This is a genomic window from Rubrivirga marina, from assembly GCF_002283365.1.
Taxonomy (GTDB): Bacteria; Bacteroidota; Rhodothermia; order Rhodothermales; family Rubricoccaceae; genus Rubrivirga; species Rubrivirga marina.
On the sequence record NZ_MQWD01000001.1, the window covers coordinates 292,509 to 349,419 of the forward strand.

At 72.2% G+C, this 56,911-nt stretch carries 49 protein-coding genes and 1 other RNA gene (2 of these 50 only partly in view); 36 read left to right on the plus strand and 14 right to left on the minus strand.

Annotated elements, in window-relative coordinates:
• A protein-coding gene (locus tag BSZ37_RS01130; RefSeq protein ID WP_095508777.1) for a M16 family metallopeptidase crosses the window boundary here: on the plus strand, positions 1–401 show its 3' portion. It extends 1,000 nt beyond the left edge of the window; only the last 401 of its 1,401 coding nucleotides appear in the window; the start codon falls outside the window, past its left edge; the stop codon is at positions 399–401.
• Between the two features lie 101 nt (positions 402–502).
• Here the strand turns inward: BSZ37_RS01130 and BSZ37_RS01135 are convergent, their stop codons facing one another.
• Positions 503–841, minus strand: coding sequence for a cupin domain-containing protein (locus BSZ37_RS01135; protein WP_095508778.1), 339 nt, complete (start codon positions 839–841; stop codon positions 503–505).
• A 62-nt stretch (positions 842–903) separates the two neighbouring features.
• Between BSZ37_RS01135 and BSZ37_RS01140 the strand changes: the two genes are divergently transcribed.
• The 5 genes from BSZ37_RS01140 (at position 904) to BSZ37_RS01160 (ending at position 4,071) form a co-directional block, all read left to right on the plus strand.
• Complete coding sequence (locus tag BSZ37_RS01140; RefSeq protein ID WP_095508779.1) at positions 904–2,052, plus strand: FAD-dependent monooxygenase; 1,149 nt, start codon at positions 904–906, stop codon at positions 2,050–2,052.
• 57 nt (positions 2,053–2,109) lie between these two features.
• A complete protein-coding gene (locus BSZ37_RS01145) occupies positions 2,110–2,490 on the plus strand; it encodes a RidA family protein (protein WP_095508780.1) in 381 nt (126 codons plus the stop codon).
• Entirely contained in the window at positions 2,487–2,882 is a 396-nt protein-coding gene (locus tag BSZ37_RS01150; RefSeq protein ID WP_095508781.1) for a hypothetical protein, read from the plus strand. Before BSZ37_RS01145 ends, BSZ37_RS01150 begins: the two co-directional genes overlap by 4 nt.
• A 76-nt stretch (positions 2,883–2,958) precedes the next feature.
• The gene (coaE, locus tag BSZ37_RS01155; protein ID WP_218830357.1) at positions 2,959–3,561 is read left to right on the plus strand and encodes a dephospho-CoA kinase; all 603 of its coding nucleotides are present in this window, start codon (positions 2,959–2,961) and stop codon (positions 3,559–3,561) included.
• A gap of 75 nt (positions 3,562–3,636) precedes the next feature.
• On the plus strand, positions 3,637–4,071 hold the full coding sequence (locus BSZ37_RS01160; protein ID WP_095508783.1) for a hypothetical protein: 435 nt from the start codon (positions 3,637–3,639) through the stop codon (positions 4,069–4,071).
• Here the strand turns inward: BSZ37_RS01160 and BSZ37_RS01165 are convergent.
• The 5 genes from BSZ37_RS01165 to ffs form a co-directional block, all read right to left on the minus strand.
• Positions 4,044–4,415, minus strand: a complete 372-nt coding sequence (locus BSZ37_RS01165; protein ID WP_095508784.1) for a hypothetical protein — start codon at positions 4,413–4,415, stop codon at positions 4,044–4,046. The genes BSZ37_RS01160 and BSZ37_RS01165 overlap by 28 nt on opposite strands.
• An 81-nt stretch (positions 4,416–4,496) precedes the next feature.
• Positions 4,497–5,159, minus strand: a complete 663-nt coding sequence (locus BSZ37_RS01170; RefSeq protein ID WP_095508785.1) for a hypothetical protein — start codon at positions 5,157–5,159, stop codon at positions 4,497–4,499.
• Positions 5,160–5,213: 54 nt separating this feature from the next.
• Positions 5,214–6,500 (minus strand): bifunctional 3,4-dihydroxy-2-butanone-4-phosphate synthase/GTP cyclohydrolase II, encoded by a 1,287-nt coding sequence (locus tag BSZ37_RS01175; RefSeq protein WP_095508786.1) that lies wholly within the window; start codon positions 6,498–6,500, stop codon positions 5,214–5,216.
• A gap of 14 nt (positions 6,501–6,514) precedes the next feature.
• Positions 6,515–6,829 carry a preprotein translocase subunit YajC gene (gene yajC, locus BSZ37_RS01180; RefSeq protein ID WP_095508787.1) on the minus strand — a complete coding sequence of 105 codons (315 nt, stop codon included), beginning with the start codon at positions 6,827–6,829 and terminating at the stop codon, positions 6,515–6,517.
• A 43-nt stretch (positions 6,830–6,872) separates the two neighbouring features.
• Positions 6,873–6,971: signal recognition particle sRNA small type (gene ffs / locus BSZ37_RS01185), an RNA gene on the minus strand.
• Between the two features lie 178 nt (positions 6,972–7,149).
• Between ffs and BSZ37_RS01190 the strand changes: the two genes are divergently transcribed.
• The 4 genes from BSZ37_RS01190 (at position 7,150) to BSZ37_RS01205 (ending at position 15,241) form a co-directional block, all read left to right on the plus strand.
• Positions 7,150–8,196, plus strand: coding sequence for a serine hydrolase domain-containing protein (locus BSZ37_RS01190; RefSeq protein WP_179299415.1), 1,047 nt, complete (start codon positions 7,150–7,152; stop codon positions 8,194–8,196).
• A gap of 76 nt (positions 8,197–8,272) precedes the next feature.
• Positions 8,273–9,571: an adenylosuccinate lyase gene (purB, locus tag BSZ37_RS01195; RefSeq protein WP_095508789.1), complete on the plus strand. Its 1,299-nt coding sequence runs from the start codon at positions 8,273–8,275 to the stop codon at positions 9,569–9,571.
• 300 nt (positions 9,572–9,871) lie between these two features.
• Positions 9,872–13,339, plus strand: coding sequence for a DUF7379 domain-containing protein (locus BSZ37_RS01200; protein ID WP_095508790.1), 3,468 nt, complete (start codon positions 9,872–9,874; stop codon positions 13,337–13,339).
• A 15-nt stretch (positions 13,340–13,354) separates the two neighbouring features.
• Entirely contained in the window at positions 13,355–15,241 is a 1,887-nt protein-coding gene (locus BSZ37_RS01205) for a CHAT domain-containing protein (protein ID WP_095508791.1), read from the plus strand.
• 199 nt (positions 15,242–15,440) lie between these two features.
• Here BSZ37_RS01205 and BSZ37_RS01210 read toward each other — a convergent pair whose 3' ends face one another.
• Positions 15,441–15,746, minus strand: a complete 306-nt coding sequence (locus BSZ37_RS01210) for a hypothetical protein (RefSeq protein ID WP_095508792.1) — start codon at positions 15,744–15,746, stop codon at positions 15,441–15,443.
• 33 nt (positions 15,747–15,779) lie between these two features.
• Positions 15,780–18,704, minus strand: a complete 2,925-nt coding sequence (locus BSZ37_RS01215; protein ID WP_095508793.1) for a serine/threonine-protein kinase — start codon at positions 18,702–18,704, stop codon at positions 15,780–15,782.
• A gap of 334 nt (positions 18,705–19,038) precedes the next feature.
• Here BSZ37_RS01215 and BSZ37_RS01220 point away from each other — a divergent pair, with 334 nt between their 5' ends.
• The 10 genes from BSZ37_RS01220 (at position 19,039) to nuoH (ending at position 28,876) form a co-directional block, all read left to right on the plus strand.
• Positions 19,039–19,416, plus strand: coding sequence for an NADH-quinone oxidoreductase subunit A (locus BSZ37_RS01220; protein ID WP_095508794.1), 378 nt, complete (start codon positions 19,039–19,041; stop codon positions 19,414–19,416).
• An 87-nt stretch (positions 19,417–19,503) separates the two neighbouring features.
• The gene (locus BSZ37_RS01225; RefSeq protein ID WP_095508795.1) at positions 19,504–20,049 is read left to right on the plus strand and encodes an NADH-quinone oxidoreductase subunit B; all 546 of its coding nucleotides are present in this window, start codon (positions 19,504–19,506) and stop codon (positions 20,047–20,049) included.
• Between the two features lie 4 nt (positions 20,050–20,053).
• Positions 20,054–20,830 (plus strand): NADH-quinone oxidoreductase subunit C, encoded by a 777-nt coding sequence (locus tag BSZ37_RS01230; protein WP_218830358.1) that lies wholly within the window; start codon positions 20,054–20,056, stop codon positions 20,828–20,830.
• 4 nt (positions 20,831–20,834) lie between these two features.
• Positions 20,835–22,286, plus strand: a complete 1,452-nt coding sequence (nuoD, locus tag BSZ37_RS01235; RefSeq protein WP_179299416.1) for an NADH dehydrogenase (quinone) subunit D — start codon at positions 20,835–20,837, stop codon at positions 22,284–22,286.
• A gap of 91 nt (positions 22,287–22,377) precedes the next feature.
• The gene (locus tag BSZ37_RS01240; protein ID WP_095508796.1) at positions 22,378–23,067 is read left to right on the plus strand and encodes an NADH-quinone oxidoreductase subunit NuoE family protein; all 690 of its coding nucleotides are present in this window, start codon (positions 22,378–22,380) and stop codon (positions 23,065–23,067) included.
• On the plus strand, positions 23,067–23,867 hold the full coding sequence (locus BSZ37_RS01245; protein ID WP_095508797.1) for a hypothetical protein: 801 nt from the start codon (positions 23,067–23,069) through the stop codon (positions 23,865–23,867). The genes BSZ37_RS01240 and BSZ37_RS01245 overlap by 1 nt, the downstream gene beginning before the upstream one ends.
• 12 nt (positions 23,868–23,879) lie before the next feature.
• Positions 23,880–25,268: an NADH-quinone oxidoreductase subunit NuoF gene (nuoF, locus tag BSZ37_RS01250; RefSeq protein WP_095508798.1), complete on the plus strand. Its 1,389-nt coding sequence runs from the start codon at positions 23,880–23,882 to the stop codon at positions 25,266–25,268.
• Positions 25,269–25,300: 32 nt separating this feature from the next.
• Complete coding sequence (locus BSZ37_RS01255) at positions 25,301–25,846, plus strand: DUF4920 domain-containing protein (RefSeq protein ID WP_095508799.1); 546 nt, start codon at positions 25,301–25,303, stop codon at positions 25,844–25,846.
• A gap of 43 nt (positions 25,847–25,889) precedes the next feature.
• The gene (locus tag BSZ37_RS01260; protein WP_095508800.1) at positions 25,890–27,608 is read left to right on the plus strand and encodes an NADH-quinone oxidoreductase subunit G; all 1,719 of its coding nucleotides are present in this window, start codon (positions 25,890–25,892) and stop codon (positions 27,606–27,608) included.
• Between the two features lie 206 nt (positions 27,609–27,814).
• Positions 27,815–28,876, plus strand: coding sequence for an NADH-quinone oxidoreductase subunit NuoH (nuoH, locus tag BSZ37_RS01265; RefSeq protein ID WP_095508801.1), 1,062 nt, complete (start codon positions 27,815–27,817; stop codon positions 28,874–28,876).
• Positions 28,877–28,990: 114 nt separating this feature from the next.
• Here nuoH and BSZ37_RS01270 read toward each other — a convergent pair whose 3' ends face one another.
• The 3 genes from BSZ37_RS01270 to BSZ37_RS01280 all read right to left on the minus strand — a co-directional run bounded on the left by BSZ37_RS01270 (position 28,991) and on the right by BSZ37_RS01280 (position 33,878).
• Positions 28,991–29,497 (minus strand): hypothetical protein, encoded by a 507-nt coding sequence (locus BSZ37_RS01270; protein ID WP_095508802.1) that lies wholly within the window; start codon positions 29,495–29,497, stop codon positions 28,991–28,993.
• A gap of 73 nt (positions 29,498–29,570) precedes the next feature.
• Positions 29,571–30,860, minus strand: a complete 1,290-nt coding sequence (locus tag BSZ37_RS01275) for a sensor histidine kinase (protein WP_095508803.1) — start codon at positions 30,858–30,860, stop codon at positions 29,571–29,573.
• Between the two features lie 75 nt (positions 30,861–30,935).
• Positions 30,936–33,878 (minus strand): penicillin-binding protein 1A, encoded by a 2,943-nt coding sequence (locus BSZ37_RS01280; protein WP_095508804.1) that lies wholly within the window; start codon positions 33,876–33,878, stop codon positions 30,936–30,938.
• A 240-nt stretch (positions 33,879–34,118) separates the two neighbouring features.
• Between BSZ37_RS01280 and tkt the strand changes: the two genes are divergently transcribed.
• From tkt to BSZ37_RS01355, 16 genes are all read left to right on the plus strand, one after another.
• Positions 34,119–36,167: a transketolase gene (gene tkt / locus BSZ37_RS01285; protein ID WP_245838589.1), complete on the plus strand. Its 2,049-nt coding sequence runs from the start codon at positions 34,119–34,121 to the stop codon at positions 36,165–36,167.
• A gap of 570 nt (positions 36,168–36,737) precedes the next feature.
• Positions 36,738–37,820, plus strand: coding sequence for a 3-isopropylmalate dehydrogenase (gene leuB, locus BSZ37_RS01290; protein WP_095508805.1), 1,083 nt, complete (start codon positions 36,738–36,740; stop codon positions 37,818–37,820).
• Between the two features lie 5 nt (positions 37,821–37,825).
• Complete coding sequence (locus tag BSZ37_RS01295; RefSeq protein WP_095508806.1) at positions 37,826–39,439, plus strand: 2-isopropylmalate synthase; 1,614 nt, start codon at positions 37,826–37,828, stop codon at positions 39,437–39,439.
• Between the two features lie 83 nt (positions 39,440–39,522).
• Positions 39,523–41,265, plus strand: coding sequence for a dihydroxy-acid dehydratase (gene ilvD / locus BSZ37_RS01300; protein WP_095508807.1), 1,743 nt, complete (start codon positions 39,523–39,525; stop codon positions 41,263–41,265).
• A gap of 45 nt (positions 41,266–41,310) precedes the next feature.
• On the plus strand, positions 41,311–43,098 hold the full coding sequence (gene ilvB / locus BSZ37_RS01305) for a biosynthetic-type acetolactate synthase large subunit (RefSeq protein WP_095508808.1): 1,788 nt from the start codon (positions 41,311–41,313) through the stop codon (positions 43,096–43,098).
• A gap of 53 nt (positions 43,099–43,151) precedes the next feature.
• On the plus strand, positions 43,152–43,751 hold the full coding sequence (ilvN, locus tag BSZ37_RS01310; RefSeq protein WP_095508809.1) for an acetolactate synthase small subunit: 600 nt from the start codon (positions 43,152–43,154) through the stop codon (positions 43,749–43,751).
• Positions 43,752–43,798: 47 nt separating this feature from the next.
• Positions 43,799–44,812: a ketol-acid reductoisomerase gene (gene ilvC, locus BSZ37_RS01315; RefSeq protein WP_095508810.1), complete on the plus strand. Its 1,014-nt coding sequence runs from the start codon at positions 43,799–43,801 to the stop codon at positions 44,810–44,812.
• A gap of 312 nt (positions 44,813–45,124) precedes the next feature.
• Positions 45,125–46,420, plus strand: coding sequence for a 3-isopropylmalate dehydratase large subunit (locus tag BSZ37_RS01320; protein WP_095508811.1), 1,296 nt, complete (start codon positions 45,125–45,127; stop codon positions 46,418–46,420).
• A 194-nt stretch (positions 46,421–46,614) separates the two neighbouring features.
• On the plus strand, positions 46,615–47,178 hold the full coding sequence (locus BSZ37_RS01325) for a LeuD/DmdB family oxidoreductase small subunit (RefSeq protein WP_095508812.1): 564 nt from the start codon (positions 46,615–46,617) through the stop codon (positions 47,176–47,178).
• 273 nt (positions 47,179–47,451) lie between these two features.
• The gene (locus BSZ37_RS01330; RefSeq protein WP_095508813.1) at positions 47,452–47,637 is read left to right on the plus strand and encodes a hypothetical protein; all 186 of its coding nucleotides are present in this window, start codon (positions 47,452–47,454) and stop codon (positions 47,635–47,637) included.
• 120 nt (positions 47,638–47,757) lie between these two features.
• Positions 47,758–48,153 carry a hypothetical protein gene (locus tag BSZ37_RS01335; protein WP_095508814.1) on the plus strand — a complete coding sequence of 132 codons (396 nt, stop codon included), beginning with the start codon at positions 47,758–47,760 and terminating at the stop codon, positions 48,151–48,153.
• A gap of 26 nt (positions 48,154–48,179) precedes the next feature.
• On the plus strand, positions 48,180–48,845 hold the full coding sequence (rpe, locus tag BSZ37_RS01340) for a ribulose-phosphate 3-epimerase (protein WP_245838590.1): 666 nt from the start codon (positions 48,180–48,182) through the stop codon (positions 48,843–48,845).
• A gap of 49 nt (positions 48,846–48,894) precedes the next feature.
• The gene (locus BSZ37_RS01345; RefSeq protein ID WP_095508816.1) at positions 48,895–49,842 is read left to right on the plus strand and encodes a hypothetical protein; all 948 of its coding nucleotides are present in this window, start codon (positions 48,895–48,897) and stop codon (positions 49,840–49,842) included.
• Positions 49,843–49,899: 57 nt separating this feature from the next.
• Positions 49,900–52,362 (plus strand): replication restart helicase PriA, encoded by a 2,463-nt coding sequence (gene priA / locus BSZ37_RS01350; protein ID WP_095508817.1) that lies wholly within the window; start codon positions 49,900–49,902, stop codon positions 52,360–52,362.
• An 88-nt stretch (positions 52,363–52,450) separates the two neighbouring features.
• Positions 52,451–52,612: a hypothetical protein gene (locus BSZ37_RS21745; protein ID WP_179299417.1), complete on the plus strand. Its 162-nt coding sequence runs from the start codon at positions 52,451–52,453 to the stop codon at positions 52,610–52,612.
• 119 nt (positions 52,613–52,731) lie between these two features.
• The gene (locus BSZ37_RS01355) at positions 52,732–53,013 is read left to right on the plus strand and encodes a DUF202 domain-containing protein (protein ID WP_095508818.1); all 282 of its coding nucleotides are present in this window, start codon (positions 52,732–52,734) and stop codon (positions 53,011–53,013) included.
• Between the two features lie 60 nt (positions 53,014–53,073).
• Here the strand turns inward: BSZ37_RS01355 and thrC are convergent, their stop codons facing one another.
• The 3 genes from thrC to thrA all read right to left on the minus strand — a co-directional run.
• Positions 53,074–54,357 carry a threonine synthase gene (gene thrC / locus BSZ37_RS01360; RefSeq protein WP_095508819.1) on the minus strand — a complete coding sequence of 428 codons (1,284 nt, stop codon included), beginning with the start codon at positions 54,355–54,357 and terminating at the stop codon, positions 53,074–53,076.
• Between the two features lie 92 nt (positions 54,358–54,449).
• A complete protein-coding gene (locus tag BSZ37_RS01365; RefSeq protein WP_095508820.1) occupies positions 54,450–55,370 on the minus strand; it encodes a homoserine kinase in 921 nt (306 codons plus the stop codon).
• 257 nt (positions 55,371–55,627) lie between these two features.
• Positions 55,628–56,911, minus strand: the 3' portion of a protein-coding gene (gene thrA, locus BSZ37_RS01370) for a bifunctional aspartate kinase/homoserine dehydrogenase I (protein ID WP_095508821.1). The gene runs 1,173 nt beyond the window's last position; only the last 1,284 of its 2,457 coding nucleotides appear in the window; its start codon lies beyond the right edge, outside the window — the gene reads right to left on this strand; the stop codon is at positions 55,628–55,630.

Here is a 56,911-nt window from a genome sequence, read left to right on the forward strand (position 1 = left end):
GCGACGCGTTCTGGGCCGAGCAGGCGGCCGTCGTGACGCCCCAGACCGGGCCGGCCATCTCGGAGATCCTCTACGAGATCGACAGCCTCGCGACGACGGCGCCCTCCGCCGACGAGCTCGAAGGCATCCAGAACTACCTCGCCGGGACGTTCGTCCTCCAGAACTCGTCGGCCGGCGGGATCGCGTCGTACCTCGCGTTCCTCGACCTCCACGGGCTCGACCGCGACTACCTCGAGGACTACGTCGAGCGCGTCTACGCCGTGACGCCCGAGGACGTCCGCCGCGTGACGGAGGAGTACCTCGGCGCCGACGACACGGCCATCGTGGTCGTCGGCGACCGGAGCGTGGTCGAGGAGCAGCTGGCGCCGTTCGGCGGCGTCCAGATCACGACGGTCCAGTAGCCGGGTCCGCCCGCCTCGGCGCCGAGGCGGAGGGTGTGAACGAAGGGAGCCCCGCCGCCAGTCGTTGGCGGCGGGGCTCCCTTCGTTCGGATCGGCAGGCGCTACCCGTCGTCGCGGTCGTCGACGCGGGCGGGCGGCGACGTGGCCTCGACGGCGACGAGGTCGTCGAGGACCTTGTAATGGCGGACGGCGCCCTCGGGCACGAGGTAGCTGTCGCCGGCCCCGCACGTGACCACGTCGTCGCCGACGTGGACCTCGACGCGGCCTTCGACGACGTAGCCGACGGTCTCGTAGGGGCGGGTATGGGGCTCGCCGGCCTCGCCCGCGCTCTCGTTCCAGAGGCGCATGGCGACGGACGTGCCGGAGACGAGGTAGGTCTGGCCGAGGTCGCCCTCGGGCGCGGCGGCGGAGTCGATTTTCTTGACGGAGTGGTCGGTCATGGAGGGGTGGGGAGAGAAGGGACGGGTTGAATCCGGGCGCGCCCGGCGGAGTTTCTGGGGCGATGCCGCCTTCTCCTCCGTACGATGTCGCGATCGTCGGCCTCGGGCCGGTCGGCGCGACGCTGGCGGCGCTCCTCGGAGGGCGCGGTCTCCGCGTGCTGGCGCTGGAGAAGGACGCGGCCCCGCACTCGCTCCCCCGCGCGGCGCACCTCGACGGCCACGCCCTCCGCGTCCTCGCCGAGGCGGGCATCGAGGCGGAGGGCCGGCCCCTCGACGGGTTCGACCTCGTGGACCGCCGCGGGCGCCTTTTGCTTCGGGGACGTCCGCGAGAGGGCCCTCCCACCGGTTCCCCCCCCGGCGTGTTGATCCACCAGCCAACCGTCGAGCAGGCGCTCCGCCGCCAGGTGGCGGCGCTGCCCACCGTGGAGGTCCGCCTCGGGCACGAGGTGGAGCGGGTCGAGGAGAGGGGCGACGGCGTCACCATCGCGGGCCTCGCGTCGGACGGACCGTTCGACGCCCGCGCACGGCTCGTCGTCGGCTGCGACGGGGCGCGGAGCCGCGTCCGCGAGGCCGCCGGCGCGGAGCTGGTGGGCGGCGGGTTCGACCAGGCGTGGCTCGTGGTCGACGTCCTCCTTCGCCACGCCGAGGCGGGCAAGGACCTCCCCGACCGGCTTCTCCAGATCGCAGACCCTTCCGGCCCTGCGACCTACGTCCCGTTTGCCGACCCGCGCCGTCGGTGGGAGTTCAGGCTGTCACCCGGCACCGCCGCCGAGACAGCCTGCCAGCCGGAGGCCGTCCGCGCCCGCCTGGCACCGCACGTCGATCCGGACGCCGTCGAGGTCGAGCGGGCGGCGGTCTACACCTTCCACGACCTCGTCGCGAGCCGCTGGCGCCGCGGCCGGCTCGTGCTCGCCGGCGACGCGGCGCACCAGATGCCGCCGTTCCTAGGGCAGGGGCTGGGCGCCGGCCTCCGCGACGTCCGCGCGCTGGCGCCGCTCTTGGCCGACATCCTCCGGGGCGCCTCGCTCGACCGGCTCGACGCCTACGAGGCCGAGCGCCGACCCCACGTCGAGGCCACGATCCGGCAGGCCGTCCGCCTCGGGCGGCTCGTGACGCTCCCCGAGCCGTGGGCGACGCTCCGCGACCGGGCGCTCCGCTCGGCCCATCGCCTCCCCCCACTCCGCCGTCGACTGCTGGACGTCCGCGGGTGAGACGAGAACCCGGCCCACGGGCGTCGGTATCCTCCGCGTCCCTCTCCCCGACCGATCATGGACGTCCTCTCCGCTCCTGGCGCGCCCGCCGCCGTCGGCCCGTACAGCCACGCCGTACGCGTGGGCGGGCTCCTGTTCTGCTCCGGCCAGGTCGCCCTCGACCCCGAGGCGGGCACGCTCGTCGGCGACGAGGTGGCGGCGCAGACGGAGCAGGTGTTCAAAAACATCCGCGCCGTGCTGGCGGCGGCCGGCGCCGACCTCCGGGACGTGGTCAAGACGACGGTCTTCCTCGACACGATGGACGACTTCCAGGCCATGAACGGCGTCTACGCCGAGGCCTTCGGCGACCACCGACCGGCCCGCTCGACGGTCGCCGTCGATCGGCTCCCGGTGGGCGCGCTCGTCGAGATCGAGGTCATCGCCGAGATCGCATCGTGAAGCCCGGCGACGACGGGCTCCGGGCGTTCTTCGTGGACTACGGCCGGGCATTCGAAGCCTACGACGACGCGGGCATCGCGGCGTGCTATGTCACGCCGTGCTTGTTCGTCCGCGACGGGAAGACCGTGGCCGCCCCCTCGCCCGAGGCCGTGATCGAGAGCGTCCGCCGGCTGCTCGACCTCCACCGGGCGTGGGACGTCCAGAAGGCGAAGGTATCGAAGGTCACGGTCCTCGAGCAGGAACCGGAGCACACGCTCGCCCGCGTCGACTGGCGGCTCGGCCGCCCGAAGAGCCGGATGTCGTGGCGGTACGCGACGACCTACACGCTCGTCCCCGACCCCGAGCACGGCTGGCGGATCGCGGTCGCCATCACCCATGACGCGCCGTTCTGATGGCGTCGCCGCCCGTCGTGCGTAGTCCGGGAGCGGCGCTTCGCCCCTTCGCCCTACGATCCATCCCCCACGTGCCATGACCACCGTCGGCCTCACCGGGGGCATCGGGAGTGGGAAGTCAGCCGTGGCGGCGCGGCTGGAGACGTTCGACGGCGTCCGCGTGGTCCGTGCGGACGACCTCGCCAAGCGGCTGATGGCCGAGGACCCGGGCGTCCGCCGCCAGCTCGTGGAGCGGTTCGGGGCCGAGACGTTCGGCCTCGACGGCGCGCTGGACCGGGCCGGGCTGGCACGTCGGGTGTTCGGCGACGAGGCCGAGCTGGCGGCGCTCAACGCCATCGTCCACCCGGCCGTGCGGCGGGCGTTGGAGGAGACCAAAGCGGACGCCCGCGCCGACGGCGTCCGCGTGCTGGTCTACGAGGCCGCGCTCCTGTTCGAGACCGGGGGCGACCGCGTGGTCGACCAGGTCGTGGTGGTCGACGCGCCGGTCGACGTCCGCGTGGCCCGGGCCGCGGCGCGCGACGGGGTGCCTGAGGCCGCCGTCCGCGAGCGGATGCGCCACCAGATCGACCCGGCCGCGGCCCGCGCCCGCGCCGACCGCGTGATCGACAACGCCGGCGACCTCGACGCGCTCCACGCCGAGGCGGACGCCCTCGCTCGCGCCCTCGGGCTCGGAGACTGACGGGGCCTCCCCTATTCGGGGAGACGCGGAGAGTGCTGTGTTCCCTATGGTTGGGGCACTTCAGCCCTGGCCCCCATGCGCCCCGCACTCGGACTTCTCGCCGCCACCCTCCTCGTCGCCCTCGCCCAGTCGGCGACGGCACAGACCTACTCCAACCAGGTCCGCGCCCAGCTCGACGCCGCCGAGCAGACGCTCCGCGGCCAGGGCTTCCGCCCGACCCACGACTACGAGATCGGCAGCCTCGACGACGGCGCGGAGGAGTCGTTCACGCTCCGGCTCAGCGCCGAGCGCGAGTACGCCCTCGTCGGCGCCTGCGACGCGGACTGCGACGACATGGACTTCTGGCTCTACGATGAGAACGACAACCTCATCGACTCCGACACGAGCACCGACGACGTGCCGATCGTCCGCGTGACGCCCCGGTGGTCGGGCGCCTTCCGGATCCGCGTGCGGATGTACGAGTGCTCCGTCGAGCCCTGCTACTACGGGATCGGCGTGTTCGGGGGCTGAGCCGGGACCCGGCCGCCCCCGACGCTGTCCTCTCGAAGCGGGACCGTGCGCGTGTCGAAGACGCCGTTCTGCGTGCCGTTCGGGCCGAGGGCGATCGTGTCCGTCGCGCGCTGCTGGGCCCGGCGGATCGAGTCGGCGCGGGCGGCGGCCTCGGCCTCGATCTCGGAGCGGAGGCGCGGAGCGGGCGGTGGGGGCGGGGCCGCCCGTTGCCGAGGCACGGCCTCGGCGGGCGCGTCGACCTGGATCCGCGCGACCTCGTCGGCGGATGGTCGGGCGGCCTGCGTCGTCCCGTACAGGATGATGGCGGCGAGGCCGAGAATGGGGAGCAGGATCGTGCGGGACACGGCGCGTGCGACGACTCACGTCCGGGTATCGGCAGAAGCGGCGCCGACCTAAACCTCGGCTGAACAAGACGCGATGGGCGGCTACAGCCCCGTCCCGTCGTCGGCCCAGCGGAGGCGGTCGAGCACGAGCCCGACCCGCGGGGCGAACCCGTCGGCCATCTCGGCCGGGTACCGCACGACGACGTAGAACGTCGTCCCGGCGTGCTCCCCGACGCGGACGCTCCCGCCCAGGGCCGGGTCGCCGAACCGGTAGCCCGCGCGGACCCACGGCGCGGCGCCCTCGAGCGGCTCGGCCCCGCCGTTGCTCTCCGCGACGGCGCGCGCCAGGGCGTCAGCGCCCCCCTGGTTCGGCTCGGACGGGACGAACAGGTGGACGCTGCCCTCGAGCGGCGGCGTGCCCATCACGAACCGCGCGGCGTCGCCCTCGCCGGAGCTCAGGACGTCGGCGGCCCAGTCGGCCGGGACGTAGGTCGAGAATGGAAGCCGCGTGTCCTCGACCGTCACGAGGCGGAGGTCGATGGGCTCCTCCATGCCCTCGATGGAGATCGTCGCCGTGGCCGTCTCGGGCCGCGAGCCCGGCGCGATGGGGCGGTCGGGGGCCTCCCCCGCTCCCTCCGCCTCGGTGCCGAGGCCGACGGTGTCGGGCGCGGCGTCGACCGACGGGGCCGGCGTGACGTCGGCAGCCGGCCGGCCGTCGCCGCAGGCGGCGAGGAGAAGGGGGAGGGCGAGAACGAGCGCGCGCATGACGGGCGGAGCGGGGGGACTCCGGCCGAACGGAGCGCGCCTCCGCCCGTTCCGCTAGTCGCCGATCGCCGTCGCGAGCGCGTCGCGGTCGTGGCCCGAGAGCCCGTCGAGGAGGTGGCCCATCCGGTCCCGCTTGGTCTGGAGGTAGCGCGCGTTGTGCTCGCCGGCCTCGACCTCGAGCGGGACCCGCTCGACGACCTCGAGGCCGTAGCCGCCCAGCGCGACGCGCTTGCGCGGGTTGTTCGTCATGAGCCGGAGCTTCGCCACGCCGAGGTCGCGGAGGATCTGCGCGCCGATGCCGTAGTCGCGGTGGTCCATCTTGAACCCGAGCGCCTCGTTGGCCTCGACCGTGTCCATCCCCTCCTCCTGCAGCTTGTACGCCCGGAGCTTGTTGAGGAGGCCGATCCCGCGGCCCTCCTGCTTCATGTAGAGGACGACGCCGCGGCCCTCACGCTCAATCTGGGCCATGGCCGCCGCCAACTGCTCGCCGCAGTCGCACCGCGCCGAGCCGAAGATGTCACCGGTGACGCACTGGCTGTGGACGCGCGCTAGCACCGGCTGGTCGGGCGAGAACGGCCCGCCCTTCGTCAGGGCGAGGTGGACATCGCCGGTCAGGACCTCCTCGAACGCCGCAAGCTGGAAGTCGCCGTACGCCGTCGGCATGTCGACTTCGACGACGCGCTGGACGAGCGTCTCGGTCCGCATCCGGTGGGCGATGAGGGCCTGGATCGTGACCAGCGGGAGGCCGTGCCGGTCGGCGAACGCCCGCAGCGACGGGACGCGGGCCATGGTGCCGTCGGTGTCCATGATCTCGATGAGGACGCCGGCCGGGCGGAGCCCCGCGAGGCGGGCGAGGTCGACGGCGGCCTCGGTGTGGCCGGCGCGGCGGAGGACGCCGCCGGTCTGCGCGCGGAGCGGGAAGATGTGGCCGGGCCGCGCGAAGTCGGTGGGGCGCGCCGAGGGGTCGGCGAGGGCGCGGATCGTCTTGGCCCGGTCGGCGGCCGAGATGCCCGTCGTGGTCCCGTGGCGGTAGTCGACGGAGACTGTGAACGGCGTGTCGTGGAGCGACGAGTTGGCCTGCTCCATCATGGGCAGGTCGAGCGCGGCGGCCCGCTCGCGCGTGACCGAGACGCACATGAGCCCGCGGGCCTCGGTCGCCATGAAGTTGACGAGGTCGGGCGTGACGAGCTCGGCCGCGCCGATGAGGTCGCCCTCGTTCTCGCGGTCCTCGTCGTCCACGACGACCGCGAGGCGGCCGTTGCGGATGGCGTCGACGGCGTCGGCGATGGCGTCGAAGCGGGTCTCGGGGGTGCCCCCGGTGGGGGTCTCGGCGTCGGGCATGGGCGCCCCGCCGTCTAGGCGGGCTCGGTGGACGAGAGCGTGTACCCCACCTTCCCCTTATCGATCCGGAGCTTCGTGCCGCCGTCGACCTCGACGAGGATTGTCTTCTCGTCGACCTGGCGGATCGTGCCGTGGATGCCGCCGACGGTCACGATCCGGTCGCCCTTCGAGAGGCCCTCGACGAGTTCGCGGTGGGCCTTGGCCTGCTTGGTCTGCGGGCGGATCATCGTGAACCACATCACGAGGAAGAGCAGCCCCAGCAGGAGGAGGGGGTTGCCGAAGAGGCCGCCGCTCGGGGCGGCCTGCGCGAGGGGGAGCAGCGTCAGCATCGCGGGGGCGAATCCTGGGGTACGGCCTGGATTACGACAGAGTGAGGGCACGCGATCCGTATCGCGCCGCTACGACCTCCTACCGTTGCTGCCGTCAGGCCCTGGCGGAGTTCAGAGGGAGCTGGCCGTACGGGACGTGCCCTCACTCTGCCGGCGGGCCGCGAAACACGTCGGGGCGGCCGGCAGATCGAAGGTACCCCGCGCCCGATCGAATGTTGCGAAGGGCGCGGGAATCCCTCTCCCCCGCCCGGCCCGCCTCGGCGCGGCCGCGGCACCTCGCGCGACGTCGACTCGTATCCCCCGGAAACCCGACCGACCGAATGCGCCGCGCCTTCCTGCTCGTCCTCCTGGCCGCGTCGACGGCGACCGCCCAGCCGATCCCGCTCGACTCGCTGGCCCGCGCCGCCGCCGAGGCGGACGGGCTCCCGTCGCTCGTCGTCGGCATCGTCGCGGGTGGCCAGCGGCACGTCGCGGCCGTCGGGACGGTCGACGGCGCGGCGCCCGACGCGCACACCGTCTACGAGATCGGCTCCGTGTCGAAGGTCCTCACGTCGCTCGCGCTGGCGGACGCCGTCACCAACGGCGAGCTCGAGTTGACGACGCCGGTCGCGACGCTCCTCCCCGACACGCTCGACGTCGCCGCGTTCGCCTCCGGGCCGTACCGCCTCGTCGACCTCGCCACCCACACGTCGGGCCTCCCGCGCCTGCCGGTCGACCTCGCCATGGTGCGCGGGTTCGACCTCGCGGACCCGTACGCGCTCTACGGCCCCGACCGGCTGATGGCGTTCCTCGAACGGGCCGAGATCGAGACGGCGCCGGGCGAGACGTACGGGTACTCGAACCTCGGCGCGGGCCTGCTCGGCTACGCCCTGGCCCGCCACGACGGCACGACCTACGCCGAGGCCGTCCGCCGCCGCGTGCTCGCCCCCCTCGGCCTCGACGAGACGACGCTCGGCGACGCTCGACTCGCGCCCGCTCACGGCGCCGACGGCGCGCCCGTCCCTCACTGGACGTGGACCGACGCGACGGCCGGCGCCGGCGGCTGGCGCTCGACGGTGAGCGACCTCCTGACGCTCGCCGAGGCCGCCCTGACCCCGTCCGCCTCGGCCCTCCCCGCGTCCCTGGCGCTGTCGCTCGAGCCCCAGGTCGCCGCCCGCGACGACGTGGCGGTCGGGCTCGCGTGGCACCTCTCGCCCCTCGACCTCCAGACGATGGCCTGGCACAACGGGATGGTCGGCGGCTCGGCCGCGTTCGTCGGCGTCGTGCCCGAGGCGGGCGTGGCCGTGGTCGCGCTGACGAATCGCCAAGCCAGCGTCGACGGGCTCGGGGTCGAGATTCTCCGCCGGCTCATCGCGCGGGAGGAATAGAGGCGAAGAGGCGAGAGGACCAGGGCGCACACCGCGAGCACCCCGTTTCTTCCGTCTCCCCTCCGCCCCGCCCGCCATGATCGACCGCTACACCCGCCCCGAGATGGGGGCGATCTGGACCGAAGAAGCGCAGTACCAAGCCTGGCTCGACGTCGAGCTCGCCGCCTGCTGGGCATGGGCCGAGGCCACCGGCCAGATCCCGCACGAGGACGTCGAGACGCTCTATGAGAACGCCTCTTTCAGCGTGAGCCGGATCCACGAGATCGAGGCCGAGACGCGGCACGACGTGGTCGCCTTCACGCGGGCCGTGAGCGAGACGCTCGGCCAAGAGCGGAAGTGGGTCCACTACGGCCTCACGTCGTCCGACGTCGTCGACACGGCGCAGTCGCTCCGACTGCTGCGCGCGAACAAGATTCTGCGCGAGGGCCTCGTCCGCCTCGGCGAGGTGCTGGGGGCCCGCGCCCGCGAGCACAAGCACACGGTCTGCGTGGGACGGACGCACGGCGTCCACGCCGAGCCGACGACGTTCGGCCTCAAGCTGGCCCGGTTCTACGACCAGGTCCAGCGCGACGTCGAGCGGTTCGACGCGGCGGCCGAGGCGGTCCGGGTCGGCAAGCTGTCGGGCGCCGTCGGCACGTTCGCCAACATCCCGCCGGAGGTCGAGCGCCTGACGTGCGAGCGACTGGGGCTCAAGGCCGCGCCGATCTCGACGCAGGTCCTGCCCCGCGACCTCCACGCCCAGTACCTCGCCGCGCTCGCGCTCATCGGAACCACGATCGAGACGATCGCCGTCGAGATCCGGCACCTCCAGCGGAGCGAAGTGCTCGAGGCCGAGGAGGCGTTCGGGAAGGGGCAGAAGGGCTCGTCGGCGATGCCGCACAAGCGGAACCCGGTCGGCTCGGAGAACCTGACGGGCATGGCCCGCCTCATGCGCGGCTACATGGTCGCGGCCTACGAGAACGTGGCGCTCTGGCACGAGCGCGACATCAGCCACTCGTCCGTCGAGCGCGTGATCCTCCCGGACGCGACCATCGCGCTCGACTACGCCCTCGCCCGGCTCTCCCGGATCGTCGAGAACCTGACGGTCTACCCGGACCGGATGGCCGAGAACCTCGACCGGACGTACGGGCTCGTCTACAGCCAGCGGCTCCTGCTGATGCTCATCGAGACGGGTCTCAGCCGCGAGGACGCCTACGACACGGTCCAGCCGCTCGCGATGCAGGCGTGGCGCGAGCGCCGGAGCTTCCGCGAGATCGTCGAGGGCGCGCCCGGCATCACCGCGTACCTCTCGGACGACCAGATCGCCGGTGCCTTCGACCCGGCCTATCACCAGGCGCAGGTGGGCACCCTCTTCGAGCGCGTCGGGCTGGCGTAACTGGCGGACAGCGCCGCCCCCCCGCGCTCCGTCCGCCGTTCGGGGCTGGACGGCGATCGTAGCAAACTGGGTCGGCGGCGAGCACGACCGAGACCGTCGCCGAACGGACGGGGTGCGGCGTCGAGAAGCACGACCGGCTGGCGAGGCCTCGCCGACCCGGCCCCTCCGCAACGGAGCCGGGGCCGGACCTCGAGCGTCGACGGGACAGAAGGCCCGGCATAAAACACTGGGCCTCAGGAGGATGGGAAGGGATTATCGCAACCCGACCTGTATTCTCTGGCCACCTTCCTCCGTCCGGCCATGGCTCCCTCGCCTCCTCGCAAGCGGGCGCTGCTCATCGGGATCGACGAGTACCCGAACCTCAGCGCGTTCCACCAGCTCGAGGGGTGCGTCAACGACGTCACCGCGATGGCGGGGCTGCTGCGCGACCGCTTCGGCTTCGCCGACGAGGACGTCACGGTCCTGACCAACGCGGCCGCGACGCGCGCCGGCATCCTCGCTGCGCTCGACCGGCTGGCGGACGCGGTGGAGGCGGACGACGTCGTGGTGGTCCACTACGCCGGGCACGGTTCACAGATCACCGACCTCGACGGCGACGAGCCCGACGGCCTCGACGAGACGATCGTCCCGCACGACGGCGTCCGCCAGTCGGGCCCCAACACGGACATCACCGACGACGAGATCCACGCCTGGATCCAGCGCGTCACGGCCACGACGCCGTTCCTCACGCTCCTCTTCGACTGCTGCCACTCGGGGACGGTCACGCGCGACGCGTTCGGCGCCCGTGCCCGCTCGCTCGCGCCCGACACGCGCCGCGCCGACCAGATCGGCCGCCGCCCCGGGGGCGTCCCCACGCGGAGCGTCACGGCGCCCGAGGGGCCGAGCGGCTGGCTTCCGCTCCACGACCGCTACGTCCTGATCGCGGGCTGCCGCGACGACGAGAGCGCCTACGAGTACCGCCCCTCGGAAGCCGACACGCCCCACGGCGCCCTCACCTACTTCCTCGTCCGCGCCCTGCGCGAGGCCACGCCCGGCACGACCTACCGCGACGTCTACGACCGCATCCGCCCGTCGGTCACGGCCCACTCGTCGAAGCAGCACCCCCAGATGGAAGGCGCCCTCGACCGGGCCGTCTTCGGCGTCCGCGACCTCGTGCCGATGCCGTTCGTCGCCGTCGCGGCGCGGGACGGGCAGACGGTGACGCTCGGCGGCGGAGCCGCGCACGGCCTGACCGTCGGCTCAGAGTGGGACGTCTACCCGGCCGGCACCAAGACCGTCGCGGCGGCCTCTGCCCTCGGCCGGCTCCGCGTGACCGGCGTCGAGGCCGCCGAGTCGCGGGCGGAGGTCGTGGAGGAGCCGAGGGGCGGGTCGATCGGCCTCGGCGCGCGGGCCGTCGAGGTACACCGCGGGGCGTCGAGCCCGGCGCTCCGCGTGGACCTGGGCGTGCCCGACGCCGAGGCCCGCCAGCGCGTCGCGGCCGAGATCGACCGGTCGCCCGTGCTCCAGGCCGTGCCGGAGGGGGCGCCCGCCGACCTCCGGCTGGTCCGGCTGGCGCCGCGCGGCGCCGTGGCCGAGGGCGACGCCGTCCCCCAACTCGGCCCCCTCCCCGAGGCGACGTGGGCCGCCGTCGGCGCGGACGGGCGGCTGGTGTGCCCGCCCCACCCGGCGTCGAGGCCCGGCGTCGAGACGCTGATGCGGGAGAACCTCGAGACGGTCGCCCGCTACCGGATCGCCCTCGCCCTCGACAACCCAGTGCCCGGCCCGCTCCGCGGCTCCATCGACCTCCGGGTCCAACGGCTCGCCAACGGCACGTGGCAGGACGCCGAGCCCGAGGCGGGCGGCGAGGTCGTGTTCGAGGAAGGCGAGCGGCTGGCCTTCACCGTGACCAACCACCACACGGGGGACGTCTACGTCAACGTCCTCGACTTCGGCCTGGCCGGCGCCGTGTCGCCGCTGACGGTGCCGGGCTCGAACGAGGCGCTGGCGCCGGGCAACACCCTGCGGGTGGGCTACCCCAAGGGGATCCCGCTCGGCTTCCCCGCGACGTTCCCGTTCGTGCGGGAGCCCGGCGACGCCGAGGCGGTCGAGGGGACGGAGACGCTCAAGGCGTTCGTCACCACCCGCCCCACCGACTTCTCCGCGCTGAAGCAGGGCGGCGTCCGCTCGGCCGACCCCAGCAGCGGGTCGAGCCTCTCGGCGCTCCTGCGCCGGACGTTCCAGGGGGCCCCGACCCGCGACCTGTTCATCGACGAGGCGGAGCCCGGTGACGACTGGACGACGGTCATGCGCACGTTCGTCCTCCGCCGCACCAGCCAGGGCGCCCCGCTCGGCGAGCGCGGCCTCGACCTGGGCGAGATCACGATCCGGGCGAGCGGGCTGGAGGGGCAGGTCCGCGTGCTCCCCCCGCCGCGGTTCAGCGCCCGCACCCGGAGCGCCGCGCCGACGACGGGCGCGCTCGACGCCGTGCTGGCGGGCGAGCACGTCGAGACGCTCCAGACGGTCGAGATCCAGCAGGCCCGGGTGCCCGCCACGCGCAGCCTGGGCGCCGAGCCCGAGATCCGGGTCGACGTGCCGGCCGTCGAGGGCCACGGCCAGCTCCTGCTGGCGACCGACGAGAGCGGCGTCACGACGTGGCACGTCGCGGAGTCGCAGGCGGCCACGCGCAGCCTGGGCGCCACGCAGACGTTCGTGATCCGCGACGCCCGGCCCGCTCCGACGGCGACGGTCGCCACGCGTGGGCTCGTGGGCGCGGTCGGGACGAAGCTTATCAAGCGGCTCGTCTTCCCCCTCATCGACCCGGTCCTCGGCGCCGTCGGGGCCCACTTCGCCGAGCGTTGGGAGGAGAAACGGCGGCCCTACGCCCTCCGCCCGTTCACGCCCGCCGACTTCCGGGCGCCCGCCGCCCCGCTCGGCGCCGACGACTGGCGGCGGCTCGGGGAGGGCCGGTCGCTCCTGTTCGTCCACGGCACCTTCAGTCGGGCCCACTCGGCCTTCGGCGGGCTCGACGCCGAGACGCTGGCCGCGCTCGGCGACCGCTACGGCGGGCGCGTGTTCGCCTTCGACCACTTTACGCTCTCGCACGACCCCGAGGCCAACGTCCGCTGGCTGGTCGAGCACCTCCCGGACGACGCCGCGCTCGACCTCGACGTGGTGTGCCACTCGCGCGGGGGGCTCGTCAGCCGGGTCCTCGCCGAGCAGCAGAGCGCGCTGTCGCTGGGCGCGCGATCACTGCGCGTCGGGACGGTCGTGTTCGTGGCGTCGCCGAACGCCGGCACCTCCCTCGCCGACCCCGACCACATGGGGACGCTGGTGGACGCCTACACCAACCTCCTCAACTTCATCCCCGGCTCCCCCGTGACCGACGTCCTGGAGGGCGTGGTGACCGTCGTGAAGCAGCTCGCCGTGGGCGCCCTCGGGGGGCTCGACGGGCTCCAGGCGATGCGGCCGGGCGGGCCCTTCCTCCGCGACCTCAACGCCCTCAACGGGCGCGGCGACACCCGCTACCTCGCCCTCGGCGCCGACTACCGGGCCACGCAGCCGGGGCTGGCGGCGTGGGTCAAGAACCGGCTGATGGGCCGCATCTTCGGATCCGCGAACGACCTCGTCGTCCCCACCGCGAGCGTCTACGCCGACACCGACGGCGACGGGGTGGACCTGGTCGCCGAGGCGGACCGCCACGTCTTCGCCGCCGACGCGGCGATCTCGCACACCGGGTTCTTCCAGCATCCCGACGCGCAGGCCCGCCTGCTCACGTGGCTCCAGGCCTGACCCCGCCCCAAACCGATGACCGAGTACCGCAACTTCTGGATCCGCATCGAGAACCGGGCCGACGGGCTCTACGTCTCCTCAAACTCGAGGGCGAGCGGGGCCGTGTCCGCGCCGCTCGTGCTCCCGGGGGACCTCGACGCGTACCGGCTCGAGGCTCTCCTGAAGGCGTCGAGCGCGACCCGGGGCGCCTCGGCCGGCCCCCGCCGCGACCTGATCCTCGAAGGCGCCGAGGCGCCCGCCGGCGTCTCCGAGCGCGAGGTGGGGAGCGAGCTGTTCCGCGCCCTCCTGCCCGGCCCGGTCCGCGACGCGTTCATGCGCAGCGCGGGGAGCGGCAAGGAGAACGGCGTCCGGATCCGCCTCCAGATCGACCCCAACGACCCGGAGCTCGCGAAGCTGGCCAGCCTCCCGTGGGAGCTGATCTACAACGACGTGACGCGCAAGGCGCTGGGCCGGTCCATGTACACCCCAGTGATCCGGTCGCTCGACGTGGCGCAGCCCTACACGATGCGCCCGTTCGCGCCGCCACTCCGCGTGCTCCTGGTCCTGGCCAACCCCTCCGACACCCACCCGCTCGACCTCGACGGGGAGAAGCGGCGCGTCGTCGAGATCCTGGAGGGCCTCGACGGTGTGGAGGTCACCGTCATCGAGCATGCCACGGAGCGGAGGATCTACGACGCCCTCGACACCGGGCAGTACCACGCCCTCCACTACATGGGCCACGGCGGGTTCAGCGACTCGCGCGGCGGCGTCCTGCTTCTGGAGGACGAGCACGGGCGGTCCGCCCCGCTCTCCGCCGCCGAGCTCGGCGACGACCTCGCCGAGCGGCGCGCGATGCGCCTCGTGTTCCTCAACGCCTGCGACACCGGCCGGGCCAGCCACCGGGCCGGCGCCGACCCGTTCACGGGCGTGGCCTCGGCACTCGTCGCGGCCGGCATCCCGGCCGTCGTCGCCATGCAGGTGCCCGTCACGGACACCGCCGCGCTCGCCTTCTCCGACAAGTTCTACACGATGATCGCCCACGGCGAGCCGGTCGACGCGGCCGTGGCCGTCGGGCGGCGGGCCATCTGGCGGGTCGACGAGAGCTCTCTCGAGTGGGCCACCCCCGTGCTGTTCATGCGGGCCTCGGACGGCTTCCTGTTCGGGAAGCCGCCCTCCGGCGGAGAGGCCCGGCCCTCCGCCGTCGCCCCCGCGCCAGCGACGCCGGCCGAGCGGCCGCAGGCGGGACGACCGCGAGCAGAACGGCCGCCCGCCGAGCGGCCGCCAGCGGCGGCCACGCCTACAACGAGCATCGGTCAGAAGGTGAAGACGTGGGGCATCGGCGTCCTGGCGGGCCTCGGCGGGCTCGTGGTCCTCGCGGTCGCCATCGGCGAGTGCAGCGGCGACGTCGAGGACCCCTCCATGGCCGCCGACAACAGCGTGGAGGAGGCCGAGATGTCCGATGAGGCCGAGACGCCCGACGAGGCTGAGACGTCCGACGAGGCGAGAGCCCTCGTCTCCAACAGTGGAATCGCCGAGTACGCAGCCGATCCCGTTCAGCTGAGCGTGGCCCAGAACCTCGTCGACATGCGGCCGGACGGGATCGCGGGTGAGATGGAGACCATCCTGTTCCTGTTCGAGAACGAGCCGGAGCTCATTCCTCTGCCCGTGGAGCCGGACCGCCAGTACGAGGTGATCGGGGTCTGCGACGACGACTGCACCGGCCTCTACCTGGAGCTCCTCCAGGCCGACGGCGTCACCCCCCTCGAGACGCAGGGCGATGTGACTGTGGACGACGGCAGCGAACCCCGCCTCCGCGTGACCCCCACGTCGGCAGACACCTACACCCTCGCCGTCACCCTCACCGACTGCTCCACGGTGCAGTGCTACGTCGGCGTCAGCGTCTACGAGTACGCGCTGGAGTAGTCAGGGAGGCCACGCGCTCGATCGACGAATCTCTGCGCGAATCACACAACGCCTAGATGCCTGTTTCTTGAAGCTAATTTACTGCAAGTTATGGTGGCATAATAAGAGGACGGCGCTCGACCATCACTTATCAAGACGACCTGCCTGAGCGCCCTTCCGCAACACCCGAGCGGTTCACGACCACCGAGAGGGTGGGCCGCTAGACCCCGCCGCCGCCGCCGCCGCCGGTGTACTGCTTGTCTCGGCCGCCCTTGCACGGCGCGCTCAGGTCCCCGACGAGCGTCATGAACTCGAACGACCCTCTGGCGTCCGGCTGCACCGTGAGGGCCTCGACCTGCCCCATCGGGATCTCGTACCGCGCACCTCCGAAGAACGACTTCGGGTCGATGCACAGGACGACGTCGGCCCCGTCGGCGTGGAACGACACGGTGTCGCCGGGGCCGGCGGGGATGTCGGAGGGCGAGGGGGTGCCGTCGCTGGCGATCGTGACCTTGACGTCGGGCATGGGAGCGTGGAGAGTGGGGACCGCGCCACGCGATCACCCGGGTGGAGAGGAAGGAGCCGTGAGCAAGCGGGCGTAGCCCGGGTCGGCCCGGAGCGCGCCGAGCCACGGGTCGCGCTCGACAGCGTCCGGGTCGAGCCCCTGCTCGAATCCGTCGCGGAGTGAATCTAAGGCGCGCGTCCGATCCCCCAGTTTTTCGTAGACCTGAGCGATGGTGGCGTAGGTCCCCGGCCGCTTCTGCGGAAGCGCGACGAGACGCCTGAGAGCCTCGCGGGCGAGCTCGGACCGGCCGGTGTAGGCGTAGCCGTAGGCCAGCCCGATCAGGCCGTCCTCGTCGTTCGGGTTCACCTCCACGACGCGCGTGTCGAGGGCGAGCATCCGTCGCCACGCCCGGTCGGCCCGGACGGAGTCACCTTCGAGCGCGTAGGCGTTGCCGAGGAAGAACCAGCGGTCCGAGTTCAGGCTGTCGAGGACGACCGCGCGCCGGTACCACTGGGCCGCCTCGGCGTAGGCCCCTCGGTCGTACTCGAGCCTCCCGAGGTTGATGTACGCGTCGGCCGTCGGGCCGGTCGCCGCGGGGTTGGCCTGGGCGCCCTTCCGGTACCACACGGCAGCGGAGTCGAGCTGGCCGAGCTGCTCGAAGGCCCCACCGAGGTTGGTGTAGCCCCACGGGTTCGTCGGGTTCAGCGCGACCACCCTGCGGAACAGCGGGATCGCGTCCTCCGGCCGGCCGACGTAGTTGTAGACGTTCCCGAGGTTGTTGTAGAACCCCCAGTAGCCCGGCTTGAGCGCGATGGCCCGGCGGTACGCGACCTCCGCCTCGTCCACCCGGCCGAGGAAGTAGAGCGTGGCGCCGAGCTGCTGGTAGGCCAGCGCGTTCGTCTCGTCGAGCGCGAGCGCGCGGCGGAATTCGGCCTCGGCCTCGGCGTAGCGGCCGGTCCCCTTGTAGATCATCCCGAGCGTCACGCGGACCGCCGCGAGGTCCTCGTCGAGCGCGACGGCCCGCTCGCCGGCCTCGGACGCGCGCTCGACCCACTGGGGGTCGCTGGTCGCCTCGTACTTCCGCCAGTAGGCCTCGCCGAGCCCGGCCCACGCGATGGCGTAGCGGTCGTCGAGGGCGAGGGCCTGCTCGAACAGCACGATGGCCCGATCGATGGCCGCCTCCGTCCCGTAGTCCAGGAGGGTGCCGCGGGCCTGCGTGTAGAGGTCGAAGGCCTGCGGGCTGTCGGTGCCGCCCGCGGCGAGGGCGAGGCGGGCGGCCTCGTCGAGCTCCACGTCGAGCAGGCTCGCCAGCGCGAGCGCGACGCTGTCCTGGAAGGCCAGCAGATCGGTCGTGGTCTTGTCGAGGACCCGGCTGCCCAGGCGCTGGTCGCTCGCCGCGTCGTAGACCTCCATCGTCAGGCGGACCCGGTCGTCGGCCCGCTGGACGCTCCCGCTCACCACGAGGTCGGCCCCGAGCGCCTCGGCGGCCTCTCGGGGCGCCCGGGCCTCCAGAGCCCGGGCGTCGTCGGTGGGCAGGACCGAGAGGCGGTCCGAGAACTGCTCCATCTCGGTCAGCGACGCGCCGATGGTGTAGACGAGCCCGTCGATGAACGCCTGGTTCTCCGCCCCGCCGCCGACGTTGGCGAATGGGAGCACGGCGACCTGACGGAGCCCGGGGGCCACCGCGACGCTCCGCTCGGCCCCGCCGCCCCCCACACTGGGCCCGACCACGGCGACGCCGAGGCCGGCCAGTCCGAGGAGCGCCGCGAGGACCCCCACCTCGATTCCGCTCACGCGCGAGCGGCCCTGCTCGCCGTGGTACCACGCGACGACGAGCGCACAGACGAACCCGACGGCGAGGACGATCGGCACCGCGCGGAGGAGCCACTGGGGCCACGCGTAGACCCCTCCGAGGGCGACCACCACCTGGAGGACGAGCCACGCCCCGGCGAGATAGGCCAGCCCCCACTGGACGAGCTTGCGGTCCTTGACCCTGTCGAGCGGGGGGAGGCCGACCCCGACGGGCGCGCCTCCGCGGCCCCGCCGCCCCGTCCGGTCAGACGCCCCCTCGTCACCGGATGGCAGGGCCGCGGCCGGGGCTGTCGTGCCCTGCCGGACCGCGTCGAGGGCGTCCGCGAGCGCCGACGCGTCGGGGTAGCGGTCGGCCGGGTCCTTCTCGAGGCACCGCCCGACGATGGCCGCCAGCGGGGCGGGGACGCCAGACAGGGGCCGGGGCTCCTCGTGCAAGATGGAATAGATGACGGCCTGGTCGTAGGCGCCCTGGAAGGGCCGCTCGCCGGCGAGCATCTCGTACAGCACGACGCCCAGCGCCCACTGGTCCGCCCGCGCATCGACGGGCTCCCCGCGCGTCTGCTCCGGGCTCATGTAGGCCATCGTCCCGAGCGTGGTGCCGGCCTTCGTGAGCAGCGCGTCGGTCGCCTTGGCGATCCCGAAGTCGACCAGCTTGGCCCGCCCGTCGGGCGTGACCATGATGTTGGCCGGCTTGACGTCGCGGTGGATGACGCCGGCCGCGTGCGCACACGCCAGGCCGTGCGCGACCTGGGCGGCGAGGGCCGCCGCGTCGTCGGGCGCCATCGGCCCCTCGTCCAGCCGCGACCGGAGCGAGGTCCCGGGGACGTAGGCCATCGCGATGAATGGGCTGCCGTCGTCGGCTCTCCCAATCTCGTGGACGGTGCAGATGTGGGGGTGGTCCAGCGCGGAGGCGGCCCGGGCCTCGGCCACGAACCGCTCGTTGGCCCCGGCATCGGAGCTGAGCGCGGGCGGGAGGAACTTGAGCGCGACGTCCCGCCGCAGTCGCGTGTCGCGGGCGCGGTACACGATGCCCATCCCGCCCCCGCCGATCACGCCCTCGACGGCGTAGTGCGCGACCGTGGTGCCCTGGAGCCCGTAGGGGTCGGCGTGGGCCGGCCCCTCCCCCGAGACTCCGTCCGTGCCGGATGTGCCCCCGTGGCTCCCCATCGATTTCCAGGATGATGCCGGTCGAACATACCGCACCCCGGGCGGACCCGATCCTGGGCGTCCGGCGGCCGGCCGCCAACGGGACCGGCGACGAGCCGCGGGCGCCCCCCACTCCCGCAGCCTTCGGACCTCGACGGGCGCCTTCTACCGCCTCCAGCCCAACGCCCGGGCGCATCCGGCCCTGCCGGCCTCGGTCGCCCTGCGGACCCACCGAGGCGGGCGGAGGGGCGCCTCGGCTTCCCGGGATGTCCACGTCCGTGGGGCAGGCCCGGACCCGCGCGGGGCACGGGGCGTCGTAGCTTTCGAGGCCCCTCCTCTGCCCGCGGCGCCCTCGATGATCACCGAGTTCCTGCCCCTCTTCCTGATGGTCCTGCTCGCGCTGGGCCTCGCGCTGAGCCTGCTCAAGATCGCCGAGTACTTCGGGCCGCACCAGCCGAGCGCGATCAAGCAGAGCCCGTACGAGTCGGGCCAGGACCCCGTCGGCTCGGCCCGCGACCGGTACTCGGTCAAGTTCTACCTCGTCGCGATGATCTTCATCGTGTTCGACGTCGAGCTCGTGTTCCTCTACCCGTGGGCCGTCTCCTACCGGACGTTCCTCGAGGCCGGTGGCGGGGCCGCGCTCGCCTCGCTCGGCGTGATCGGCACGTTCATCGTGATCCTCGTCGTCGGGCTGCTCTACGACGTCAAGAAGGGCGGGCTCGACTGGGACTAACGCACTTTCAGTCTCGTTTGAAAACGGGACCCCGACCGAACCGGGTGCGCCCGCCTCGGTACAGTCCCCACACGACCACGCAACGCCATGTTTAGCGAAGAAGGCGGCTTCCTCACCACGACGGTCGACTCCGTCGTCAACTGGGCCCGCTCGAACTCCCTCATGCCCATGCCCATGGGCCTCGCGTGCTGCGCGATCGAGATGATGGGGTTCGCCGGCCCGAAGTACGACGTGGCCCGGTTCGGGTCGGAGGCCATGCGGTTCAGCCCGCGCCAGGCCGACCTCATGATCGTCGCCGGGTGGTGCTCCTACAAGATGGCCCACACGGTCCGCCGGATCTGGGACCAGATGGCTGAGCCGAAGTGGTGCATCGCCCAGGGCGCCTGCGCCTCGACGGGCGGGATGCACCGGTGCTACGGCGTCGTCCAGGGGATCGACAACTTCGTCCCGGTCGACGTCTACATCCCCGGCTGCCCGCCGCGCCCGGAGGCCATCATCCACGCGCTGATGGACATCCAGGAGAAGATCCGCGCGACCGAGTCCGTCGCGAAGGACGTCCGCTTTACGGAGGCGCCGAACCGGCTCGTCGAGGGCCGGATCGTCACGCCCGAGGGCCAGCCCGTCACTGCGTAGTCCCATGGCCGACACCGACCGCCCCACCCCCGAGGAGACGCCGCAGCCGTCGGCCGCCCTCGCGCCCCTCGCCGACGCCCTCGTCGGCGGCCCGGACGACGCGCCGTTCGTCGACCCGGCCCAGCAGACGCAGACGCTGAAGTTCCACTTCACGCCGCGCACCGCGCTCGCCGGCGAGATGGAGCGGCTCCAGACGGAGAACCCGCACGCCAAGGCGACCTGGATCGTCCCGAACGTCCTCAAAGCGCTCCAGGACACGTTCGGCGGCGCGATCCACGACGTCGTCGGGTACGCCGGCGAGACGACGGTCTTCGTCGACAAGGCCCGGATCGAGGACGTCTGCCGGTTCCTCCACGACGAGGTCGGCTTCGACTACCTCACCGACATCGGGACGATCGACCGGTTCACCGAGGACGACCGGTTCGAGGTGTTCTACAACCTCTGCGCGCTCGAGGCCCGCAAGCGGATCCGCCTCAAGGTCCGCGTCGACGAGGAGGACCCCGTCGTGCCGACGGTGACGCACGTCTACCCCGGCGCCAACTGGCACGAGCGCGAGGCGTGGGACATGATGGGGATCCGGTTCGAGGGCCACAAGGATCACCGCCGGATCTACATGCCGGAGGACTTCGAGTACCACCCGGCCCGGAAGGAATTCCCGACGCTGGGCATCCCCGGCAGCCTCCCGCTCCCGGCCAACACGCCCGACGGCGAGCTCCAGCCGGACCCGTTCCCGCGCGCCCACGGCCAGATCCCGCACGACCTCGATTCCGACCTCGGCTGACCCCATGGCAACGACTGACGCCAACGCCCCGAACGCCCACGCCGCCGCGCCCGGATCGAGCGAGGACCTCTTCACGTTCTGGCCGCGCCACAACGCGGCGATCTACCAGGCCCTCGCCGACCGGCACACGCACGTCGAGATCCCGGGCGCCACGAAGCGCGCGCCCTCCAGCGTCCGCCCCGACGAGACCGCCGGCGACGGCACCGAGGCGGTCGGCCTCGACGTCTCGGGCGACGGGGCCAGCGGCGCCGCCGTCCCCATGGTGACCCCGAAGGGCGAGGACCCGCTGGAGAGCCGGATGATCCTCAACCTCGGGCCCCAGCACCCGGCCACGCACGGCGCCCTCCGCTGCGTGATCCAGCTCGACGGCGAGTCGATCGAGAAGTGCCTCGTCGACATCGGGTACCTCCACCGCGGCATCGAGAAGCTCGCCGAGGTGAAGACGTACCAGGAGTTCATGCCCTACACGGACCGCATGGACTACATGTCGCCCTACTCGAACAACGTGGCGTGGTGCCTCGCGGTCGAGAAGCTGGCCGGCATCGAGGCCCCCGAGCGGGCCCAGTGGCTCCGGACGATCGGGTGCGAGCTGGCGCGGATCTCGAGCCACCTCCTCTGGGCGGGGACGATGGTGATGGACGCCGGCGCGCTTTCGGTCTTCCTCTGGACGTTCAAGTACCGCGAGGAGATCTACTCCATCTTCGACGAGATCGCCGGCGCCCGCTTCACCGTCTCGCACTCCCGCATCGGCGGGCTCGCCTTCGACTTCTCGCCGGCGGCGCTCTCCATGATCGCCAGCTTCTGCGACGAGTTCGAGCAGCAGATCGCCGACTGGAAGAAGCTCCTCAACCGGAACCGGATCTGGATCGACCGGAACGAGGGCGTCGGCGTCCTCTCGCGCGAGGAGGTCATCGAGCAGGGCTACACCGGCCCGACCCTCCGCGCCTCGGGCGTCCCCCACGACCTCCGCATCTTCGAGCCGTACCTCGTCTACGACCAGGTCGACTTCGACATCCCGATGCGGACCGAGGGCGACTCGCTCGCCCGCTACTTCGTCCGGATCGAGGAGATGGAGCAGTCGGTCAAGATCATCCGGCAGTGCCTCCAGAAGCTGCCCGCCGGCCCGATCCGCGTCGACAACGCGAAGGCGGCTTACGCCTCCAAGGACGAGGTCTATTACTCGATGGAGGGCATGATCCACGACTTCATGATGACGGACACGGGCGTCGCGCCGCCGAAGGGCGCCGAGGCCTACCACGCCATCGAGAGCCCGAAGGGCGAGCTCGGCTTCCACCTCGTCTCCGACGGGACCGGCAGCCCGTGGCGCGTCAAGATCGTGACCGGCTCCTTCAAGAACCTCCAGGGCCTCGAGACCATGATGGAGGGCGCCCAGGTGGCCGACACCGTCGTCCTCATCGGCTCCATCGACCCCGTCATCGGCGACTCCGACAAGTGAGTTCAGCGTTCGGAGTTCAGAGGTGGACTCCTCGGACTCCGACCCCTGAACCCCGACCCGCAGGACGGCGCAAGCCAACTCCGAACCCAGCATGACCCCCGACACCCCCGGCCCGTTCGTCTCGCCCACGCCGCAGTACGTGCCCGGCGAGGCGCCCGAGCGCACGTTCTCCGACGACGAGCTCGTCTGGACCGACGAGGAGCAGGCCCAGCTCGACACGTTCCGCAAGCAGTACCCGACGGCCGACGCGGCCGTGATGAAGGGGCTCTGGCTCGCGCAGCGCAAGTTCGGCTGGCTCCCGCCCGAGGTCATGCAGCTCGTGGCCGGCTCGCTCGGGATCCCGTACGCGAAGGTCTACGGCGTCGCCACGTTCTACACGCAGTACTTCAAGGAGGACAAGGGCGCCTTCGTCCTCGACGTCTGCACGTGCTTCTCGTGCCAGGTCTGCGGCGGGTACGACATGCTCCACTACCTCGAGGAGAAGCTCGGCGTGCCGAAAGGCGTAACGACCGAGGACGGCCTGTTCACGATCCAGGAGGCCGAGTGCCTCGGGGCCTGCGGCTCCGCGCCGATGCTCCAGGTCACCAACGGCGCCTACGTCCACAACCTGACGAAGGAGAAGATCGACCAGCTCGTCGACGCGCTCCGCGAGGGCAAGGACCTCCCGTTCGAGAGCGTGACGCTCCCGCAGGACGAGGCCGAGCTCGGCGGCAACCGCCGGACCGACGCCGAGGCCGTGACCGCCTACCAGACCCCGCCCGTCTCCGACTCCGTCCACTAGTGGCCGTCTCACGTCTCGCCGACCGACGCATCCGAGAGGAGGCCGCCCGCGCGGCCCTCCGGCTCGACGTGCGCGGTCCGGTCTCCGAGGCGCTGGGCAAGACCGGGATCGTGGTCCCGCCCGCCTCGGCGGAGCCCTCGACCGAGGCGGCCCCAGCCAGCACGCCGCTGCCCGAGGCCCCGGCGCTCCGAGGCGTCCGCCCGGCCGAGCGCGTCGTGAAGCCGTTCGAGAAGGCCGCGTGGCCGACGCGCCGCGCGCGACGCGCCGGCGCCGACCCGTTGTCGGGCCTCACGGCTGACGAGCGCCGCGTCCACCGCATCCTCCTGAGCCAGCTCGACCTCGCGAACGCGCAGAGCCAGAGCGGCATCGGCAGCCTGACGTACGTCGAGACGAAACGCTTGGAGAGCCTCGACCTCGCGTTCATCAACGCCGAGCTGGCGAAGATGACCGAGCGTCGGGTCCAGACCGCCGAGGTCGGCCGGGTCGGGCTGCTCACCGCGGTGGTCCTCGCCCCGCTCGCGCTGGGCGTCGCGCTCGTCGCCGGGGCCGGCATCGAGGCGGTCCTGATCGCGCTGGCCGTCCTCATGGCGGTGAGCAGCGCGCTCCTCGCGCAGTCCGCGGCGGCCGGCCCCTCGACCCCGCGGCGCCAGATCTACGAGGCCCTCCGCGAGCTCGCCCTCCTCCTCGACGGGGACGCCACCTCCGAGGCCGTCCTCCAGGCCGACCTCCTCATCGACCAGCTGGCGGACGCCGACACGTCCGTCCACACCCCGACCGCGCGCCGCCGCGTCCGCAGCTAACCCCACCTCACCATGGCCGACGCCGACACCCTCCTCACGGGCCAGTCCAAGGCCGGCGACTGGCGCTCCTACGAGCGCGTCATCCTGCCGCCGATCAAGGACCTCCACCAGATCGACGTCTACGAGCAGAACGGCGGCTACCAGGCCCTCCGCGACGTGGTCAAGGACGGCAAGTACGACCCGACCGGGCTGACCAACGAGGTCAAGGCCTCCGGCCTCCGCGGGCGCGGCGGGGCCGGATTCGGGACCGGCCTGAAGTGGAGCTTCATGCCGCCCGTCGACCCCGAGAAGCCGCGGTACCTCTGCTGCAACGGCGACGAGTCCGAGCCGGGCACGTTCAAGGACCGCCAGATCTTCGAGTACAACCCGCACCTCATGATCGAGGGGATCGTGCTCGCGTGCTACGCGATGACGATCAAGACGTGCTACCTCTACATCAGGGGCGAGTACATCGAGTACGTCGACCACGTCCAGAAGGCCGTCGACGAGGCGTACGCGAAGGGCTACATCGGCCAGAACATCCTGGGCACCGACTTCTCGACGGACCTCGTGGTCCACTACGGCGCCGGCGCCTACATCTGCGGCGAGGAGTCGTCGCTGATGAACTCGCTGGAGGGCAAGCGGGCGTATCCGCGCATTAAGCCGCCGTTCCCCGCCCAGAAGGGCCTCTGGGGGATGCCGACGACGATCAACAACGTCGAGACGCTCGCCGACGTCCCGCTCATCGTCAACCGCGGGGCCGAGTGGTTCGCGGGGATCGGGCCGGAGAAGCACCCCGGGCCGGTCCTCTACGGGATCTCGGGCCACGTCAACAAGCCGGGCGTCTACGAGTACCCGACGGGCATGCTCATCACCGACCTCCTGGAGGCGGCGGGCGGCGCGCGCGGCGGGAAGAAGATCAAGGCCGTCGTCCCCGGCGGCTCGTCGACGCCGCCGCTCACGTGGGAGATGGCCGAGCCGGCCACGATGGACGCCGAGACGCTCCGTGAGGCGGGCTCCTCGATGGGCACGGCGGGCCTGTGTTTCCTGGATGAGGACACCGACATGGTGAGCTTCACGCGCCGGATCGCCCACTTCTACCACCACGAGTCCTGCGGCCAGTGCACGCCGTGCCGCGACGGGACGGGCTGGATGGAGAAGCTGCTCCACCGGATCGACGAGGGGAACGGCTACACGCGCGACCTCGACCTCCTGCTCGACCTCTGCGACCAGATGGAGGGCCGGACCGTCTGCGCCCTCGCCGACGCCGCCGCGTGGCCCGTCCGCTGGGGCATCCGCCGCTTCCGCGACGAGTTCGAGGCCAAGTGCAAGCCGACCTCCTTCGCCGGCGCCGACGTCTCGGGCGACGGCGCGACCGAGGAGACCGGCGAGCTCACCCCCACCGGCGTCCCGACCACCTAGCCCGCTGCGCCGACCGCCGGCGCCCCGTCCCCATGACGCGCTCCCTCCTCCTGATCGCCCTCCTCGGCCTCGGCGCCTGCGCCGACCCGGCGGAGGCGCCCGCCGACGACGCCACCGAGGCGGGCGTGGCCGAGCCCTCGGACGTCGCCTTTGGCGAGACCGTGCCCGACGGCGCGGCCCTGTCGCCGGACGAGCTCATCGCCAACCCCGACGCGTACGCCGGCAAGACGGTCGTCGTCGAGGGCGTGGCCCGCGAGGTCTGTCAGATGGCCGGCTGCTGGCTCACGTTCTCGAACGACGCCGGCCAGACCGTCCGCGTCAACGTGCCGCGCGACGAGACCGAGAGCTACGTGTTCACCTTCCCGAAGGACGTCTCCGGGCAGACCGTCCGCGTGGCCGGCACGCTCGAGGTCGAGACGACCTCCGTCGAGGACCAGCGGCACTACGCCGAGGATGGCGGGGCGTCGGAGGACGAGGTCGCCGCGATCACCGAGCCCAAGCAGACGCTCGTCCTAACGGCCCTCGGCGCCGAGCTGGCCGAGGCCGCCGACCGCGCGCCCGGCACCGCGCCCGCCTAAGTCCGCCCCACCGCACGCACTCCGCACGACGCACTCCGCATCCATGCCGCAGGTCATCATCGACGGGAAGGCTCACGAGTTCGAGCCGGGGCAGAAGCTGCTCCAGCTCTGCCTCGACGAGGGCACCGAGATCCCCCACTTCTGCTACCACCCGTCGCTCTCGGTCCCGGCCAACTGCCGCCAGTGCCTCGTGAAGGCCGGCACGCCGATGATGGACCGGGAGACGAAGGAGCCGGTCCTCGACGACGACGGCAACCCCAAGATCAACTACTTCCCGAAGCTGATGCCGAGCTGCGCGCTCGACGTCACCGAGGGGATGGTGGTCCACACCCAGAACGACTCCGAGGAGGTCGCCGCCGCCCAGGCCGACAACCTCGAGATCATGCTGGCGAACCACCCGCTGGACTGCCCGATCTGCGACCAGGCCGGCCAGTGCCCGCTCCAGATCCAGGCCTACAAGTACGGCCCGGAGGGGAGCCGCTTCGAGTTCGAGAAGGTCCACAAGCCGAAGCGCGTCCAGCTCGGGCCCAACGTGGTCCTCGACGCCGAGCGGTGCATCAACTGCACGCGGTGCACGCGCTTCACGGCCGAGATCACCGAGACGCACCAGCTCACGATCATCAACCGGGGCGACAAGAACCACCCGATGACGGCGCCGGGCCAGGTGTTCGACGACGCCTACTCGATGTGCACGGCCGACATCTGCCCCGTCGGCGCGCTGACGGAGGACTACTTCCGGTTCCAGGCGCGCGTCTGGGAGATGGCCCACACCCCGACCGTCTCCGACTTCGGCGGCAAGGGGATCAACGTCGACGTGTGGACCAAGAACAACCAGGTCCTCCGGATCACGCCGCGCGAGAACCTCGACGTCAACGAGTACTGGATGCCCGACGCGGCCCGGCTCGTGTTCAAGACGTACAACGAGGACCGCGCCTCGGGTCCGCAGATCCACGGCCGCCCGACGACGTGGGAGGCCGCGGCGCGGGAGGCCGGCCAGCTCCTCAAGGACGCCGGCTCGAACGTGCTCTTCCTCGGCTCGGCGTACGCGACGGTCGAGGACAACTACCTCCTCCAGCGGCTCGCCGAGGCCGTCGGGGCCGAGGCCCCGCGCTTTATCGACCGCCGCGGCGAGTGGGACGGCGACGACTGGCTCCACTCCTCCGACCCGGCCCCGAACACGGCCGGCTGCGAGCGCCTCGGCCTGCAGCCCGTCGACCCCGCCCTCCTCGCGGGCGCCGTCGCCAGCGCGTCGCTCGTGTACGTGCTCCAGGACGACCCGGTCGCGGCCGGCGTCCTCTCGGCGGCCGACCTCGGCGACACGCCGGTCGTTCTGCATTCGACCCATACGACCAACCAGACCTCGGCGACGGTCACGCTCCCGATCACGATGTCGGTCGAGACGCTCGGCACCTACGTCAACGAGGACGGGCGCGCGCAGCTGCTCCGGCCGGCCAAGATGGTCAAGGCCATGAACCGCTCGCTCCTGATGGCGCTCGGGACCGGCCAGAGCCGGAACGACCGCGTCGGGACGCCCTTCGACCGCTGGCACGACGAGGCCAACCAGGTCGACTGCCTCCCCGGCTGGGCCACGATCCCGCAGGTGGCCAAGGAGGTCGGGTTCGACCTCTCGTACAAGTCGCCTGCGAAGATCATGGACGAGGTCGCCGCGCGGCCGGAGTTCTCGGGCGCCACGCACGGCGCGATGTCGATGCTCGGCGTCCCGCTCGAGACGGCCGACGCGCCGGCCGAGCTCGACGCCTAGCCCCCTCCGCCTCGTCCGCCCGCGGACTCCCCGAGGCGGGGCCCCCCGTTCTTTCTCCCCCGCTGGCGACCGACGCCAGTGGGTCCCTCACCCCTTGCCATCCCGAGCGGGCGCGAAGATCCTTCGTCCTTCCGCTCCCCGGGGTGACACGACCCGGGGAACGCGCGTAGCCTTCCTACGCTCCACGCCCCACGCTCTCCGTTCGAATGGACGCCGCCGCCGCCATCTGGGAAGTGCTCGATCTGCCGATCGTCATCTTCCTGATGCTCAACTTCTTCCTCATCGTCGCCTCGACGCTCGTCTACGCCGAGCGGAAGGTGTCGGCGTTCATCCAGGAGCGGTCCGGACCGAACCGCGTCGGGCCCGGCGGCTTCTTCCAGTCGTTCGCCGACGTGTTCAAGCTGATGTTCAAGGAGAACATCGTGCCGGCGCAGGGGAACGAGTTTATCCACAGCCTGGCCCCGGTCCTGATGGTGGTCATCGCCATGAGCACGGGCGCGCTGATCCCTTGGGCGCGGACGCCCAGCGGCGACCCGCTCGCGATCGCCGACATCAGCGTGAGCCTGCTCGTCGTGCTCGCCATGACGTCGATCTCGGTCTACGGCGTGACGCTGGCCGGGTGGAGCTCGAACTCGAAGTACTCGCTCCTCGGCGGGCTCCGGTCGAGCGCCCAGATGATCTCGTACGAGCTGGCGATGGGCGCGGCGGCCCTCTCAGTCGTGCTCTACTCGGGCAGCCTCAGCCTGTTCGACATCGTCGAGAGCCAGAACCACCTCGGGAGCTTCTTCGGCTGGAACATCTTCCGCAACCCGGTCGGGTTCATCATCTTCAGCGTCTGCGCGCTCGCCGAGACGAACCGGGCACCGTTCGACCTCCCGGAGGCCGAGCAGGAGCTCGTGGGCGGCTACCACACGGAGTACTCGGGGATGAAGTTCGGGATGTTCTTCCTGGCCGAGTACGTCAACCTGTGGATGGCGTCGCTCCTCATCGCGACGCTCTTCATGGGCGGCTATCTGATCCCCGGTGAGGTCTTCCTGATCGAGTGGCTCGGCCTCGGCGGCGCGTTCTTGACGGTCCTGCAGGTGGCGGTCTTCCTGGCGAAGGTCTCGTTCTTCGCCTTCTGCTTCATCTGGATCCGCTGGACGCTCCCGCGCTTCAAGTACAACCAGCTGATGAACCTCGGCTGGAAGTACATGCTGCCGATCTCGATCGCGAACATCCTCGTGATCGCCCTCCTCGTGGCCGGCTACCAGCTGCTCGTCGGCTAGGCCCGCCTCGGCGATCCGTTCGGCGATTCGATCCCGTAGGGGCACACCGCCGGTGTGCCCCTACGGGTTTCTCGACGTCAGGCCAAGGCCCGGGGGCGGACCGAGGCGGCGGGCTCAATCGTCGTCCCAGTCGTCGTCGTCCCAGTCGTCGTCGTCGCGGTCACGGCGCTCCCAGCGGGTGTCGCGGCGGTCCCGATAGCGACGGTCGTCGAAGCGGCGGACGAACTCGCGGTAGGCGTCACGCTGACGGCGCTCGAGGCGGCGCTCGATGGCGCGGTCCGTGTCGTCCCACCACCGCTCGGCCTCGCGGGACGAGGCGCGGTCACGCGGGAAGGGGGACTCGACGTACCGGTCGCGGTCGTAGCGACGCGTGAAGTCGTAGGCCCGGTCTTCGAGGATCCGGCCGATCTCTTGCTCCTGCCGTCGGTCGAGGCGGACGGCCCGGTCGACGTCGCGGAGGTAGCTGTCGACGTCGCGGCGGACGTCCCTGTCGTAGCGGTCGGTCCGGGAGTCGGAGGTGCGGGGGTCCCACCGCTCGACGTCGCGGTAGAGGTCATCGAGGCCGAGGCCGACGCAGCCGGACAGGCTCCCGGCGACGAACATGAAGAGGAGGAGGCGCATGGCAGAGAGGAGGCGTGGTGGGCCCTCCCAAAGCCGCGCCTTCGCCCCCCGAGGTCACACCCGAGCCCCCGCCTCAGCCCGTCGGGAGCGTGACGAGGAACGTCGCACCTTCGCCTTCGACGTCCTCGACCTCCAGCGCCCCGCCGTGCCCCTGCGCTACGACCTCGTGGGCCAGCGAGAGCCCGAGGCCGGTCCCCTCGCCCGTCGGCTTGGTGGTGAAGAACGGCTCGAACACACGGCCGCGCACGGCCTCCGGGAGGCCCGGCCCGTTGTCGGTGACGCGGACCTCGACGGCTCCGTCCGTGCGCCGCGTCGAGACGGTCACGGTCGGCGCGTAGCCGGAGCCCTCCGCCTCGGCGCGCTCGGCGACGGCGTCGAAGGCGTTGTCGAGGAGGTTGATGAGGACGCGGCCGATCTCCTCGGGCACGATGTCGACCTCGGCGCCCTCGGCCGCCAGCTGGCGCCGGACCTCCACCTTCGCGTTCGGCTTTCGGGCTTTCAGGCCGTGCCACGCGAGGTCGGCGTACTCGGCCACGAGGTCGTCGAGCACGACCGTCTGGCGGTTTCCACTGCCGCTCCGCGCGTGCGCCATCATCGCGCGGACGATGGAGTCCGCGCGGCGGCCGTGGCTCTGGATCTTCTCCGCGTTCGTCCGGAGGTCGGCGAGGATCTCGGCCCGCTCCTCGGGGTCGTCCACCTGGTCCAGGTCGCCGACCAGCTCGACCGAGAGGCCGGCGAAGTTGGTCACGAAGTTGAGCGGGTTCTTGATCTCGTGGGCGATGCCGGCCGTGAGCTGTCCGAGGCTGGCCATCTTCTCCTGCTGCACGAGCCGGGCCTGCGCCGCCTTGAGGTCGTCGACGGCGGCGTTCAGCTCGGCCGTCCGCCGCTCGACCTCGGCCTGGAGCTGGCGCGTCCGCGTGTCGAGGAGGTCGTTCATCGTGTCCCGGTCCTCCTGCATCGCGTCGGGGACCGAGAAGTGGAAGTGGGCGAGCATCCACCGCCCCCCTTCGCGGCGGAGCGCGAACGTGAAGCGGGGCCGCTCGACGACCGTCTCGTCGGGGAGCTCGATGGTGACGGCGATCTCGCCGACGGCGACGGCCGCCGTCTCGCTGAGGACGTGGACCGTCGTCCACGGGATGTCGAGCGTGAACGGGTACGACATGCCCGCGTGCTCGCGGACGACCATCTCCCGGAGCTCGCCCGCGTCGGCGTAGTAGTCGCCGGGCCCAGTGCCGTAGCCGGTGAACGACGGGCGGACGGCGCCGAGGAACCGCTCGGTCGCCTCCGGCGACGAGTCCACCCAGTCGTGGAGGAGGGCGTGGATGGCCGCGCGGACGTCGGCCTCGGGATCGGTCTCGGACATGGCCAGGGGGGCGAGGGCCCAGAACCTAGCGCGGGTCGCCGGACTTGGCCCGCCTCGGCGCCGAGGCGGGCGGGGCTACCAGCCGATCCGGCCGTCGGCGTCGGGGACGCGCTCGCGACCCGGGTACCGCGGGTCGGGCTCTGCCGGCGGCGGGGCGACCGGCGCGTCCTCCAGTGGCGTCATCTCGATGCCGGGCGCGTCGTCCAGTTCGTCGGCGAAGACACCGCCGTCCGTGTCGCCGGAGTCCTCGAAGACCTCGACGTCGGCCAGGCCCTCCCGGCGGAGGGCGTCGTCGGCGCCGCGCTCGATCTCGCGCTGGGCGCGCGCCATCGCCCGTTCCTGCGCGCGCTCGACGCGGTCGGACCAGCCGTCGCGCCACCCGTTGCGGCGGATCTCGCGGGCGGCGCCCTCGAGAACCTGACGGGCGGCCTCGCGGAGGAACGGGTCGTCGATCCGGTCGAGCTCGGCCCAGGCGTCGTCCAGCCACTCGGCGTTCTCGGCGAACACGTCGTCGCGGCGGCCGTCGTCACGGCGCGGCGGCCGGTCGTCGATCTCGTCGTAGTCGGGGCCGGGCCGGCCGGGCGTGCGCGGGCCGTAGTCCTCGGGCACGTCGGCGCCCTCGAACCAGTCGCTCGTCGCGTCGCCGACCCAACGCGTGAAGCGGGCCCAGAGCCCCGGCCCCGCGTCGTCGGCCTCTTCGGGCGTCGGGAACGCGAGACCGGTGTCGACGAGATTCGCGCTCTGGAGCGCCCGGTTGAAGTCGCCCACGACGCGAAGCGCGTTGTGGCCGCCCTGGCCCCAGTACGAGCTGCGGAACGTGACGCGGGGGTCGTCGAACCCGACCCAGGCGCCGGTCACGAGGTCGGGCCGCATGAGGAGGAACCAGCCGTCGGCGCCGTCCTGTGTGGTGCCGGTCTTGCCCGCGAGGTCGCCCCGCGCGGCGAACGCCGTGCGGACCTGCGTGCCGGTCCCCTGGTCGATCACGCCGCGCATCATGTCGAGGAGCGCGACGTCGACGTCCGGGTCGAGCGCCCGCTCGGCCTCGGGCTCGAACCGAGCGACCTCGTGGCCGTCGCGGTCCGTGATGTGCGTCACGACGACGGGCGGGTGGCGGACGCCGCCGGCCGCGATCGTGGCGTAGGCCGCCGTCATCTCGAGAAGCGACACGTCGCTCGTGCCGAGCGCCAGCGACGGGACCGCCTCGAGCTCGCTCCGCACGCCGAGGCGCCGGGCCGTCCGCGCGAGGTCCCGCGCGCCGACCTCCTGCACCAGCTGCGCGGCGATCGTGTTCTTCGAGTACACGAGGCCGTCGCGGAGGCTCACCTCCTGCCCCGAGGCCGACCCGCTCGCGTTCGTCGGCTGCCAGACCACGCCGTCGGGCATCTCGATCGAGACGTCGCGGTCCGGGAGCGTGTCGTCGGGGCGGAAGCCCTCTTCGAGGGCGCGGGCGTAGAGGAACGGCTTGAACGTCGAGCCCGGCTGGCGGCGCGCCCGCGCCACGTGGTCGTAGGCCGACCGCTCGAAGTCGCGGCTCCCGATCCACACCTTGACGTGGCCGGTCTCGGGCTCGACGGCCGTCATCGCCACTTCCAGCCGCATCTTGTGCTGGCGGAGCGAGTCCAGGAACGCGCGGTCACCGCGGAGGCGCTCCAGCACGGTGTCCTCGGCCTCGCCCGCGGTGACGGCACGGCGGTAGGCCTCGGTGTCGCGGATAAAGGCGTTGGCGGCGTCGCGGCGGAGCGTCCAGAACCGCTCGAACGGGGCCGTCTGCGAGGCCGCGCGGTAGTACGGCGCCGTCGTCGAGCCGAGGACGGAGGCGGTCGACCGCCCCCACTCCACGTCCGCGACGGTCTGGAGCGCGTCGCCGAACTTCCGGGCCGACTCCTGCGCGGCCTGCTGCATCCGCCAGTCGAGCGTCGTGTGGATCGTGAGGCCGTCGCCGTAGAGGCTGTAGCCATTGTCGTCGGCCCAGTCCTCCAGCCAAACCCGGACGTGCTCGGTAAAGTGCGGCGCGCGGCTCGTCTGCATCGGCTGGCGCTCGAAGCGGAGGCCCATCGGCTCGTCGCGGAGCGCGACCGCCTCCGCCTCGGGGAGGTCGCCGAACCGGACCATCTGCCCGAGGACCACGTTGCGCCGGGCCAGCGCCCGCTCCGGGTTCCGCCGCGGGTTGTACGACGACGTCCCCTTGAGCATCCCGACGAGCGTGGCCGCCTGGAGCCGGTCGAGGTCGTCGGCCGAGGTCGAGAAGTAGGTCCGCGCGGCCATCTCGATGCCGTGCGCGTTGTAGAGGAACGGGACCGTGTTGAGGTATAGCTCGAGGATCTCGTCCTTTGTGTACACCCGCTCTATCTTGAGCGCCGTGATGCCCTCCTTGAGCTTCCGTGTGACGGACGCCGAGTTGCCGATCTCGTCCGGGAAGAGGTTCCGCGCGAGCTGCTGCGTGAGCGTCGAGGCCCCACGGAGCCCACGACCGGTCGCGGCGCCGACGGCCACGGAGCCCCACCCGATCAGGTCGATCCCGCCGTGCGAGCGGAATCGGCGGTCTTCGGTCGCCACGAGCGCGTCGACGACGTGGGGCGAGATCTCGTCGAGCGACTTCCACTCGCGGTTGCGACGGGCGTAGCGCGTGAGCGTGGTCCCGTCGGCCGAGACGACGGTCGAGGGGTAGATCTCGCGGGCGCCTCGGAGGTCCGAGACGGACGGCGTGAATGGCCACAGGAGGATCGCGTAGCCGAACAGGAGCACGCCGACGGCCACGGCGACCACCCCGCCGGTGCCCGCGACGCCGCCGGCCGCCCACAGCACGCGGGTCGAGCGCGGGTTCTCCTCGTTTCGGACCTCCGTCCACACGCGCCGTCCGCTCGTCCGAAGGCGCGTCCAGATCCACACGGCGATGGCCGCCAGCTTGGCCCAGACCCACGCCAGCGCACGCCGCCAACCGGAGGTCGGCGCCAGCGAACGCGACGTCTTCGACGGCGTCGGCGTGGGGGCGGCCGGCTTCGGGTCGGGCTCAGACATGGGGGACGGCGATGGCAACGGGGCGCGTACGCAGAAGCGGCGCCGGAGATACGCCGGGGCGTGGGCGGCGGCTCTAACGCACGACCCGCCCCGGTTGTATCCGACCGCCTCCACCTCGACGCCGAGGCGGAGGGGCTGAGGTGTGCGGCCGAAAACGAGACCGTGAACAGATAAGACGACTGGGATCGAAGCGGCGGCCGCTCCGTAGCTTGTCGGAGACGCCTTTCCCCTCCCGACTCCATGTCCGATCAGCCCGTCACCACCGCCGAGATGGACGACCCCGCGCCCGAGCGGTCCGCCGCGGAGCGCGCCCGCCTCGAGACGCTCACCGCCAACGTCATCCGCGGCCTCGCCATCGACGCCGTCGAGAAGGCCAACTCCGGCCACCCGGGCCTGCCGATGGGCATGGCCGACGCCGCGACGGTCCTCTGGGGCCGCTTTCTGAAGCACAACCCGAAGGATCCCCATTGGTTCGACCGCGACCGGTTCGTGCTCTCGGCTGGCCACGGGTCCATGCTGATCTACGCGCTCCTCCACCTTAGCGGCTACGACGTGTCGCTGGAGGACCTCCAGCAGTTCCGCCAGCTCCACAGCGCGACGCCGGGCCACCCGGAGGTCCACCACACGCCGGGCGTCGAGACCACGACGGGGCCGCTGGGGCAGGGCCTCTCGACGGCCGTCGGGATGGCGCTCGCGGAGCGCCAGATGGCCAAGGTCTACAACACGCCCGAGCACGTCGTCGTCGACCACTACACGTACGTCATCGCCTCCGACGGCGACCTCCAGGAGGGCGTCTCGAACGAGGCCTCGTCGTTCGCGGGCCACCAGGGGCTCGGCAAGCTCGTCGTGCTCTACGACGACAACTACATCCAGATCGACGGCTCGACGGACCTCGCGTTCACCGAGGACCGGGCCGGGCGCTACGAGGCCCTCGGCTGGCACGTCATCCGCGACGTCGACGCCCACGACAACGAGGCCGTCGCCGACGCCCTCTCGACGGCGCGGAACGTGCTCGACCGGCCGAGCCTCATCGTCTGCCGCTCGACGATCGGCTACGGCTCGCCCAACCTCGCCGGCACGCACGACATCCACTCGGACGCCATCGGCGCCGCCGAGATCGAGGCGACCAAGAAGAACCTCGACCTTCCCCAAGAGGACTTCTACGCGCCGGACGAGGCCAAGACGCTCTTCCACGAGCAGGCCTTCCGCGGGTCGCAGGAGCACTGCGAGTGGGAGGGCCACATGACGGCCTACGCCGAGGCCGACGCCGAGAAGGCCGCCGAGCTCACGCGCCGGATCGAGGGCCGCCTCCCCGAGGGCTGGGCCGACGCGCTCCCGACGTTCGAGGCCGATGCCAAGGGCATGGCGAGCCGGGCGGCCTCGGGCAAGGTGCTCGACGCCCTGGCGCCCGTCCTCCCCGAGCTCATCGGCGGCTCGGCCGACCTCACGCCGTCGAACAAGACGAAGGCGGCGGGCATGGAGAACATGCAGTTCGACACGCCCGCGGCGCGCTACGTCCACTACGGCGTTCGCGAGCACGGGATGGCGGCCATCATGAACGGGATGGCGCTGCACGGCGGCGTCCGGCCGTACGGCGGGACGTTCCTCATCTTCTCCGACTACATGAAGGCGGCCGTCCGCCTCGGGGCGCTCATGGATGCGCCGGTGGTCCACGTCTTCACGCACGACTCGGTCGGCCTCGGTGAGGACGGCCCGACGCACCAGCCCATCGAACAGCTCGCCGGGCTCCGGGCCATCCCGAACCTCTACGTCATCCGCCCGGCCGACGCCAACGAGACGGCCGCGGCCTGGAAGCTGGCCCTCGAGAGCACGGCGCCGACCGCGCTCGCCCTCAGCCGTCAGAACCTCCCCACCCTCGCGGCCACCGCCGAGGCGGCCGCGGACGGCGTCGCCAAGGGCGCCTACGTCCTCGCCGACTCCGACGGCGAACCGGAGGTCATCGTCGTCGCGACGGGCGCGGAGGTCGGCGCGGCGCTGGAGGCCAAGGACACGCTCGGCGCCGGCTGCCGCGTGGTCTCGATGCCGTGCGACCGCCGGTTCTTCGAGCAGGACGAGGCGTACCGGGAGTCCGTGCTTCCGAAGTCAGTCCGTGCTCGCGTAGCCATCGAGGCGGCCAGCCCGCTCGGCTGGGGCCGCGTGGTCGGCCTCGACGGGGCCGTGGTCGGCATCGACCGGTTCGGGACGAGCGCGCCCGGGGACGAGGCGCTCGAAGACCTCGGCATCACGGCTCAGGCCGTCGTCGAGGCCGCCCGCCGCGTGATGGGCTAGCGCCCTTTTCCTGGGGCCGATGGCATCCAGGTTTCGAAGGCGTCGCTCCCTTTGGGGCGGCGCCTTCGTGCGTTTCCCTCCCCGACGAGCCGAAGTGCCTCGCCAGAAGGCAAACGGAGACCCATTTCGCCGGTATGCCTAATTTTCCAAGGCACAACGCACCATAAGTCCAACACAATTCGAGCCAAAAAGCAGGCACCCTGCACGATCTAGACATTCCAGGACTCGATCCGGGTCTTGCGAGCAGATTGGACCCCACTGCTTCACATCGTCTTAACACGCGGAAGCCCTTCCGATCTTCACAAACCTTTGCGAGTCGCCGAGGCGAACGGCTACGTTGGTGTTTCTTCAATGCGCCTTCGAACGTAAGCGCCTCCGCGTGACCGCATTCGCCCCCAGCCTCGCTCTCCCGACCGCCCCGCTGGCGGAGGCTGCGGCCGTTGTCCCCGCGCTCCTTCTCCCGGTCCTCGTCCTTATCGGCCTCCTCGTAGGAGGCTGACCACACCGACCGGCTCGAAGCTCGCTGATTCGTCGCACGCTCCTGGGTTGGTCGAACCCGAGCCCTCGCCGATGTCCAGCGCCCCCCGCACGTACTCGCTCGCCCTGCTCCCGGGCGATGGCGTCGGTCCGGAGGTGACCGCCGAGGCGGCGCGCGTCCTCGACGCCTGCGCCGCCGCGTTCGGCTTCGCGATCGAGACGAGCGAGCACCCTGTGGGCGGGGCCGGCCTCGACGCCGACAACGACCCGTTGCCGCGGGCCACCCTCGACGCCTGCCTCGACGCGGACGCCGTGTTCCTCGGCGCCGTCGGCGGCCCGCAGTGGGACGGCGTCGACGCCGACCTCCGGCCCGAGCGCGGGCTGCTTCGCCTCCGCGCCCGCCTCGGCGCCTTCGCCAACCTCCGGCCGGTGGCGGTCTCCGAGGCGCTCGCCGAGCGGTCGCCGCTGCGGCCGGAGCGCGTGGCCGGCACCGACCTCCTCATCGTCCGCGAGCTGACGGGCGGGATCTACTTCGGCCGGCCGCGAGAGCGGACCGAGACGGAGGCCTACGACACGATGCGCTACTCGGTCACCGAGATCGAGCGGATCGCGCGCGTCGCGTTCGAATGGGCCCAGAAGCGCAGCGGCCGGCTCACGTCGGTCGACAAGGCCAACGTGCTCGCGTCGTCGGCGCTGTGGCGGGACGTCGTCTCGCGCATCGGCGCCGACGAGTACCCGGACGTGGCCCTTGAGCACCTCTACGTGGACAACGCCGCGATGCAGGTCGTGTGCGACCCGCGCCGGTTCGACGTCGTCGTGACCGGCAACCTGTTCGGCGACGTGCTCTCGGACCTCGCCGCGACGTTGCCCGGCACGCTCGGGCTGCTCCCGTCGGCCAGCCTCGGCGGGCGGGCGGGCCTGTTCGAGCCCGTCCACGGCAGCGCGCCCGACATCGCTGGGCGCGGCCTCGCCAACCCCCTCGCCGCGATCCTCAGCGCGGCCATGCTCCTCGACGCCGTCGACGAGGCGGAGGCCGCGACCGCCGTCCGCCAGGCCGTCGAGTCCGTCCTCGACGACGGGCCGCTCCCCCCCGATCTCGGCGGCGACGCCCACACCGCCGACGTCGGCGCGGCCGTGGCCGACGCCGTCGCCTCCCCCACGCTCTCTCACCCCTGACCGCCATGTCCCCCTCCCAACCGGGCGACCGCCTCGTCCTGTTCGACACCACGCTGCGCGACGGCGAGCAGTCGCCGGGCGCGGCGATGACGCTCTCGGCCAAGCTCCGCGTGGCCAAGCTCCTGGCCGCGATGGGCGTCGACGTGCTCGAAGCCGGCTTCCCGATCTCGTCGCCCCAGCAGGCCGACGCCGTCCGCCAGATCGTCGACGCGCTCGCCGACACCGAGACGGTCGTCTGCGCGCTCGGCCGGGCCCACGAGGCCGACGTCCGGGCCGCCGGCGAGGCGCTCCAGGGCGGGCGGCGCACGCGGATCCACACGTTCATCGCCACGAGCGACATCCACATCGCGGCCAAGTTCAGCGCGCCGCGGTTCGGGTCGACGCTGGAGGAGCGTCGCGCGAGCGTGCTCCGGATGGCCGTCGAGGCCGTCCAGCAGGCGAAGTCGTTCACCGACGACGTGGAGTTCTCGGCCGAGGACGCCGGGCGGACCGACCACGACTTCCTCTGCGACGTCGTCGCCGCGGCCATCGAGGCGGGCGCGACCACCATCAACATCCCGGACACGACCGGCTACTGCACGCCGGCCGACTACGGCGCCCTCTTTCGGGCCGTCCAGGACTGCTGCGACACGTCGGGCGTCGTCCTCTCGACGCACTGCCACGACGACCTCGGGCTGGCCGTCGCCAACACGCTCGCGGGCGTCGAGGCCGGCGCGCGGCAGGTCGAGGTGACGATCAACGGGATCGGCGAGCGGGCGGGGAACGCGCCGCTCGAGGAGGTCGCGATGGCCCTCCGCGTCCGCGCCGACCACTACGGCGTGACGCACGGGCTCGACGCGACGAAGCTGGGCGAGGCCAGCCGCCTCGTCTCCGTCGTGACCGGCTTCGTGGTCCCGCCGAACAAGGCGATCGTGGGCGCCAACGCGTTCGCCCACGAGGCCGGCATCCACCAGCACGGCGTGTTGAAGGACCGCGAGACGTACGAGATCATGCGGGCCGCGGACGTCGGCGCCGACGCTCAGGGCATCCGCCTCGGCCGGCATTCGGGCCGGCACGGCCTGTTCGCCCGCCTCGCCCGCCTCGGCCTTGAGGTCGAGGACGCCGACCGCGACGCCGTCTACGCCCGGTTCGTGGCGCTCGCCGACCAGAAGCGCGAGATCTACGACGGCGACCTCCGCCAGATCATCGACCCGGCGACGGGCGCGGCCGAGCGCGGGTTCTCGCTCGTCGGCCTCCGCGTCTCGACCGGCGCCGACGAGCGGCCGCACGCCGAGGTCACGCTCCTCGACGCCGCCACGGGCCAGGTCCGCGTCGAGACGGCCTCCGGCGACGGCCCCGTCGACGCGATCTACCGCGCCATCGACGGCGCCGCGGGCCGGCCGCACCGGCTCGAGACGTACTCCATCCGCGCCCTCACGAAGGCCGCCGACGCCATGGGCGAGGCGCTCGTCGTCGTCTCCGACGGCCCGGCGCTCGCGCAGGGCAAGGCCACCGGCACCGACATCCTCCGCGCCTCCGCCGAGGCCTACGTCCAGGCCCTCAACGGCCTCGACGCCGACGACCACGACGAGGGCGGCTTCGTCAAGGAGGGCATCATGGCCTCGTTCGACACGGTCTAGAGAGGTACGGGATGGGGGATGCGGGCGGCCCCGCTTCTTCTCGTCCCACCGCATTCCTCGATCCCTCCATCCCTCATTCCTCCATGCGCAGCGACACCGTCAAAGCCGGCTTCGAGCGGGCCCCGCACCGGAGCCTCCTCCGGGCGACCGGCCAGATCGAGTCCGACGCCGACTTCGACAAGCCGTTCATCGGCGTCTGCAACTCGTACATCGACCTCATCCCGGGGCACGTCCACCTCCAGAGCTTCGGGAAGGTGGTCAAGCACGCCGTGCGCGCGGCCGGCGGCGTCCCGTTCGAGTTCAACACGATCGGCGTCGACGACGGAATCGCGATGGGCCACCTCGGGATGCGCTACTCGCTGCCCTCACGCGAGCTCATCGCCGACTCGGTCGAGACGGTCGCCGAGGCGCACCAGCTCGACGGGCTCGTCTGCATCCCGAACTGCGACAAGATCGTGCCGGGGATGCTCATGGGCGCCCTCCGCATCAACGTCCCGGTCGTGTTCGTGTCGGGCGGGCCGATGGCCGCCGGCCGCCTCCCGGACGGCTCGAAGGCCGACCTGTCGAGCGTGTTCGAGGGCGTCGGGAAGTACCAGACGGGCGAGATCAACGACCAGCAGCTCCACGACCTCGAGGCCTTCGCCTGCCCGACGTGCGGCTCGTGCTCGGGGATGTTCACGGCCAACTCGATGAACTGCCTCATGGAGGCGCTCGGGCTGGCGCTGCCCTACAACGGGTCGATCCTGGCCACCGACCCGCGCCGCCGCGAGCTGGCCCGGTCCGCCGCTCGGCGCATCGTGGAGCTCGTCGAGCAGGACCTGAAGCCGCGCGACGTCGTCACGACCGAGGCCTTCGACGACGCCTTCGCGCTCGACATGGCGATGGGCGGCTCGACCAACACGGTCCTCCACCTGCTGGCGGCCGCCCGCGAGGCCGAGGTCCCGTACGACCTCCGCCGGATCGCGAAGGTCTCGGCGCGGACGCCCTACCTCTGCAAGGTGTCGCCCTCGACGCCGAACGTCCACATGGAGGACGTCGAGGCGGCGGGCGGCGTGCCGGCGATTCTGAAAGAGCTCGACGCCATCGGCAAGCTCCACCGCGACCGCCCGACGGTCGCCGGTCCGCTCCGCGACACGATCGAGGCGGCCACGAACAAGAACCCCGACATCATCCACCCGGCGCACAAGGCGTTCCGCAAGACCGGCGGCCTGTCGGTCCTCTTCGGCAACCTGGCACCCGAGGGCGCCATCGTCAAGAGCGGCGCGGTGATCGAGGAGATGCTCACGTTCGAGGGCCCCGCGCGGATCTACGAGTCGCAGGACGACGCCGTCGCGGGCATCCTCGGCGGCGAGGTGCAAAAGGGCGAGGTCGTCGTGATCCGCACCGAGGGACCGAAGGGCGGGCCCGGCATGCCCGAGATGCTCCAGCCGACGAGCGCGCTCGCGGGGATGCACCTCGACACCCACGTTGCGATGATCACCGACGGCCGGTTCTCGGGCGCTACGCGCGGCCTCAGCATCGGCCACGCCTCGCCCGAGGCGGCCTCGGGCGGCCCCATCGGCGCCGTCCGCCCCGGCGACACGATCCGCATCGACATCCCGAACGGCGAGCTCACACTCTTGGTGGACGAGGCCGAGATCGCCCGGCGGCTCGCCGAGGCGCCGGCCTTCGTGCCCAAGATCCGGAGCGGCTGGCTCGGCCGCTACGCCCACTTCGTGACGAGCGCCTCCGACGGCGCCATCCTCCGACTGCCGGACCTGCCGGCCACCGCGCCCGCCTCGGGCGACGGCGCGACCGTCCCGGCCGCCACCCCCGAGCCGTCCTGACCCCCGGCTCTCCCTCCCGCTGACGACTTCCGTCCGCACCCCACCATGACCACGGATCTCCCCCGCACCGCCCACCGCGCCGCGCCGACCCCGGCGACGGCGCCCGCGCCCGAAGCGCCGGTCCTCACCGGCGCCGACATCTTCGTCCGGAGCCTCGAGGCCGAGGGCGTCGAGTACGTCTTCGGGCACCCCGGCGGCGCCATCATCAAGATCTACGACGCGCTCGCGCAGCTCCAGCCGTCGTTCCAGCACATCCTCGTGCGCCACGAGCAGGCCGGGACGCACGCCGCCGAGGGCTATGCCAAGGCCACCGGCAAGGTGGGCACGGTCCTCGTGACGAGCGGGCCCGGCGCGACCAACACGGTCACGGGCATCGCCGACGCCATGATGGACTCCGTCCCCCTCGTCGTGTTCACGGGCCAGGTCTCGGTCCCGCTCATCGGGGGCGACGCGTTCCAGGAGGTCGACACGATGGGCGTGACGCGGTCGGTGACGAAGCACAGCTTCCAGGTCCGCCACGCAGCCGACCTCGCGCCGACCATCAAGGCGGCCTACCACATCGCGCGGACCGGCCGGCCCGGCCCCGTCGTGGTCGACCTGCCCAAGGACATCCTCGTCGAGGAGGCCCCGTTCGAGTATCCGGACTCGGTCGAGATCCGGGGCTACCACCCGGCCCACGAGGCCCGGCCCGATAAGGTCGAGCGGGCGATCCGGATGATCCGCGAATCGCAGAAGCCGCTGCTCTACGTCGGCGGCGGGACGATCTCGTCGAACGCGACGGAGGACCTGACGGAGCTGGCCCGCCACGCCCGGATCCCCGTCACGACGACGCTCCACGGCCTCGGCAGCTTCCCCGAGAGCGACGAGTTGGCGCTCGGGATGCTCGGGATGCACGGGACGTACTGGGCCAACATGGCCGTCCAGAACTGCGACCTGCTCATCGCCGTCGGCGCCCGGTTCGACGACCGCGTGACGGGCAAGCTCGACGCGTGGGCCCCGCACGCCGAGGTGATCCACATCGAGATCGACCCGTCGTGCGTCTCGAAGAACGTCTTCGCCGACCTCGCCATCTTGGGCGACGTCAAGGACGTGCTCGCCCAGATCCGCCCGCACGTCGAGCCGAAGTCGACCGACGCTTGGCTGGACCAGATCGCCGGGTGGAAGCGGCAGGTCGTGGAGGGCGAGGAGCCGGTCGCCGAGACCGGCGACGGCCTGCTCCGGCCGGAGGTCGCGATCCGAAAGCTGGGCCAGAAGGCCGGGGACCGCGGCGTGCTCACGACCGACGTCGGGCAGCACCAGATGTGGTCGGCCCAGTTCTTCGGCTTCGGCCGGACGCGGAGCCACATCACGTCGGGTGGGCTCGGGACGATGGGCTTCGGCTTCCCGGCCGCCATCGGCGCGGCGTTCGGCCTGCGGGGCACCGATGCCGTGGTCGTCTCGATCAACGGCGACGGCGGGTTCCTGATGAACATGCAGGAGCTCGGCGTGGCCAAGAAACACGGGCTCCCGATCAAGCTGGCGATCATCAACAACAGCCGGCTCGGGATGGTGCGGCAGTGGCAGGAGCTGTTCTTCGGCGAGCGCTACTCCGAGACCGACACGTCCGACACGAACCCCGACTTCGTCGCCCTCGCGGAGGCGTTCGGCTGCGTCGGCCTCCGCGCGCGCACGCCCGACGAGGCCGACGCCATCATCGACCAAGCGTGGGAGATCAACGATCGCCCCGTGCTGATGGAGTTCGTCGTCCCGAACGAGGAGATGGTCTTCCCCATGGTCCCGGCCGGCGCGGCGACCGACAACATGATCCTCAAGCGGTTCGCCCCCGAGGACTAGCCCCGCCCGCCTCGCCCCCGAGGCGGACGCCCCCGCGCCCTCCGACTCCCCCCATGTCCACACCGAACGGCACGGCGCCCCGCGCGCTCACCCCCCAGCAGCTCCTCCGGAAGCGGGCCGACGGCGAGACCGTCCTCCACGACGCCCCGGAGACCTCGCTCACCCACGTCCTCTCGATCCTCATCGAGAACCACGCCGGCGCGCTCAACCGCGTCGTCAATTTGTTCTCGGCGCGGAACCTCAACCTCGACAGCGTCTCCGTCGGGCCGACCGACGACCCGACCGTCTCGCGGCTCACCGTGGTCACGACCGGCACGCGCCGGCAGATCCGGCAGGCCGTCCGCCTCGTGCGCCAGCTCCTCGACGTGCTCGCGCTCGACGAGTTCACGCCCGGCGACCCGGTCGTCGAGCGCGAGCTGTGCCTCGCCAAGCTCCGCGCGACGACCGCCGACCGCTCGGCCGTGCTCGAGCTGGCCCGCGGCCTCGGCGCGACCGTCGTCCACGCCGACCGCGAGGCCGTGACCGTCGAGCTCACCGGCACGTCGGCAGAGATCGACGCCTTCATCGAGGTCGCCAGCGAGCATGCGCTGTTGGAGGTCGCCCGCTCCGGCCGCCTCGCCTTCCACCGCCAACGGCACCTCTCCCTCACCTGACCCCACCCGCCTCGCCCCCGAGGCGGACCGACCCGACTCTCCCCTCCATGACCGTCCACTACGAGGCCGACCCGGCCGTCATCCGTCAAAAGACCGTCGCCGTGATCGGCTACGGCAGCCAGGGCCACGCGCACGCGCTCAACCTCCGCGACAGCGGCGTCGACGTGGTCGTCGGGCTCCGCCCAGCGTCGTCGTCGGCCGACGAGGCGCGGGCCGCGGGTCTCGAGGTCGTCACGCCGGCCGAGGCCGCCGAGCGGGCCGACGTGATCATGCTCCTTGTCCCGGACCAGCACCACAAAGCGGTCTACGAGGGCTCGATCCGCGAGCACCTCACGCCGGGCAAGGCGCTGGCGGTCGGCCACGGGTTCTCGGTCCACTACGACCAGATCCAGCCGCCGGAGGGCGTCGACGTGTTTCTGGTCGCGCCGAAGTCGCCGGGCCACCTCGTGCGGCGGACGTACGAGGAGGGGCGCGGCGTCCCGTGCCTCGTGGCCATCCACCAGGACGCGACGGGCGGCGCGCTCGACCTCGCGCTGAGCTACGCCGACGCCATCGGCGGCACGCACGCCGGCGTCATCGAGACGACGTTCAAGGACGAGACGGAGACCGACCTGTTCGGGGAGCAGGCCGTGCTGTGCGGCGGCTCGGAGGCCCTCATCAAGGCCGGGTTCGAGACGCTCGTCGAGGGCGGCTACCCGCCGGAGCTGGCCTACTTCGAGTGCCTCCACGAGCTCAAGCTCATCGTCGACCTCTACTACGAGGGCGGCCTGGAGCGGATGAACGACTCCGTGAGCGACACGGCCGAGTACGGCGGCCACGCCATCGGCGACCGGATCGTCACGCCGGCCGTGAAGGCCGAGATGAAGAAGGTCCTGGAGGAGGTGCAGTCGGGCGCCTTCGCCCGCGAGTTCATCGCCGACCAGGAGGCCGGCGCGCCGAAGCTGAAGGCGATGCGCGAGGCCTCCGAGTCGCACCCGATCGAGACGATCGGGAAGAAGCTCCGCGGCATGATGGACTGGCTCAAGCCCAAGACCGTCGAGCCCGCCGACGTCCCCACGTGATCTTGCTTGGCCTGCCTCGACAGTGGTCTGAGCACAGCCCTTACCACATGTCATCCTGAGCGAGCGGAGCCAGTCGAAGGATCTCCGCCCAGCACGACACTGAGGCGATCGCCCGAACGCGGTGCGCGCCGGAGATCCTTCGACTCCGGGCTTCGCCCTCCGCTCAGGATGACACCGCTGGCCGCTCCGCCATCCATGAAGGCCCGTCGTCGCGTCCGCCCCTAGACTGCCGCTGCCCCCGTCCGCCTCGGCGCTGAGGCGGGCACACCGGACCGACCGGCGTCTCACGCCTTCCGCCCCCCGATCCACGACATGACGATCACCGAAGCCATCCTCGCCAACCACGCCGGCCGCGACCGCGTGAGCCCCGGCGAGACCGTCTGGATCGACGTCGACACGCTCATGACGCACGACGTCTGCGGGCCGCCGACGATCGAGATCTTCAAGCGCGAGTTCGGCGAGGACGCCAAGGTCTGGGACAAGGAGGGCCTGGCCATCATCCCGGACCACTACATCTTTACGTCCGACCAGCACGCGCACCGGAACATCCAGATCCTGCGCGCCTTCGCCGCCGAGCACGACCTCCCGTACTACTACGACGTCGGCGGCGACGACTACAAGGGCGTCTGCCACATGGCCCTCGCCGAGGAGGGCTTCAACCGGCCCGGCACGACGCTCTTCGGCACCGACAGCCACACGTGCACCTCCGGCGCCTTCGGCCTGTTCTCGACCGGCATCGGCAACACGGACGCCGCGCTCATCATGGGCACGGGCAAGATCTGGGTCAAGGTGCCGGAGACGATGCGGTTCGTCTTCGAGGGCGAGCTCCCGCCGTACCTCATGGCGAAGGACCTCATCCTCGCCGTCATCGGCGACATCGGGACCGACGGCGCGACGTACCGCGCCATGGAGTTCGACGGCGAGGCCGTCTACGACCTCTCGGTCGAGGAGCGGATGACGCTGTGCAACATGGCCATCGAGGCCGGCGGAAAGAACGGGATCATCCAGCCCGACGCCAAGACGATGGACTACACGCGGGCGCGGACCGACCGCGACTTCACGCCCGTCTACACCTCACCTGACGCCCGCTTCCACTCCGAGCGCGTCTACGACGTGAGCCAGTTGGAGCCCGTCGTGGCGAAGCCGCACGCGCCAGACAACAAGGCGCCCGTGAGCGAGGTCGCCGGAACGAAGCTCGACCGGGCCTACATCGGGAGCTGCACCGGCGGCAAGATCGAGGACTTCGTCGCCGCGGCCAAGATTCTGAAGGGCCAGGAAGTCACGATCGACACGTACGTCGTGCCGGCGACGACGGACGTCCGCAAGGCGCTGTGGACGGAGAAAGTCGACGGCGAGACGCTGGCGGACATCTTCGAGAACGCGGGCGCCAAGATCGGCCTGTCGAGCTGCGCCGCCTGCCTCGGCGGCCCGCCGGACACGTTCGGCCGGACGCACGGCACGGAGGTCGTCATCTCGACCACGAACCGCAACTACCCCGGCCGGATGGGCTCGAAGCAGTCGGCCGTCTACCTCGCCTCGGCGCTCACGACGGCGGCCAGCGCCCTCTCCGGCGTCATCACCGACCCCCGCGACGTGCTCGTCGCCTGACACACCGACATCGCCCACACAAACTCCTCCCTGGGCCATCCTGGGCGAGCGGAGCGAGTCGAAGGATCTCTGGGGCGACGCAGTCTCAAGCTGGGGCCGAGAGCGTTGACTCACCGCGGTGCTCGTTAGAGATCCTTCGACTCCGGGCTCCGCCCTCCGCTCAGGATGACACGATCCGACCGACTCTCTTTCTCATGAACGACCTCATCCGCGGGAAGGCCTACGTCCTCGGCGACCACGTCGACACGGACCAGATCATCCCGGCCCAGCACCTCGTCTACAGCCTGACCGACCCCGAGGAGCGGAAGCTGTACGGCACGTACGCGCTGTCGTCGGTGCCGCCGGAGGGGGCGGGCCTCCCGGACGGCCACGTCCCGTTCGTGGCTGAGGGGGAGCATCGGAGCGAGTACACCGTGATCGTGGGGGGCGGCAACTTCGGGTGCGGGTCGAGCCGCGAGCACGCGCCGTTCGCGCTCCGCGAGGCCGGCATCGAGGCCGTCGTGGCCGAGAGCTACGCCCGGATCTTCTACCGCAACTCGGTCGACGGCGGCTTCCTGGCCCCGTTCGAGACGCCCGAGACGCTGAACGACAAAGTGAGGACCGGCGACGAGGTCGAGCTCGACACGAAGGCCGGGACGCTCACGAACGTGACGACGGGCGAGAGCTGGGCGCTCCAGCCGCTCGGCGACGTGGCGGGGATTCTGGAGGCCGGCGGCGTGTTCGAGTACGCCCGCCAGCAGGGCCTCATCCCGGCCTGACCCCGTCGCGGCGCCGCGGCGGCCCCCCCCCGCCTCGGCGTCGAGGCGGGGGTGGAGGCGCCCGTCTGTTCGGGAAGCGTGACGGTCCGGAGGACGGACCGTGAGGGCCCCGAGCGGCCGGCGTGAAGGCCGCATCGCCCCGTGTAGGACGGAAGCGGTTCGGGAAGCGCTTTGTTGTTAAGCGATTGTGGGGCAAGCGCTTCCGGTGGATCCAACGATCAACATCCGGCCGGCCGAGGGGTTGATTCGCCTCCCCCCACAACCCCGACGGCCATGACGTTCCGCCTCCGCTTCCCGACCCTTTTCGAAGGCCTCTTCGCTGCGGCCCAGATCCGACACGCCTCGTACTGGGGCGAGTGCGCCCACTGCGGCCGCACGACGCCCTGGTACACCAACACGCTCCGCGGCGAGTACCGCTGCACCGAGTGCGGCCACTCGCCGCTTGGGAAAGAGGCCTAAGCAGCCGATACACTCAAGAGCGGTCTCTCTGCCTGCCAGCGACTTCCCCCGCCGGCCGGCGACTTCGGAGAGACCGCACGCGGGGCGGGCCTAGCTTCTGGGCCCGCCCCGTCCCTGTCTGTGACCGCCCCCCAACCCGGCGACCTCGCCCGCCTCACCCGCTTCGTCGCCACCGCGGCCGTCGTTCTCACGGCCGGGGTCGTGTTCGCGACGGCCGGCGAGCGGCCGTGGCAGTCGGTCGCGGCCGTCGTGATGATCTCGCTGCTGCCCTACGTGGTGTTCGTGGCGCTGGCCCGGTGGGCCGCGGGCACCGTCCAGGCCGAGGCGGCCGTGCTCGGCGGGCTGGTGCTGGCCGTGTTCTTCGCCGTCGGGCTGTACGTCATGGCGTTCGTGGTCGCGCCCGGGCCTCGGAGCGCGTCGGCGCCGCTCGCGGTGCCGCTGTTCCAGTCGTTCGCGGTGGCGCTGGCCGGCGCGGCCGCCGCCTTCTTTCGGTGGCGCGCGCAGCGGTCGGGCTAGCTTCTGAACGCACCGCCCTCGCTCTCGTGATCCTCGCCGCCTCCGTCCTCGCCGCCGACTTCGGCCGCCTCGAGGCGCACGCCCGCGAGGCCCTCGACGCCGGCGCCGACTGGCTCCACATCGACGTGATGGACGGCCACTTCGTGCCGAACATCTCGTTCGGGGCGCCCGTCATGCGCGGTCTCCGCGCCCTCGCCGACGAGACCGGCACGCCGTTCGACGTCCACCTCATGATCGAGGACCCGGACCGCTACCTCGACGCCTTCGCCGAGGCGGGCGCGGCCACCATCACGGTCCACCAGGAGGCGTGCCCGCACCTCCACCGGACGGTCCAGGCCATCCACGCCCTCGGCTGCCGGGCCGGCGTGGCCCTCAACCCGGCGACGCCGCTGGAGACGCTGGAGGAGATCGCGCCCGACCTCGACCTCGTCCTCGTCATGACGGTCAACCCCGGCTTCGGCGGGCAGGCGTTCATCGAGGGGTCCGTCGACAAGGTCCGCCGCTGTCGCCACCTGCTCGACCGGCGCCGGAGCCGGGCCGTCATCGAGGTCGACGGCGGGATCGCACCCGACAACGTTCGCAGGATCGTCGAGGCCGGGGCGGAAGTCGTCGTCGCCGGGAGCGCCGTCTTCCGCGGCGACGTGGCGGCCAATGTGACCGCGTTCCGCCAGGCGACGGCTCTCCGGGCGTAGGCACCTCGCGCCGCGCCGCGCGTAGGTCCGCTCCCACCCGCCCCTCGCCATGCGCCGCCTTCTCGCCGCCTTCGTCGTGCTCTCCGCCTGCGCCGGCCCGCCCTCGGCCAACGACCCGTACGACCCTGATCCCTACGAGCCGCCTCCGGTCGAGGAGGCCGGCCTCGACGGGTTGACCTCCGATCAGCGGGCGTCGCTCCGGGGGCTCCCGTTCCCCGCGCTCGTGCCGGGCGACGTCGGCGCGTTTGCGCTCGACCGGTTCGCGGCCGACAGCGACGGCCGGTTCGGGAACTATGCCCTCGGCTACCGCCGCGCCGATGGCGCCTGCTTCGAGGTCTCGGGCGCGAACGAGGGTCTCGGCGGACCGGAGTACCCGATCGTCTCGACCGCGGTGACGATCCGCGATCTCGGCCGAACGATCCGCCTGTACAAGGCCGGCGACGACCCGCGTGGGACGAGCGCCCAGGTCTGGGGCGTCGGGACGATCGTGTCGGAGTTCGTGGAGCTCGACGGGGCCGGGATCCTCTTCCTCAGCGACACGCAGGGGGGCTGCCGACCGCTCTCGCTGGAGGAAGCCGCGGAGTTCGTCGCCGACCTCCGCCGCCTCCCCGACGGCCCGGCGTCCAGCGCGGTCTCCTCGCCCCGATCGACGGAGCCCACCCCGCCGACCGACCCCGCCGCGCTCGGCCCCTTCGCCCCGGCCGACGACCTCCTCGCCGACTACAACGCGGCCTCGACGCCCGAGGTCGCTGCTGAGGCCCTCGCCCGCCGCTACGACGCCGACGAGGTCCGCATCGAGGCGCTTGAGGAGACGTCGTACGAGGCGACCGTCCTGGTGACGGCCCTCGGCCTCCGCGACGACTCGGTCCGCGACGAGCGGCTCCGGCTGACGTACGCGCCCTACGGCCCGACGTGGGAGCTCGTGGCCGCCGGCCGACAGACGCGCTGCCAGCCCGGCCGTGGCCACCAGGACTGGAGCGACGGCCGCTGCAGCTAGGCCCGCCTCGGCACCGAGGCGGGGCGAGTCGGTTTGCCAGCCTCGGTAGCTTGTGGCATGGCCGCGCTCGCCCACGTCGTCCCGCTCACGTCCGTCGACGGCGTGTACACGTACCGCGTGCCGGACGAGATGGCCGCCGAGGCGGTCCCCGGCGCCCGCGTGCTCGTCCCGTTCGGGCGGCGCCAAATCACCGGCGTCGTCGCCGAGCGGGTCGACGGGGGCACCGACGGGCTCAAGCCGCTCCATGACGTCCTCGACGCGCGTCCGGCGCTCCCGCCCGACCTGCTGGCGCTCACGCGGTGGGTCGCCGAGTACTACCTCTGCGCGTGGGGCGAGGCCGTCAAGGCCGCGCTCCCGAGCGGGACCGAGGTCGAGAGCCGGCGCGTCGCCCGCGCGCTCGCCCCGCCCGACGCCTGGGACGAAAAGCGGGGCCGCGCCATCCTCCGCGCGCTCCACGAGAGGAACGGGACGGGCCTCCCCGTGGCGGCTCTCGCCGAGGTCCTCAACCGGAAGACGGTCCCCCAGAACCTCCTCCGACGGATGGAGGCCGCCGGCGTGCTCGAAGTCGAGCACGAGGTCCAGGACGCGAGCGTGACCGCCAAGACGGCCCGCCACCTTCGCCTCGGCGACGGCGCGGAGGACGCCGAGGTCCGCGGCGCGAAGCAGCGCGCGCTCCTCGACTGGCTCGCCGAGGCGGGCGAGGTCGTCCTCCAGGCGGAGGCGCTCGCGGCGACGGGCGCCAGTTCCTCGACCGTCAAGAGCCTCGAGACGCACGGGCTCGTCGAGGCGTTCGACGCCGAGGTCGAGCGAAGGGCCGATGGGATGGACGTCGAGGCCGTGCCGCCCGCGGCGCCGCTCGACCTCCACCCGGCACAGACGGCGGCGCTCGAAGCCATCGTCGGCGCCATTCAGACCGCGCGCGCCGAGACGTTCCTCCTCCACGGCGTCACGGGGAGCGGGAAAACGGAGGTCTACCTCCGCGCGCTCCGCGAGGCGCTCGACCGTGGAAAGAGCGCCATCGTCCTCGTCCCCGAGATCGCGCTCACGCCGCAGACGGTCCGCCGCTTCCGGGCCCACTTCGGCGACCGCGTCGCCGTGCTCCACAGCCGGATGAGCCCCGGCGAGCGGCTCGACGCCTGGACGCGGATCCGCGACGGCGTCTACCCCATCGTCATCGGGCCGCGGAGCGCCGTGTTCGCGCCGGTCGGGGATCTCGGGCTCGTCGTGGTGGACGAGGAGCACGAGGCGAGCTACAAGCAGTTCGACCCGGCCCCGCGCTACCACGCGCGCGACGTGGCCGTGATGCGGGCGTACCGGGCCGGCGCCGTCTGCGTCCTCGGCAGCGCGACGCCGTCGATGGAGACGGTCGCGAACGCGAACGCGGAGAAGTACACCCGGCTCGAGATGCCCGAGCGCGTGCCCGTCCGCGGCCCCGACGGGACGACGCGCCAGCCGGCGCCGCTGCCGCCGGTCCGGGTGATCGACCTCACCCGCGAGCGCCAGATCCGCCGGCTCAAGGGCGCGCTGTCGCACGACCTCCGCGAGGCGATCACGGCGCGGCTGGCGAAGGGCGAGCAGACGATCCTCCTCCAGAACCGCCGCGGCTACGCCCCCGTCCTCACCTGCGACGACTGCGGCTGGACGCCGGCGTGCCGCGACTGCGCCGTCTCGCTGACGGTCCACAAGGCGTCGCACAACCTCCGGTGCCACTACTGCGGCCGGGCCGAGCGGATTCCGCGCCCGTGCCCGTCGTGCGGGAGCCCGGCGCTGGCGCTTCTCGGGAGCGGCACGCAGCGCGTCGAGGAGGAGATCGAGGAGGTCTTCCCGGAGGCCCGCGTGCTGCGGATGGACCTCGACACGACGAGCCGGAAGGGCGCGCACCGCAAGATCCTCGACCGGTTCGGCCGCGGCGACGCCGACGTCCTGCTCGGCACGCAGATGGTGGCGAAGGGCCTCGACTTCCCGCGCGTCACGCTCGTCGGCGTGGTCGAGGCGGATACGGGGATGCTCCTCCCCGACTTCCGCGCCGCCGAGCGGACGTTCCAGTTGCTGGCGCAGGTCGCCGGGCGAGCGGGGCGCCACGACCTCCCGGGCGAGGTGCTCCTCCAGACCCGCAACCCCGAGCACCCGGCCCTCCAGTTCGCCCTCCGCCACGACTTCCACGGCTTCGCCCTCGGCGAGCTCGGCGAGCGGATGGCGCTCGGGTACCCGCCCTACGGCCGGCTCGTCGGCGTGGAGGTCAAGGGACCGCATGAGGGCTCGACGTTTGCGCTCGCCGACCGCTGGGGCGCCGCGCTCCGCACCGAGGCGGGCCGGGTGGCCGGTGTCGAGGTCCTCGGCCCGGTGCCGGCGTTCGTCGGCCGCGTCAAGCGGTGGTGGCGCGTCCACCTTCTCGTGAAGGCACCCCGCTCCCTGCCCGCCTCGGTGCTGGCGTCGCTGGTGCGAACGGCCGAGGGACGCGTCAAGACGCCGTCCGGTCACCGCGTGAACCTCGACGTGGACCCGGTGGGGCTGTACTGAGCGACCCGGTGGGGAAAGCCTGGAGCGTGGGCGGGGACGAAACCAGCAGGGCCGCGCGGCCTTTGGAGTGGCAGCCGCCCCTTCTGCCATGACCCGCCGCTTCTGGATCGTCCTCCTCCTCGCCGCCCTCGGGCTCGGTGCCGTCGTCGTCGTGTCGATCGTCAACGCGTCGGGCGGCGGGGACCCCTCGACCACCGAGGTCGACGAGGTGACCGGCCCGGCCGACGGTGCGACGCCCGTGGCCCGGTGACCGTCTTCGGCCTCCTCGCTCGGCTCCTCGGGCTCGTCGCCATCGCCGACGTCCTGGTCGTCGTGGGGCGGCGGCTCCGGCAGAACCCGCCGCCGGGCCTCCGCTGACGGACCGCGCCCATGACCGCCCCCTATTCCCAGGTCCCCGAGGACGACCTCACACTCCGCGACCAGCTCGCGCTCGACCGGACCGTCCTCGCCAACGAGCGGACGCTCTTGGCGTACCTCCGCACCGCGCTCGCACTACTGGCCGGCGGCGTCACGCTGCTCCACTTTATCGACACGGCCTGGGCGATCCTCGTGGGGTGGACGGCGATCCCGCTGGCCGCCGTCGTCACGGTGATGGGTGCCATGCGGTACCTCCGCGTCCGGCACCGGCTCCGGCAGATCGGCACCGTCTGACCCGGCCCGCCTCGGCCCTTCGGCTTCGCTCAGGAGAGCCGCCGAGGTGGGAGGGGCTAGCTAAAGGTGCGCGCGGAGGGCGTCGAGCGTCGAAGGGATCGTCTCGACCGATACGGGCGCGTCCCACAGCGACGCCAGGCGCTCGGGCGCCTCGGGCGCGACGCCGGCCGCGGCCTCGACGGCCTCCGGAAACTTGGCCGGGTGCGCCGTCGACAGGACGATCATCGGCCCCGCCTCGCCCCGCCCCCGGGCCCGTCGGGCGGCCTCCAGCCCGACCGCCGTGTGCGGGTCGGCGAGGTAGCCCGTCTCGTCGTGGACGCGGCGCATCGAGGCCGTCGTCTCCTCATCCGTCACGGCCTCGCCGCGGACGAGCGACCGGAGCTGATCGTCCGAAAACAGCGACCGGAGGCGTTCGAGATTGCTCGGAACGCCGACGTCCATCGCGTTCGAGAGCGTCCGCACGGAGTCGCCGGCGGGCGGGTCGCCGCCGTCGAGGAAGCGCGGGAAGCCGTCGTTGGCGTTGTGGGCCGCGAGGAAGCCGGCCACGTCCAGCCCGCCGCGCATCGCGAGCGTCCCGGCCGTGAGGTTGCCAAGGTTGCCGCTCGGCACCACGAACGCCGGCGGGCCCTCGGCGCCAGCGACGGCCAGCTCGCGGCCCGCCCAGAGGTAGTACAGCGTCTGCGGCAGCAGCCGCCCGATGTTGATCGAATTGGCCGATGACAGCCGGCCCTTCGCGGGCCGGGCCTCCGAGAACGCCTGCTTCACGAGCCGCTGGCAGTCGTCGAACGTGCCCTCGACGGCGAGGGCCTGGACGTTGTCGCGCTCCACGATGAGCTGCCGCTCCTGGACCGCGCTCACCTGTCCCATCGGGTAGAGCAGCACCACGCGGACGCCCTCGACGCCCTCGAAACCGGAAGCGACGGCGCTGCCCGTGTCGCCCGAGGTCGCGGCGAGGATCGTGACCGGCTCGCCGCCGAGGGCCGCGCCCATCAACCGCGCCATCGTCCGCGCGCCGACGTCCTTGAACGAGAGCGTCGGCCCGTGGAACAGCTCGAGGACGTGGACGCCGTCCCACCCGCCGCCCCGCAGCGGGACGAGTGGGATCGGGAACGAGAGCGCGTCCATCACGAGCGCGTCGAGGCGGTCCACCTCGGGGAGCCACTCGGCGAGGACGCGCCCGCCGAGGTCCGCCAGCGCCGTCGCGCTCTGCCAGCCGGCCGGGAGGGCGGGGACGTGGGTGGGGACGTAGAGCCCGCCGTCGGGCGCGAGCCCGTCCAAGAGGGCCTCGCGGAACGGGACGGGATCGGCGCCGCCGCGCGTGCTGACGTAGAGGGGAGCGCTCATCGGGTCGGTCGGGGGAAGGTGCGGGCGCGGGTCCCTCCGCCTCGACGGCTCTCCTGAGCGAAGCCGAAGGGCCGAGGCGGACGGGGCGAGGATCAGATCGTGCGGACGCCCTCCGTGTCGACCTCGGCCACCCAGCCGTGGGCGTCGATGGCCCCCTCACGGCTGGCGTCGACCATCGCTGTGAGGATCGCGTCGGCGTCGGCGCCGTCGGAGGGGATGGCGAACATGGCGGGGCCGGAGCCCGTGAGCGCGCAGCCGGCCGCGCCCGCGTCGAGCGCCGCGGCCTTCACGGCGCGGTACACCGGCACGAGCGTCGCCCGGTGCGGCTCGGCGAGCCGGTCACGCATGAGGTGCGTGCCGACCTCAGCCCAGTCGCCCTCCAGGAGCGCCGCGAGGAGGAACGCCAGCTCCGCCGCCTGCGCCGAGGCATCCTTGTGCGGCACCGTCCCGGGAAGCACGGCCCGCGCCTGCCGAGTCAGGACCTCCACATGCGGCACGATCACGGCGATCGGCGGCGCCTCGGGCAACGCGAGGCGCCGGTAGGCGCGCGGGTCCGACGGCGACGTGAGCACGAGCCCGCCGAACAGGGCCGGCAGCACGTTGTCGCCGTGGTAGCTCCCCGACGCCGCGAACTCGCCCTCGAGGACGGCGTCCACGAGCCCGGGCTTGTCGAAGGGGCTCCCGAGCACGGCGTTCGCCGCCCACGCGCCCGCCACCGCGCTCGCCGCCGACCCGCCGACGCCGGACCCCAGCGGCACGCCCTTCTCGATCCGCAGCCCCACGCCGCCCTCGGCGCCCGACGTGCGGAGGACGTGGAGCGCCGCGCGGCCGGCCGTGTTCTTCTCGGGGTCGGTCGGGATCGACGGCGGACCCTCGATCGTGACGCCCGGTGCGTCGGTCCGCCACGCCTCGACGTGGTCGCCGAGGCCGGTCACACACAGGCCGAGCGCGTCGAAGCCCGGGCCGAGGTTGGACAGCGAGGCCGGTCCGAAGGCGGTGACAGAGTCGGGCATGGGGTCGGGTCGGTCCGCCTCGGCACCGAGGCGGGGGGAGTCGGGAAATTGAGTCGCGGCGGCCCCTGGCGTCATCGTGAGCGAGCGGAGCGAGTCGAAGGGTCTCTAGTGCGACCAGGTCTCAAGCTCACGCCGGGAGCGCTGCCCGGCCGCGGTGCTCGCCAGAGATCCTTCGACTCCGACCTGCGGCCTCCGCTCAGGATGACACGGGATGGGCGGAGGGGGAAACGGGACGATGGAAGATCGACCGACGCGCGCTACGGCATGAGCTCGGCGGCCTTGACGAGGTCGGCCAGGAGGCCGGCGGCGGTCACGTCGGGGCCGGCGCCGGGGCCCTGGACCACGAGCGGCGTCTCGTGATACCGCGCCGACTGGATGAGGATCACGTTGTCGGTCCCCCGCGAGCGCGCGAACGGCGACTCGGCTCCGACCGCCCGGACGCCGACGCTCAGGCCGTCGTCCGTGATCTGGCCGACGTAGGCGAGCCGCTTGCCCTCGGCCTCGGCGGCAGCCACGCGCTCGGCCCACGCCGCGTCGAGGCCCTCCAGGCCGTCCATGAACGCCTCGACCGAGACGTCCGCCAGCTCGGGCGGGACGAGCGATTCGACCTCGAGGTCGGCGCGCTCGACCTCGCGGCCCGTCTCGCGCGCCAGGATGAGGAGCTTTCGCGCCACGTCCTCGCCTGTCAGGTCGTCGCGGGGGTCGGGCTCGGTGAGCCCCCGCGCCTTCGCTTCGCGGACGGCCTCCGAGAACGACGCGCCGTCCGCGAGCTGGTTGAACAGGAACGCGAGCGTCCCCGAGAACACGCCCTCGACGTGGTCGATCCGGTCGCCCGAGCGGAGGAGGTCGCGGACCGTGAACACGACCGGGAGGCCGGCCATGACCGTCGTCTCGTAGTGGTAGCTCACCTCGCGCCGGCCGGCGGCCTCGCGGAGCTGGCGGTAGTACGCCATGTCGAGCGTGTTGGCCTTCTTGTTCGGCGTGACGACGCCGACGCCGTTCTCGAGCCACGTCACGTAGCGCCGGGCCACGGCCTCCGAGGCCGTCGCGTCGACCACGATCCGCCGTTCGAGGCCGCCGGCGAGGAGCTTCTCGTCGAGCGCGTCGAGGTCGGCCGCCTCGGCGTCGCCGTCGAGGATCTGGACCGAGAGCGGGAGGCCGCCCGCGTCCCACGCCATCTTGCGCGAGTTCGCCAGCCCGACCAGCCGCATGTGGATCCGGTCCTGCTCCATCAGGATCGGCGCATGGGCGTCGAGGATCTCGACGAGCTTCCGCCCGACCGTCCCCGTCCCGATCACGACGACGTGGACGCGCGCGCGGCGGAGAGGGAACGCCTCGTGGAGCGCCTGGAGCGCCGCCCGGACGTCCTCCTGCCGGACGACGAGCGAGATGTTGGTCTCGGCCGCTCCCTGCGCGATCGCCAGCACGTTGACGCCGGCGCGCCCGAGCGTGGCGAACAGGCGGCCCGCCAGCCCGGGCTGGTGCCGCATCCCCTCCCCCACCGCCGACACGACGGCGCAGCCGGGGATCGCGTAGATCTG

What these genes read in the sequence shown, in the direction of transcription:
- BSZ37_RS01225 (WP_095508795.1), top strand. Translation starts at nt 19,504, where the DNA reads ATGTTTAGCGAAGAAGGCGGCTTCCTCACCACGACGGTCGACTCCGTC.
- purB (WP_095508789.1), top strand. Translation starts at nt 8,273, where the DNA reads ATGATCGACCGCTACACCCGCCCCGAGATGGGGGCGATCTGGACCGAA.
- BSZ37_RS01215 (WP_095508793.1), bottom strand. Translation starts at nt 18,704, where the DNA reads ATGGGGAGCCACGGGGGCACATCCGGCACGGACGGAGTCTCGGGGGAG.
- nuoD (WP_179299416.1), top strand. Translation starts at nt 20,835, where the DNA reads ATGGCAACGACTGACGCCAACGCCCCGAACGCCCACGCCGCCGCGCCC.
- BSZ37_RS01260 (WP_095508800.1), top strand. Translation starts at nt 25,890, where the DNA reads ATGCCGCAGGTCATCATCGACGGGAAGGCTCACGAGTTCGAGCCGGGG.
- BSZ37_RS01170 (WP_095508785.1), bottom strand. Translation starts at nt 5,159, where the DNA reads ATGCGCGCGCTCGTTCTCGCCCTCCCCCTTCTCCTCGCCGCCTGCGGC.
- BSZ37_RS01190 (WP_179299415.1), top strand. Translation starts at nt 7,150, where the DNA reads ATGCGCCGCGCCTTCCTGCTCGTCCTCCTGGCCGCGTCGACGGCGACC.
- BSZ37_RS01270 (WP_095508802.1), bottom strand. Translation starts at nt 29,497, where the DNA reads ATGCGCCTCCTCCTCTTCATGTTCGTCGCCGGGAGCCTGTCCGGCTGC.
- BSZ37_RS01325 (WP_095508812.1), top strand. Translation starts at nt 46,615, where the DNA reads ATGAACGACCTCATCCGCGGGAAGGCCTACGTCCTCGGCGACCACGTC.
- BSZ37_RS01255 (WP_095508799.1), top strand. Translation starts at nt 25,301, where the DNA reads ATGACGCGCTCCCTCCTCCTGATCGCCCTCCTCGGCCTCGGCGCCTGC.
- BSZ37_RS01140 (WP_095508779.1), top strand. Translation starts at nt 904, where the DNA reads ATGCCGCCTTCTCCTCCGTACGATGTCGCGATCGTCGGCCTCGGGCCG.
- BSZ37_RS01220 (WP_095508794.1), top strand. Translation starts at nt 19,039, where the DNA reads ATGATCACCGAGTTCCTGCCCCTCTTCCTGATGGTCCTGCTCGCGCTG.
- BSZ37_RS01345 (WP_095508816.1), top strand. Translation starts at nt 48,895, where the DNA reads ATGCGCCGCCTTCTCGCCGCCTTCGTCGTGCTCTCCGCCTGCGCCGGC.
- nuoH (WP_095508801.1), top strand. Translation starts at nt 27,815, where the DNA reads ATGGACGCCGCCGCCGCCATCTGGGAAGTGCTCGATCTGCCGATCGTC.
- BSZ37_RS01280 (WP_095508804.1), bottom strand. Translation starts at nt 33,878, where the DNA reads ATGTCTGAGCCCGACCCGAAGCCGGCCGCCCCCACGCCGACGCCGTCG.
- BSZ37_RS01365 (WP_095508820.1), bottom strand. Translation starts at nt 55,370, where the DNA reads ATGCCCGACTCTGTCACCGCCTTCGGACCGGCCTCGCTGTCCAACCTC.
- BSZ37_RS01355 (WP_095508818.1), top strand. Translation starts at nt 52,732, where the DNA reads ATGACCGCCCCCTATTCCCAGGTCCCCGAGGACGACCTCACACTCCGC.
- BSZ37_RS01275 (WP_095508803.1), bottom strand. Translation starts at nt 30,860, where the DNA reads ATGTCCGAGACCGATCCCGAGGCCGACGTCCGCGCGGCCATCCACGCC.
- ilvC (WP_095508810.1), top strand. Translation starts at nt 43,799, where the DNA reads ATGACCGTCCACTACGAGGCCGACCCGGCCGTCATCCGTCAAAAGACC.
- yajC (WP_095508787.1), bottom strand. Translation starts at nt 6,829, where the DNA reads ATGCTGACGCTGCTCCCCCTCGCGCAGGCCGCCCCGAGCGGCGGCCTC.
- BSZ37_RS01175 (WP_095508786.1), bottom strand. Translation starts at nt 6,500, where the DNA reads ATGCCCGACGCCGAGACCCCCACCGGGGGCACCCCCGAGACCCGCTTC.
- thrC (WP_095508819.1), bottom strand. Translation starts at nt 54,357, where the DNA reads ATGAGCGCTCCCCTCTACGTCAGCACGCGCGGCGGCGCCGATCCCGTC.
- BSZ37_RS01320 (WP_095508811.1), top strand. Translation starts at nt 45,125, where the DNA reads ATGACGATCACCGAAGCCATCCTCGCCAACCACGCCGGCCGCGACCGC.
- leuB (WP_095508805.1), top strand. Translation starts at nt 36,738, where the DNA reads ATGTCCAGCGCCCCCCGCACGTACTCGCTCGCCCTGCTCCCGGGCGAT.
- coaE (WP_218830357.1), top strand. Translation starts at nt 2,959, where the DNA reads ATGACCACCGTCGGCCTCACCGGGGGCATCGGGAGTGGGAAGTCAGCC.
- BSZ37_RS01135 (WP_095508778.1), bottom strand. Translation starts at nt 841, where the DNA reads ATGACCGACCACTCCGTCAAGAAAATCGACTCCGCCGCCGCGCCCGAG.
- ilvD (WP_095508807.1), top strand. Translation starts at nt 39,523, where the DNA reads ATGCGCAGCGACACCGTCAAAGCCGGCTTCGAGCGGGCCCCGCACCGG.
- BSZ37_RS01330 (WP_095508813.1), top strand. Translation starts at nt 47,452, where the DNA reads ATGACGTTCCGCCTCCGCTTCCCGACCCTTTTCGAAGGCCTCTTCGCT.
- BSZ37_RS01200 (WP_095508790.1), top strand. Translation starts at nt 9,872, where the DNA reads ATGGCTCCCTCGCCTCCTCGCAAGCGGGCGCTGCTCATCGGGATCGAC.
- nuoF (WP_095508798.1), top strand. Translation starts at nt 23,880, where the DNA reads ATGGCCGACGCCGACACCCTCCTCACGGGCCAGTCCAAGGCCGGCGAC.
- tkt (WP_245838589.1), top strand. Translation starts at nt 34,119, where the DNA reads ATGTCCGATCAGCCCGTCACCACCGCCGAGATGGACGACCCCGCGCCC.
- BSZ37_RS01295 (WP_095508806.1), top strand. Translation starts at nt 37,826, where the DNA reads ATGTCCCCCTCCCAACCGGGCGACCGCCTCGTCCTGTTCGACACCACG.
- BSZ37_RS01160 (WP_095508783.1), top strand. Translation starts at nt 3,637, where the DNA reads ATGCGCCCCGCACTCGGACTTCTCGCCGCCACCCTCCTCGTCGCCCTC.
- BSZ37_RS01205 (WP_095508791.1), top strand. Translation starts at nt 13,355, where the DNA reads ATGACCGAGTACCGCAACTTCTGGATCCGCATCGAGAACCGGGCCGAC.
- BSZ37_RS01230 (WP_218830358.1), top strand. Translation starts at nt 20,054, where the DNA reads ATGGCCGACACCGACCGCCCCACCCCCGAGGAGACGCCGCAGCCGTCG.
- BSZ37_RS01240 (WP_095508796.1), top strand. Translation starts at nt 22,378, where the DNA reads ATGACCCCCGACACCCCCGGCCCGTTCGTCTCGCCCACGCCGCAGTAC.
- BSZ37_RS01210 (WP_095508792.1), bottom strand. Translation starts at nt 15,746, where the DNA reads ATGCCCGACGTCAAGGTCACGATCGCCAGCGACGGCACCCCCTCGCCC.
- ilvB (WP_095508808.1), top strand. Translation starts at nt 41,311, where the DNA reads ATGACCACGGATCTCCCCCGCACCGCCCACCGCGCCGCGCCGACCCCG.
- priA (WP_095508817.1), top strand. Translation starts at nt 49,900, where the DNA reads ATGGCCGCGCTCGCCCACGTCGTCCCGCTCACGTCCGTCGACGGCGTG.
- BSZ37_RS21745 (WP_179299417.1), top strand. Translation starts at nt 52,451, where the DNA reads ATGACCCGCCGCTTCTGGATCGTCCTCCTCCTCGCCGCCCTCGGGCTC.
- BSZ37_RS01145 (WP_095508780.1), top strand. Translation starts at nt 2,110, where the DNA reads ATGGACGTCCTCTCCGCTCCTGGCGCGCCCGCCGCCGTCGGCCCGTAC.
- ilvN (WP_095508809.1), top strand. Translation starts at nt 43,152, where the DNA reads ATGTCCACACCGAACGGCACGGCGCCCCGCGCGCTCACCCCCCAGCAG.